Genomic DNA, 54,221 nt, shown 5'->3' with positions numbered 1-54,221 from the left:
GTGTCCGGCAGTCGGTGACCGACTGCCGGACACGGGCCTGAGGGCTGCGGGCGCGGGTCAGCCCATGCTCTTCGCGCCGTCCAGGGACTCGCGGATGATGTCGGCGTGGCCGGCGTGCTGAGCGGTCTCGGCGACCACGTGCAGCAGCACGCGACGGGCCGACCACGCCTCGTCGGCCTGGAACCAGGGGGCCTTCGGCAGCGGCTGGGCGGCGTCCAGGTCCGGGAGCGCGGCGACCAGCTCGTCGGTGCGCCGGGCGACCTCCTCGTAGTCGGCGAGCACGCCGGCGAGGGTGTCGCCGGGCAGCATCCGGAACTCGTCGGCGCGGCGGGCGAAGTCGGCCTCGGTCATCGCGGTGAAGTCGGGCATCGCCGACGGACCCTCCACGATGAAGGCCGCCCAGGTCCGCTCCACCGAGGCGACGTGCTTGACCAGGCCGCCCAGACACAGCTCACTGGCCGTGGTCCGCTGTCCGGCCTGCTCGTCGGTGAGGTCACGGGTGGTGAAGCGCAGGAAGTGCCGCTGCTTGGCCAGCGCCACCAGCAGGTCGGCACGCTCGCCGGTGGGGGCGGGCGCAGTGGTGGGCTCGTCGATCGTCCGGGTCTCGTTCAAGGTGTCCGCCTTAGGTAAGTACGTGCTCCGTCGGTCAGGAACTACGTTATGAGGCATTGAGGTCAGATCCCGACCTGAATTGCCGCGAGATCCGAAGACGCGTCGAATCTTCTCTCCGGGCTTCTGCTGTGCGGCGGTTGGCGTGCTTGCTGCCCCGTCCGCCGCCCGCATCCTCTGGCCGGGGGAGTGGCCGGGGCCGGGCGGTCAGCCGAGGCGGACCAGCAGGGCGTGCCGGTATCGGGCGGCCGTGCGGACGAACGCCGCCAACTCCACGTAGTGCCCGGCCACCACCTCCAACGCGTCCCCCCGCTCCCACGGACCGGCCGGGTACACGTGCGCCTGCGCCAGATCGTCGGTGGTGACACCTTCCGTCAGGACGTGGGGCGGGAGTTCGGCGAGGGAGTCGGCGGCGAGCCGGACGCGTTCCGGGACCAGCAACCGCGGCGGCGCGTAGCCGGGTGCGGCCGTGTCCGGCACCTCCGCCTCGCCGTGGAGCAGGTCCACCGGAAAGCCCCGACGGTCGAGCAGGAAGGCGAGTGCGTGCCAGGCCGTGCCGACCTCGTGGCACCGCCGGTCCGCCACGGACAGCTGCCGCTCCACCTCCGCCTCGGCGAGTTCCTCCGCCAACTCCCGTGCCCAGCCGGGCTGCCGTACCGCGCGGTCCGACTGGGCCGGTGTCAGGCGCGTGTACCGCCCGACGATGCTCATGACCGGATCGTAGCCGCGGCCCCGGTCCGCCCTGACCTGCCGGCCTGGCCCGGCCTGCGCCGGCCCGCCCCGTCCCGTCCGGGCCGGGAACAGGCCGGTGCAGGTCCGTCAGCCGAGTGCCGGCACGACCAGGGCGGTTGCGCGGGCGATCAAGGCTTCGTCGGCGGTGGCGTCCGCGCGGGTCGTGGTGGACAACACGGACAGGACCAGGGGCGTCCCGTCCGGCGTCCAGGCGATCCCGACGTCGTTGGTGGCTCCGTAGTCTCCGGTGCCGGTCTTGTCCGCGAGTGCCCAGCCCGAGGGGAGGCCGGCGCGCAGGCGGCCGGCGCCGGTGGTGTTGGCGAGCATCCACTCCGTCAGCCGGCGGCGGTCCCGCGGGGAGAGAGCGGTGCCGAGGAGGAGATCGGTGAGCGTCCGCGCGATGGCCGCCGGACTCGTGGTGTCGCTCACGCGCCCCGGCTCGGCGGAGTTCAGGGCGGGCTCCCAGCGGTCCAGGCGCGTCACCCGGTCGCCGAGGGACCTGCAGAACCGGGTGACCGCCGTGGGCCCGCCCAGCTCGCGGAGCAGGAGGTTGTCGGCGGCGTTGTCGCTGTAATCGAGCGCCGCGGCGCACAGCTCGGCCACCGTCATGCCGGAGGCCAGATGTTCGGGCGTGCCCGTGATCGGCGCGTACCCGGAGGCGGTGACGTCCTCGGCGGTGTAGTGGATGCGTCGGGCGAGGAACTCCCCGTCCCGGTCGCGGTCACGCAGCACCGCGGCCGCCGTCACGATCTTGTGCACGGAACAGATCGGGAACAACTCCTCCGCGCGGTACCGGACCTGCGCACCCGTGACCGTGTTCCGCGCGAACACACCCAACCGGGCGCCGTGCTCACGCTCGAGATCGGCGAGTGCCCGGGTAACCCCGCCCTCGCGCTGCGACACCCTGCCCTCCGCACGGGCCGTCCCGCCCATCGGCACCGCGAGGGCCAGGACCGCCCCCGCACCCGCACCCAGCACCGCTCGCCGACCCGTGTGCTTCCCACTCGTCGTCACAACCGTGTCCCTTCCGACTGAAGTCCGTCATTGACAGGGACACTCCTGATCCCCGTTCAGTTCGTCGTACCCGATCAGTTCCTTCCTCCGATCGCGGGCCGCCGCGCTCTGCTCGCCTCCGGCCGCAGGGGTGACCGGCCGGTGCACGGTCCGGTAGACGTACGGGACGGTGCTGCCGGGGAAGAGGGCGACGCCCTCCTCTTCGACGGGCTGCCCGCCGGCGATGGCCCGCAGCCGGGCGTCGGCGTCGTCCGGCAAGCGGGGTGCGGGCGGCCGCCGGTGCCGGCTCGCGGTGCTGCTCACGCGCCGACCAGGGTGCGCGGATCGAAGGCCCCGCCGTCGTAGCCGTACGTGGAGAAGCCGCGCCCGCCGGACAGGTGGTGGGTGAGGGCGGCGTGCGAGGTCGGGAACATCGGCAGCGGCAGCGCGTCGGCCGGAGACCAGACGACGGCGAGGTGCTTGTCCGGCTCGGCGTTCACCAGTTCGCCGCGCCAGGCCGTGGCGAGGAACACCGACAGCAGGAACGGGCCCTTGCCGTCCCAGCCGGCGCCGACCTGGACGCTGTGGACGAGGGCCAGGTCCTCGGGCTCGACGATCAGCCCGGTCTCCTCCCGCAGTTCGCGGGCGGCGGCCCCGTCCAGGAGTTCGCCGACCTCGACCTTGCCGCCGGGGATCGTCCATGCCGGTGCCGTGCTCCAGCTGTTCGCGGCGTAGTGGACGGTCACGACCAGGTTCCGGGCCCGGTCGTGGGCGATCACGGCCACCGCTTGGCGAAGGCTCTCCACGGTGCCACCTCCAGGGATGTTCGACGGACAGGGGACTTCGGACGGCAGGCCCGGAACGGCGCAGCTGATCCAGAACGGTGCGGGCGTAGCCCAGGATCTCCTCGTCGTGCTGGTGGTCGCGGGCCCAGCGCAAGGCGGCGGGGCAGTCGATCGCCGCCCGGACCCGGCACGCCGCCCACTCCTCGGGCGTCAGCCCGCGCCCGTAGCCGTCGAGGAACGCCGCGCGGAGATCGGGACGTCGCGGAGTCAGCTGGAACACGACCCGCATCAGGTCCCGGCGCACCGGTTCCTCGACCTGGCTGCGCTCGAAGTCGACGACACCGACGGTGAGGCGGCCGCCGTCCTCGCGGTGGACGAGCCGGTTCCGCGGGCCGAAGTCGCCGTGGCAGATGGCGGGGGAGGTGTGCGGGGGCTCGACAAGGGTGGCCTCGGCCAGGACCTCGATGTCCTCGGCGGGGAGCCCGGCCTCGCGGGCTCGGTCGAGCGCCCGTTCGCGCTCGCGGCCCCACGGCGGCCGCTCGCCGATCACGCCCCCGATGGCAGGGCGGGCGTGGATGCGTGCGGCGAGCAGGCCGGCCTGCCAGTACACCTCGCGCTCCTCGGCCGGGCCGAGCGCGGCCTTCACGGCCGGGGTGCCCGGAAGCGCCGTGGTGACGACGAGCCGCGAGCGGGTGTCCTCGCCCAGCAGGACCGGGGCCCGGCCCGGGCCGAGGGCCGGCACGAGGCCGCGGTGGGCAGCGGTCTCGCGCCGCTGCATGAGCTCGTTCTTGAGCTGCTTGGCGAACAGACGGCGACCGTCACCGGTACGGACCTCCCACACCGTCGGCAGATCCGCCCGGTCCCGCGAGTGCGTGCCCAGCACCACGTACGGGCCGGCCGTCTCGTGGAGCAGTCGGTCGGCCGCGTCGGGGAGCGCCGGCCGGCTCATGCCGCCCAACCGAGGGTGGAGAGCGGATTGCCGCGGGCGATCTCGGCGAGGGCGTGCGCGGTGTAGGGGACGGTGTCGGCCGGCAGCCGATCGAGCGGCCACCGGCGAAGTTCCGCACACTTGTGCGGCTCCGCGTTGCACACCCGGCCGTCGAAGCGCGCGGCGCTGAAGAACAGCTGGAGGCGGCTGCGCCCGTCGTCGGCGTCGAGGTGGTGCAGCGTGTGGACGAGGGCGAGGTCGGCCTCGGCGATGGTGATGCCGAGTTCTTCCTCGGCCTCGCGGGTCATGGAGCGGGTGACGGGTTCGCCCCGCTCCATGTGTCCGGCGGGAAGGTGCCAGAGGCCGTCGGCGTAGGAGGTGTTGCGGCGCCGGCCGAGCAACACCGTCCTTTCGTCGGTCAGGACGAGGTGGACGCCGAGGACCAACGTGGGCGGGCCCGTTCCGGACGGTCGGAGCGCGGGGCCGGTCGGGTCGGCCGGGACGTCGGTGCGGTGGAGGTGGGGCACAGGGTCCTCCGGACGGGTTGGTCGGCCGCTGCGGCGGTGAGCGGCGGGCGGGAGTGCGGGGTACGGCGGGATCTTGAGACCGGGCGCATCGGTCGGTACCCCGTAGTCGATCAACGGGCGGACTCCTCGCTCTCTCGTGCGGGTGCGGCGTGCAGGTCGGTCTCGCTCCTCGCCGTGGACCCTTCGGAGAGCGGCTCGGCGCGCGGGCGTGCAGGACGAGCGGCTCGGCGCGCTCCGAACCGCAAGTGGGTTGGCAGAAAGCGGAGTTCAGCGAACTGGTGCAGGCGGACGGCTCGATGATGGTGCTGTTCGAATGACCCGTTCAAGTGGATTACCTCCGGGCGAGCCCGGGTCGAACAGGCACTTTTCGAGCACCTCTCCGAGTCGGCCCGGGCGTCCTCCGGTCCGGCGTGCGCCGACCCGGGCGAGCGGCGGAACCCAGTACCCGGGCGGGCGAGCGGGCGTTCGAGTGCGGCCGACCGGCCGGCGGGGGAGTGGCCACGGAGCCCTTCGTGGGTGAGGTCGCCCTGTGGTGGGAGGTCGCCGCGAGTTTCACCCGTTCGGATGTGCGCACGGCTCCGGTCGACCCGTCCCGTGCCCTGCTCGGCGAGTTGCACCGGCTGTCCCGGCGTCGGCCGAACACGGCTCGCTCTCGTGCACTGCTCGGGCTCAAGGAGTCATGGGTTCCCGCTGCCTCGCGGATGCCGTCGCAGAGATGGACGTGGTGCGCGACCTTGACGGCATTGGTTCAGTCCAATAAGTTCACCGCGCAGAAACCAACACAGGCCAACACGCCTGTGGCGTTCATGTCTTGACGCTCGATCACCGCACTTCAGGAAGCAGCTGGGGGTTTCCCGCCGTTCCTTCCTGGCCGCGTTGGGCGCTGCCACCACAGCCGCACCCAGCCCGTCCTCGTCCCTTGCCCGCTCTGTGGCAGCGGGAGTCCTCCTCCCGGTGAAGCCGGCACCGACGGATGTGGCCGGGGCGACAGGGCGCAGGGCCGCGCACCACCTGCTGCGGCAGGTCGCCAGGGGGCTGCGGAGCGACCCAGCACCATCGAACCCGTCTTCGGAGGTCCGACACATGCAAGGCAAATGTGCACAGGCATCACGCCGCGCCTTGAAGAGAGCGCTCTCAATCCTTCCCGTCGTCGCGGTCACGGTGGCTGCGATCGTCGTCCCGACGGTGAACGTCGCGGCGGTGAAGGCCGAGGCGGCGGTGCCCCCCGCACCGTCGGGCTTCACGCTCACCTGGAGCGACGACTTCAACGGCGCGTCCGGGACAGGCATCGACCAGAGCCTGTGGAAGTACGACACCGGGCCGGGCAGCAACTTCGGCACCGGCGAGATCGAGACCATGACCAGCAGCACGTCGAACGTCTACTACGACGGCCAGGGCCATCTCGTGCTCCAGGCCCTGCACTCCGGGTCCGACCCGCGGAGCGGATGGACGTCCGGGCGCGTGGAGACCCAGTCGGCGTCCTTCGGCGCCCCGGCGGGCGGAGTCGTCCGGATCGAGTCCGTCCTCCAGCAGCCCAACGTCAACACCGCCAACGGCGCGGGCTACTGGCCGGCGTTCTGGATGCTCGGCGCGCCGCTGCGCTCCGGGGTGACGTGGCCGAAGTCCGGCGAGATCGACATCATGGAGGACATCAACGGCCGCGGTTCCGTCTTCAGCACCATCCACTGCGGGGTGAACCCGGGCGGCCCGTGCAACGAGTCGACCGGCATCGGCTCGGGCGAGCGCGCCTGTTCGGGCTGTCAGACCGGCTTCCACGACTACGCGGCGGAGATCGACCGTTCGGTGTCGCCGGAGCAGGTCCGGTTCTACCTCGACGGGAACAACTTCTTCACCGTCAACGCCAACCAGGTGGACCCGACGACCTGGGCCGACGCGATCGACCACCCGTTCTTCATCATCTACGACCTGGCGATCGGCGGCGGCTTCCCGGACGCCTTCGGCGGCGGCCCGAACGCGGCCACCGTCTCCGGCGGCAAGCTGGTCATCGACTCGGTCGCCGTCTACAACAAGGGCCCGGGCACCGGCGGCGGCGGTGGTTCGGTGACCGGCCGGACGATCACCGGTCCGGGCGGCAAGTGCGTGGACGTGGCGGGTGACGACACCGGCGGCGACGGCACCGCGGTCCAGCTGTGGGACTGTCAGTCGGGGGCCAAGGACCAGCACTGGACCTGGAACGGCCAGACCCTGCAGACCCTCGGCAAGTGCCTGGACATCGCCGGCGGCAACAGTGCCGCGGGCACGCAGCTGCAGCTCGCCACCTGCAACAGCGGCGGCTACCAGTCGTGGGTGCGGCAGACCGACGGTTCACTGCGGAACCCGACCAGCGGCCGGTGCATCGACTCGCCGTCGGGCGCCACCGCGAACGGCACCCGGCTGCAGATCTGGGACTGCAACGGTTCCGGCGCCCAGAAGTTCGCCATCGGCACCCCGATCTACGGTCCGGGCGGCAAGTGCGTGGACGTGGCGGGCGACGACACCGGCGGCGACGGCACCGCGGTCCAGCTCTGGGACTGCCAGCAGGCGACCTCGCTCGACCAGAAGTGGACCTGGAGCGGCCAGACCCTGCAGACCCTCGGCAAGTGCCTGGACATCGCCGGCGGTGTCAACACGGCCGGAACCAAGCTCCAGCTGGCCACCTGCAACGGCGGCGGCTACCAGAACTGGGTCCCCAACGCCGACGGCTCGATGTCCAACCCGACCACGGGCCGGTGCATCGACTCGCCGTCGGGCGCCACCGCGAACGGCACCCGGCTGCAGATCTGGGACTGCAACGGCTCCGGCGCCCAGAAGTTCTCCCTGGCCTGAGAACGGGCCGGACCTCGGCCGTGCACGGTGAGGGGCCCCACCACGGAGGGTGGGGCCCCTCACCTCGAGAAGCCGTCGCGCCGCCGAGCGGCAAGCAGGCGTGGCCCGTCGATCACGAGCTGCACGGCCTCGGCCGCTGTCAGGCTTCGATGCGCAGCCACGTGTCGCCGGTGCGAAGCCACAGAACACCGTCACGACCCTGACCGCAGCGCATGACCACCCGTCCGGGCACGCGAATCCTGCGTCGCTCGGTCACGCTCCACGTATCACCGTCCGACTCGGCTCGCACCACTTCGGTCGACCGCCGGTTGTGATCGCGCTTGGTCAGGACGGCTCGACGGCCGTGCACGGCGAACCCGTCCGGGGCGCGCATCGGGCTCGGCCACGTGGTCACCTCACCGGTCGACGGGGTGATCCGCGTCAAGAAGGTGTCTCCCCGCCGACTGCCGGAATACCAGACCAGCCAGACCCGGTCTCCTTCAGTGGCAGCGGTGCATCCCTCCAGGGGCGCGTCAGGAAGGCGACCTCCCGGGGCCCAGGTCGCCCGACCTCCGGTACTCCAGCCGGCAAGCCCGGCTGCGGACTCCGGATGCCCTCCGTAGATGCCTTCGTCTCCGTAGGCCGTCCAGATCGATCCCCCGCGATCGGTCACCAGCGCAGGGATGTCGTCGCCGATGCAGAAGGCGGCCTCTTGTTCACCGCTTTCCAGGGAGAACACCACGGCGTTCGGGCTCCATGCGCCCGACTCCTCCCTGCCCGCCCGACCCCTTGCGATGAGGAGCCGGGACTCCGGGAGAAGAGCGATGTGGCTCGGCCGGACCGGAATGTCCTTGATCGGTCGCCGTCGAAGCGACCCGTCAGCCCGGCGAATCACGAGCACCGCATCGAACGGGACCTGCGGGCCCCAGCCCGGCCAGCCCTTCACGTAGCGGCTTCGGCGAAGGAACTGCCGATGGACGAGCAGAACGGCCAGCTCCCCCGTCGGGCCGGCGGTCCACCACAGAGGGCGTCGTCCCGCCCAGCGTTCCGTCACGGACGGTTTCCAGACCCTCTGGAGGCCGACCGCCGACATCACATCCCCCCTGCTCTTCGGGCGCAGCGCCGGAACGTGAGCGCTGACGGGAGGAGTGTAGTGATGCCGGAGCCAGGACCTGCGCCGCGTCGTCCGGCCCGCCCCGGCGGGCTCACGGTCCTGACTTGGCACTGGGGCGTGTCGCGCCGGACGTCAGGCTCCCGGCGCGATCCCGTTGATCACACGGCCGAGGAGGCGATCGAAAACCGCCTGAGGGCCGCGGTCGCCACCCGAGGTGGCCAGGGCCCGGGCGAGACGGGGACGGTTGTGCCGGTGGCCACGGCGGAGCCGAGGTGTTCTCACGGAGCCCGCCCGGCCGCGTCCCCTGACGGGAATGCGAACGGGCGGGCGCCCTGGTCGGCGCCCGCCCGGTGGCGGGGCGGGGGCCGACGGACGGTCAGGCCGCGGCGGCTGCCTTGCGCTCGGCCGTGGTGCTGGCGAACGGGAAGGAGCGGGTACCGGTTTCGATGATGTGGGCCTCGAAGGTCGGCCGGTCGACGATCGCGGGCAGAGCCGCTTGTCGGTGAACGTCTGGTCCCACTCGGTGATGTCATTCGTCACGGGCCCACACGTTCACGGCATCGTCGTGCGGAGAGGTGGTGAACCAAGTGCCGTCGCCGACTGCGTGGGGAAGTCCGGTTACGGGGAAGGGATAGACGATCTGCCCGGTCGCCCGTGATGCGGCAAGGTCCACGAGCCGGTGCCGACCGTCTCCGGACGAGCAGGCGGCCGCCGGGTCGGGGTCAGGCGCCGAAGGCCGCCAGGATGCCGTCCCACAGGGCGACGCGGGCGGTGAGCGCCCGGCGCACCGTTGCGGCGCACTCGTCCCAGCGCTCCGCGTCGTCGCCGCACAGGTCGATCAGCATCTGCATCGCCATCGGCGTGTGCTGCTCGCCGTCCACCTCGATGTGGCGGGCCAGGTAGTCCTTGAAGACCGTCAACCGGCCGTCCGCGTCCTCGATCCGGATCACCTGCTCGAACATCTCCGGGATCAGGTCCTCGCGCCCGAAGGCGAAAGCGGCGGCCTGGCAGTGCACCGGTGCGTTCTCGATGATGTCCCAGGTCACCGCGACGAAGTCGGCCGCCGCGGTCGGCATCTCGGCCTCCTTGGCGGCCTCGGCCACGTCGACGCCGCGGCGGAGACGGCCGAGGAAGGCGTCCACGGCGGTGGTGTCGGCGCCGGCCCGGGCCATCCCGTCCACATAGAGCTCGAAGTGGCTGATGTAGCCCTCGCCCAGTTCGTCGCTCTCCTCGACCAGGACGATCTCGTTGATCAGTCTGCGGCTCGCGGTCGGGCCGGTCGGCACCCACGGCAGCTCCACACAGGTCAGTTGCCGCTGCAGGCACTTGAGGAGCGACATGAAGTCCCAGACCGCGAACACGTGGTGTTCCTGGAAGGACCGGACCCGCTCGACGGAGTCGATCTGCCGGTAGATCGGGTGGCCGACGACCTCCTGGCGCACCGGCTCGATGGCCTCGCGCAGGGCGGTGAGCCCGGGGTGCGAGCGGTCCCAGTGGTAACGGTCAGAACTCATGGGGTCTCCATGGCGTCGATTCGCGCAGATTGCGTGATGAAGGTGCGCTGACTGTGTGTTCGTCACCGCGCGCATCAGGCTACGCGTGCCGCGCCACGGATCCGATACCCCTGCCGCCACTTTTTTGTGCAACTCTGCTGTGACGTACCGTCACATCCTTTCTTCACTACGGGGTGTGAAGGTCGTCGGCGCACTCGTGCGACCGGTGGCCGGGGATTCGAATCGCCGCCGGGCGGGGGAGTCGGCCGGCGGGATGCGAGGGCGTGGCGGGCACGGCTGTTCGATCACCCGGGAGTCGCCCGCCCGGGTGGTGTTCCACTCCGGTGGTACGCCTCGTGGTGCTCCGCCTGGATCGTCCTCGGACGCCGAGCATGCCCGGACAGGGCCGCCGTGGTACCCGGCAGGCCCGACCTCCTCGAGCGGGGCCCGCCGGGTGTCATCCGGCCCCGGGCGTGCACGCTCGGTGTGCACGGCGCGGTCCGTGTCCTCTCCCGCCGTCGGCCCGGAGAGTGCTGTGCACCGTCGAGCCCGCGGTGGCGCCGCGTCAGCGTCGAACCGGTGCCGGGATCCGCTCGGCACCGTCCACCGCGACCTCGCTGCCATGCCCTGGCCTTCCGCCGCCCCCGCACCCGCCGCGCCGGATGAATACACGTCAAGTCCTTTTGTCTACAAAGGCATTGCCTCGACCGGGTGGCCGCAGAAATCTCACCGAAGTGCGTTTTCGAACGTCCGCGGAGAGGAACAAACCCCGGCACGGCGCAGGCAGGTACCGCACGCGCGAGGTGGGCGGACCCGGGGCGGCGTCGGATCGACCGAACGCGCATCCGCGAGGAGGCATCCATGGCCGAGCCCTGCACTCCTACGACTACTCCGCGTGTTCCCGTTGCCCGTGCTCCGCAGCGGCCGGTGGTTCCTCCGGCCCGGTTCGCCCGGGCGCAGACGCCGCCAGGACCGAACCCGTGCAGGCCGTCGGCGTCGGCAGGCACACGCCGGGACCACACGGTGAGCGTGATCCACGGCTGCCGTAACGGCGCTCGGACGGCACCGGCCCACCACCGGATGACCGGTGCCACCCGATGAACGGCACCGAAGCCGAGGCGTACCGGCTCTCGATCGTCGCATGCGCACGACTTTCGGACCGAGCTGCAGCGGCACCGTCCGGAACCTGCCGGGCTGCGGGGACACCACCCGTTCACCTGGGCGAACCTGTGCTCCGGCCGGGCCGGGCCGGGCCTCGGCGGCGTTCGCGCACGCCCCGACCGTGCTGCTCGAACGGATCCCGCCCGAGCGCGGCAAGGTGACCGGATGACCCGGGACGGCGGCGCCGGGGACGGCGCGCCGGATGCCCCTCGGTCCTGGGGCCCACCCGGCTGAGGCCCACCCTGCTCCGGCACTCGCCGTCACACCGGCAACAAGTCCACCACGCCGTCGCGGAACACCCATCGAATCGAATGTGCGCCGATCGAACGGAGCCCGGCAGATGAACCCTTCAAGACCCACGACCACGGGCAGTGGTCTCTCCGGAACCGTCTCCCCCCTGGCGGCCGCCTGGCTCGTCAGCGTCATGGGTGAGCACAGCTACGAGACGCTGCTGGAGTGGGAGTCGACGCCGCCGCACCGGGCGGTGCTGCCGTGCGGGCTCCGGTGGGACGTCGTGCGGATGCCCGAGAGCCTCGGCCTGGCCGTCCTCGCACGCCTCGGCGGGACGGACCCGGATCAGGTCGGCCCGGTCCTGCGGGATCTGCCCGGCCACCGGATGTACTGGTTCATCCCGCTCGGCCACACCGAGGCGTGGCGGCGACCGGGAACGGACGTCCACCTCCTGGGCAGGGGGTGCTTCCTCGTCGTGCCCCACCCGGACATCCAGGGCGACGGCTCGTCCGAGTGGGAGCACTGGCCCGCTCGCACCGGCACGCTGACCAACCCCGGCCGGCTGGCCGCCACGGTGGCTGAGGCGCTCACCATCGGTTCCACTGCTCACGCGCGGTCCGAGGAGGATCGGCCCGTCGGGACACAGCCGGACCGCAACATCGGGTGCACCGAAGACGCATCGACGGTCCGCCCGTACGTTCCGGGTCCCTCGGCGGAGCCCCGGCCCGCACCGATGCCCGGTCGGGACCTGTCCGACACAACGATCCTGCCCCCGGGCACCGCCACTCCGAGGCCTGCCCGGCCGACCCCGGCTCTGTCGACGCCTCTTCACACCCGGACGGCGGCGGCACATCCCGTGCCGCCGATGCCGACCGCGTCCGAGGCGCCCGTCGGGCTGTCCGAGGAGAAGCACCCGGAGGGTCGGCCCGACCTCGGCACCTCGAACTCCCTTGTGGAGCCGCAGCGCTCCCCGGACGGCTGCACCGGGCGACGCCACGAGCGGAAGGTGAGCCGCCAACGGAGCATCATCACCCGGGCCGGCCTGGGCATCGCGGCAGTCGGCGTGGGGATCGCCCTCCTGCCCGCCCCCTCGGGCGGGAGCGGGAAGGAGAGTGACCGGGCGCTGCCGATCCCCAGCGGCAGCCGCTGGGTCCAGCCCCGGACCGACCCCTCGCCCGGCGCCGTCCTCTCGGCCGGGACCGCCTCGGCTTCCGCAACCCCCACCGACACGGCCGCCGCGGCCCCCAGGAAGGCCTCGACCACCAGAATCCTCGCCCCTCAGGCAGTCTTCGCCACCACCGCCCGCACCGCTGCCCCTTCCACGCCGACACCGACGCCGACACCGACCCCGGCCGCTGCAGCCATGCCCCGAACGCTCCGGCCCGGTGACACGGGGACGGATGTGGTGGCGATGCAACAGCTGCTGGTCACCGTCTCCTGCGGGAAACTCGACACGTCCCTCGTCACCGGCACCTTCGACGACTCGACCGAGAACGCGGTCACCCAGTACCAGCGCCGACGCCACATCAAGGGCGAGAGCGGCGTGTACGGTCCGAAGACGAAGGCGGCCCTGCAGACCGAGGCACAGGATCAGGAGTGCTGAGGTCGCCGATCCCTCCGCTCACAGCCCGCGAGACGTGTGAACGCGCTTCGAGAAGTGGGGAGAGGCGGACCCGGGATCAGGGCGGCTGCGGCAGGGAGGAACCGACGCCGAAAGCCGCCCACGGCGCGGAGCAGGTCGGACGAGGACGGATCCCGCGCAGCGCACCGCCCAGCAGGGCATCCGGGCGTCCAAGTCCTCCGCCCTGCCGCCCGCGGATCCGATCACCGTCGAAACGCGGGTGGGTCACCCGATCGGACCGCCCGGCGAGCTCCGCCTGAGCACGTTCTCCCACACGCTGCTGCCGGTGCTCGCCGGCTTCCTCGGCGGCAACGCCATCGGCAACGGAGCCGACGTCGCGCTCGGCTGCACCGACAACGAACCGGGACCCTGACACACCCGGCGGCGTACCGTGCCGGTCACCCGGCGCCGGACCCGGGTGGTGAAGCCGGTGAGGACCACCGGGATCTCGCCGGTCACCTCGGCCGCCGTCATGCCGGGCGCCACCGTCCCCCTGCACGCCCTCCGGTCGCTCTACCGGTTCCGGCGCACTTCGAGCCGATGCGGCAGCTCAGCGACGGGTCAGGGCGATCCTGCCCTTCGACGCCCGGGCGGATGCCGGCCCGGCCCGCGCCCGGGTCATGACGGGGACCGGAACGGCCCTCGCCCTGGTCCCCGGCTGCGCCACGACCGGCCACTACGGCCGCAAGGGGCTGCGCCGGCCGGTGGTCGGGGCCTCGGCCCGAGGCCCTTCGGGCGGTACGGAGGGCTGCGCGCAGCGGAGGTGACGGCGCCGCACCCGCCACCTCGCGTGAGCCCCCCGCGCCGGTCGTCGGCCTGCAACCGGTCGGGTCCGTCCGGCGGGTCGGGTTGCGGCGACGCCGGCGCAGACCGCAGATTTGGGCAGGGGGCGAGTCACCGGAGGGAAGGACCCGTGAGTTCGCAGCCGCCGTCAGGACCGTCCGAGCCGTCCGGCCCGCCCACCGGGCCGCTGTCGGGTCCCGGGGAGGGCGGGCCGCCCCCGTCCGGGCCGGGGCCCAGGCCGCCGTCCGGACCGCGCTCGTACCCGCCCGGGCCGCCCGAGGAGCCGCCGACCATCGCGGGCGGCCCGCCTCCCGGGCCGCCCGCGGAGCCCCCGCGGACGGTGATCGGCGAATCCGGCGACGAGCCGGGGCCGCCCTGGTGGCGAAAACCCCGCTACGTCGCCCTCCTGGCCGGGCTCGTGGTGGCGGCCATCGCCGTCGGCGTCGCGGTCGCCACCCAGGGGTCGGACGGCAACGTGGAGGTGCCGCCGGCGGCCTCGTCCTCGCCGGCCACCCCCGCGGAGTCCCCCACCGAGTCCGAGACCCCGACGTCGACCCCGGCCCCGACCGCGACCTCGAGGCCCACCGGCCACACGACCCCGGCCCCCACGCCCACGCACCACACGACCCCCACGCCCACGCCCACGCCCACCCGCTCGTCCTCGCCGAGGACCTCTCCGCCGACCTCGACGACGTCCCGGGCGACCACCTCGAATCCCGGTGCCACGCCGAGTCAGTGAGAGTGCTGTCCTCGGGAGCCAGGACCACGAACGGCCTGGTGCGGGGCCGTCCGAGCGGTCGGGGAACACGCAGGCGGGCCACCACCGCGGCGAAGGCGGGCGCATCGGCGGCCCGGTCGACGGTGAGCACGAAGGCCGAGGGGCGGCAACGGCCGTCCGCGGCAAGGTGCAACCCGTCGGTGCCGCCGGGTGTGTCCGCGCCGGCCGAGCCGGCTCCGGGTCCTCCTGATCGTTCCGTACGGCGAGGAGAAGGGAGCGGCCGAATGGTGTGGTCCGGGGCTGCGCCCCATCGCTGTGGGTGGGAGCGTGCCGGTCGAACTCGGCCGGTGGCCGATGCCGCGCCGCTGCGCCCCGCCGACCGTGGTGTCCGGCACCGTCCTCCCAGACCTGCGGGTGGATGGCCGCGACCACCGCGGATGTCGAGGGGCCGCACGGCCCGGTCGAGCGGGTCCCGGTCCGCGAAGGCACGGGCCACCTCCCGGTGCGCCGGGTCGACCTCCCACCGGTTCACCCGGTGAGGACCAGCCCCGTCGCCGCCGGTCGCCCGGACGCGGCGGTCACCATCCGGACCGTGCCACCGCCTCGTCCTGTCCCTCGGGGTGCCGGCCGAGGAAGTCGACCAGGCTCTGCGGCGCGCGCTCGCCGAGGCAGAGGTCAAGAATCTCGTGGGCGTCCGCGTAGAAGGCATCGCTGCGCGCGAAGAGCTCCTTCTCGTAGGCGGCGAGCGCCGCTTCGACGTCGTCGGGGTACCGGGCGATGGCCTTGCCGAGTTCGGCACCGTCGAACATCGCCAGGTTGGCGCCGTCGCCGGACGGCGGCATCAGGTGCGCGGCGTCGCCGAGCAGCGTCACGCCGGGCACCCGGTCCCAGCGGTGTCCGTCCGGGAGGGTGTGGATCATGCGTGCCACCGGGGCGGTCGTGCCGTCGGTGATCAGCGCGGTGAGGTGCGGCGCCCATCCGTCGAACTCGGCCGCGACGCGGGCGCTCGCGGCCGCGGTGTCGGTGAAGTCGATGGCGGCGATCCACTCGGCCGGACGGTTCAGCTCGACGTAGGTGTGGACGATGCCTCCCGCCTCACGGTGGGCGACCCGAGTGGCGGCGCAGTTGCCCGAGCACGACGACCGGGAGCAGTTCCTGGCCGGCATCGACCTCATCCTGGGCGGCATCGAGGCCGCCCGCCCGGGTCCGTCCCGTCGGGCCTGACGCGAACCCGAGCCGGTCGGGGCCGGCCGAGAACCGAGTGCCGCGCGCCCGGCCGGTCGCGGTTCCGGACCGTCTGCACGGCGTGGTCGGCGGGCCGTGCTCGACCGGTGGAACACGGTGGATTCCCCGGGTCGGCCCTCAAACGCGCTGTCCGGGGGGCGGGGCCTTGCTGGCCTTCCGGCTGCTGCCGGGCGGCGGTCCGCCCACGAGCAGCTCGTACGACACCTTTGCAGGGACGACGGACCGAGCCCCGTCGACGAGGGCAGGGCCGGGTGCAGCCGGGGTGCTCGGTCGTGATGAACCCTTGGCTCTCGCCCCGACGTGGCCGATCCGCAGGGGCGGTCCGCACCCGGTCAGGTCCGCGGCCGAACGAACGGCCGGCAGCGCGCAGTTGCGTTCGCGATGACGAGACCCTGACCGCTGCCTTGCGGCCGACGTCCGAGCCGGACCTCCGGGGACGGGTACCAGCGGTACCGGTGTTCACACCCCGGCACTCCCGCGGCCGCGCTCGACCGGGATCCACAGCTGGGAGTCGGTTTCCGCGCCGATCTCCACCGGCCGCGTCCGCAGGAGCTCCGGACCGGTCCGGCTCGTGTACGGGTTCGAAGGGAACCACTGGGTGAAGACGTCTCGCCACAGCTCCTGGAGGGCGCTCGGATAGGGCCCGTGGTTGTCGAAGACGGCCCAGGTCCCGGCCGGCACGTCGAGGGAGTCGAGTTCCCCGGCGACCGCCTCGGGACCGGTCACCACGCCGATCCAGTAGTCCGCCTCGGCGCCCTCTTCGCGGCTGTCGGTCAGGTACACCGCCGCTGACAGGATCCCCTCCGGTTCCTGGCCGACCAGTTCCTTCATCCGTACGACCGCACGCTCGTCCAGGCCTTCCAGGTGCGCCGCGGCGGCCGCGTTGACCCCATCGTGGACGAGCGGGACCCGCGCCTTCCTGCCGACGACCCGAAACGACTCCTTCTCCACGATCCGGTACCGCATGCTCGCCCTGCCTTCGACGACGACCCGGAAGGACATGCGCGGCTGTGCCGTGAGCACTGCACCGGTACGCCGGGCCTCGCCCGGCCCGATGTCGTGCACCGATCGGAACGCCCGGGTGAAGGCCTCGCCCGAGCCGTACCCGTACCGCACCGCGATGTCGAGCAGTGTCAGCTCCCCGGCCAGCACCTCGGCCCCGGCGAGGGTCATCCGTCGGCGGCGCACGTAGACCGGGAGCGGCATCCCGGCGAGCGCGGAGAACAGCCGCCGGAAGTGGTACTCCGACACCGCGGCGATCCGGGCCACCTCGGCCATGTCGATCTCCCGGTCGAGACAGGCCTCCAAGTGGTCCAGCGCCTGATTCAGCCGCTCCAGCACGCCTGTCCGTCCATCCTTCTCGTACCTCCACCGCAGGAACGCCTCGCCCTGCCGCCCGGTCGCACGCAGCCGCAGCGCCCGGCATCCAAGCCCGAACCGGAGTCGGCCGTCGGCCGACCGCGAGGCGGGGACAGGAGCGGCTCCCCGGGCGCAGTCCGGTCGCCTTGCTTCAGTAAAGAAGATCCGGCCGCGCCCCGCCCGACAAAACCAGTGCGGGAATTGTCGGGCAGGCAGACCTGGCGTTGCCCGAGGCTTACGCCATGAGTGATGTCAAGGGATTCTGCGAGCCGCGGTTCGACGCAGTCCGGGCGGCCCTTGCCGCTTTGCTCGGCAAGGACGACGTCGGTGCATCGGCAGCCGTCTACCTCGACGGCGAGCAGGTGGTCGACATCTGGGGCGGGTACGCCGATGCGGACCGCTCCGTGAGGTGGGAGCGCGACACCCTCACCGGCGTGAACTCGACGACCAAGAACATGACTGCCCTGTGCGCGCTGATTCTGGCCGACCGGGGCGAGCTCGATCTCTCCGCGCCGGTCGCCGCCTACTGGCCCGAGTTCGCCGTGGCCGGTAAGGAGAACGTGCTGGTGCGGCATGTGCTGTCGCACACCGCGGGCCTGCCGGACCTGTCCGGGCTGACCGCGGTCGAGGAACTCTACGACCGGGAGCGCGTGACCGCAGGACTGGCCGCGCAGGCACCCGCATGGGAGCCGGGAACGGCCGCCGGCTATCACGCGCTCACCTTCGGCTTCCTCGTGGGCGAGGTCGTCCGACGCATCACCGGCTGCAGTCTTGGAGACTTCTTCGCCGAAGAGGTGGCCGGACCGCTCGGCGCGGATTTCCACATCGGACTCTCCGCCGACCACGACCACCGCATCGCAGCGCTCATCCCGCCGCCCTCACTGAGCGACGAGTACGCTGCCGGCGCACCGCCCGGACGGGATGGCACCCGCCAGGAGAACACCGGCGCCGTGATCCGGGTCAAGGACGTCAACTCCATCGCCTGGCGCCGTGCGCAGATCCCTGCAGTGAACGGCTTCGGCAATGCCCGCTCCGTCGCCCTCGTCCAGTCGGTACTGGCGAACCGGGGTTCCGTCGGCGGCGTGCGACTGCTGTCACCCCGGGGTTGCGAGCCCGCGTGGCAGGAAGTGTTCTGCGGTGACGATCGCGTGCTGGGGACGCCGATGTCCTGGACGGTGGGCTTCGGCAAGTTCGGCAACACCTTCGGCTGGGGCGGCTGGGGCGGCTCCCTGGTCGTGAGCGATCCCGGCTCACGCATGACGGTGGCCTACGTCATGAACCGGATGATCGACCGGGTCCGGCAGGAGGACAACCGCGGCATGGAAATCGTGATGGCCGCCTACAGCTGCCTGCACTGACAGCGCTACGAGGGCGTGGGCCGGGCCCACACACGGCCGGTCGCCGTGCACGTGGCGCTCGTCCCCGGCACCGCGCTCGAACGGGCGGGTTCCTACGCCCCGTTCGCGGCCCGGACGGTCGTCGCTGATGCCTCACGCGGCGCACCGCGGCCGGCGGGTCGTCCAGAACGGCAGCGGGCTACTGCCCTGCGAGCGCCCTCTCCGTCTGCGTGACGGCGAGTCGGACTTCGCCGAAGTAGGCCAGATCCCACGCCGCGACGCGGGCGGTGCCAGGCTGGTCGGGTCCTCCGGAGGAGATGCCGGGCCGATCCCACGGCCGGTCCAGGTACGGAGACCAGACGTGCGCACGAAGCCGGGGATCACCGATGGGGGAGAGGAGGCGGTCCCGCTCGGTCGCCGCCTCGGGCGACAGTTCCCGCTCGCCGTCGAACAGGGCCGATGCCAGCCCGAGGACCGCCTTTTCCTCGGGGGCGGGTCGCAGCCGATCGGGGCCCTGCTTCCCGCGGATCGCGGTCAGCAACGCGTCCCGGAGGGTGCCGTCGGTGACGACGCGGAAGGACACGCCGACGGTGAACGTGCCGTCCTCGACGCCGGACACGATGTCGGCCAACCCCAGGCCGTGCTCGGCAAGCGCGGTGGCCAACTCGCTGCCGGTGACCGTGCGGCATGCCTCGGCGACAAGGTTGGAATCGGGCCGAGCGCCGAACGCCCGCGAGAGAGCCGATTCCTCGGTGAAATCGAAGTCGAAGACGGACCGGGCGATGTCCAGGCTCCAGTCGAGGGCGAGACAGATCTGCAGCAGGGCCGGCCGGCCGCCGTCGTCGCCCGGCCTCCACGTCCGCCTCAGTGAATCGGGGTCATCGAGCGTTCCCCACAACCATTGATCGTCGACTGCACTGTTGATGTAGTACAGGGCGTACGTGGCTTCGGGGTCGAAGCTGTCCGCCGGCCTGCCGAGCAGCACGGAGAACGCCGCCGTCAGGTCCTGCTCCCAAAGATCGGTCATCTCGGGATCCTAGTCGAGCAGCGCTCAAGCCCGAACACCCCGCGGATCCCACGAATGGTCCTCTCCGGGAGCAGGATCGACAGGGATCGTCGAGGCCGGGCCGGGTCCGGAGCGGTTCCCGGAACCCGTCCCACACAAGTGGCGACGAAGCCCTGTCTGGTGGTCGAGCGACGCGCACTCTCCGAAGGTCGCCTTGCCGGGCGCTGCAGGATCACGATCTCGTGGCCCCGGCAACGTCCGGGCCCGTGCAGAACCCCCCAGCTCCCCGGGCAGCGCGGGGGAGCGGCCCCGCCTGCGTGCCCTCCCGGAAGCCGCGGGGTCCCGGCTGCACCGTGGTGTGCGCGGGTGCGAACCCGGCGCGTTCCGAGATGTCCGGCCACACCCCCGGCCGGGCGGGGCCGACTTCCACCTCCGAACCCCCGAACTGGGAGCCACACATGGACATCACCGCCGTCCGCGAGATCGGTCTCGCCGTCAACGCGGCCCACCGGTTCATCCACCTCGTTCCGGAATCCGCCCGGCAGGCCGCCGAGCTCGGCGTGACCGACCGCGCAGCGGCCTACTTCGCGTTCCGCTCGGCACCGATGGGCGCGGTCCCGTGGCAGGTCACGCTCGCGACCTTCTACAACGTCAGCCCCCGGACGGTGCGATCGACGACGGGCGTGTGGGGCGCCGCGCAGCCCGAGCTGTGGCAGGCCGCCCGCTACGCGGCCGCCGAGCACGCGCTGGGGCGCGTCGGGGTGGCCTGACGGGCGATCGGACAGCCGAGGCGCGATCGCTGATCGACCCCGTCGTCGCCGCGGCCGACCACGCAGGCAAACCGCTGGCCGCGGCCAACGCATCCGTCCCCTGCCGTCCGACCCGCTGACCGCACTGTGGCAGCAGGTCACCGTGCTGCGCCGATCGGTGCGACCGGTCCACGCCGGGCGATGCCGGTGGTCGCTGCTTCCGTTCGTTCGGTAGCACTCGGCGATGGGCCCCGGCGCCCGGGTGGACCTGCATCGGTGGTGAAACCCCGGGCGCAGGAACGGGTTCGGCCGCACCGCGCGAAGCGGACCGACCGTGGACCCGCGCTCAGCTGTCGGTGTGCCGGGGGAAGGGGGCGAGGTCGGGTTCGACCCAGCCGGTCCTGGCGGGGGTGCTCGCCAGTGTCGAGGGCCGGTAGAAGCGGGTCAGCAGCTTCTTGTCGAGCAGTGCGGGATGCTCGTCGGTGAAGGCGTCGAAGTCCGCGGTGTCCGACCGGTCGGCGTGGTGGCCCACCAGTTCGACCCAGGCCCGGCTGACGGTGGCGTTGTACTTCTGGGGGACCCCCGCGTAGCGGGCGGTGCGCCGGATCCCGTCGCCGACCAGGGCCACCGCTGCGGCGGTGCCACGCGCCGACGTCCGACTCGATCCGGGTGGGGCTGTTCCTCGTGAACGGCTGCCGGCGCAGGGGGGTCGCTGACATACTCGGCCCATGCCTGCCGAGGTGGAGCCCGAGCGGACATCGGAACAGCGGTCGGCGACCGGTGCCCGACGTCCGAGCCGCCGGCGCGAGCTGCGGTGCTGACGTTGCCCGCAGGTGCTGGCGGGCCCGGGCCCGCGGGCACCGGAATCGTCCGGAGGCATCGCCTCGCCGTCGTGCCCGCAGGTCGACCGGACGCGGTGGGCGTGTGATCGGCCGGCCGGCACCCGTGGTGCTGCCCCCGTCGTTGCGCGTGGGGCTCGGGCTGACGGCGGCCTTCGCCGCGTTGCTGGTCGCCGTGCTCGGGATCCGGTATGCCGACGAGGGCGGGCCCGGCACGGTGGACGCGCGGATCCGGGCGGTGGTGGACGGTGCGGGGCCGTCGTGGCGGTACGTCGCGTTGGCCGTGGACGCCTCGGGGGAGCCGGCGGGAGCCGCGACGCTGGTCGTGGCCGCGGTGACGGGCTGCCTGCTGCTTCGGCGTCCTCGCGCAGCGGTGTTCGTCGTTGCCGGCGTCGGCATCGCGGTGGGGACGACGACGCTGCTCAAGCACCTGGTGGGACGTACCATCCACGGCGGGCACCTGTCCTACCCGAGCGGGCACACCGCCTTCGCCACCGCGCTCGCCCTCGCGGTGGCGATGCTCGCGACCCGCCACCGAGGCCGGGACGGGCTCGGCTCCGGCACGACGGCCGGCACCTTGCTCGTGCTCGCCGCGGGGCTGGTCGCCGGTGCCGCCATGGGCTGGGCGCAGGTCGCCCTGGGCGCGCACTACCCGACCGACGTCCTCGGCGGCTGGTGCACCGCGCTGGCGGTGGTACCGGCGACCGCGTGGCTGGTCGACCGGATGGCCGACGTCGGCCGGCGGGAGCACCGCCGACGTCATGCCGGGTGATGCCACGTGATGCGACATCACCCGACATGACGTCACACCAAGCGGCGGAACACCTGCTTCACCGGCCGCCCGCCGAGCCAGGGGGTGGGATCAGCGGCGTCCAGCGCCTTCCGGTACACGGCACACGCCCGGGCCACCACGTCGACGGTGTGGTCGATGTCGGCGTCGCCGAGCGCGCTGCTCACCACAAACGACGGGGCCAGCACTCCGCCCGCGAGGAGCTGGCGCAGGAACAGGGTGCGGTACTGCTGCGACGGCCGCCCGTCCTCGTCGAGGGTGGCGAAGACCAGGTTGCTGTCCCGGCCCCGGAGGACGAGGTGGTCGCCGACGCCCGTGCAGGCGGCGGCCTCGCGGACACCGGCGGCCAGCCGTTTGCCGAGGGCGTGCAGCCGAGCGGTGATGCCCTCCTCGACGTAGGTGGTCTGCACGGCCATCGCGGCGGCCAGCGAGTGCGTTTCCGCACCGTGCGTGGTGGACAGCAGGAACACCCGGTCGCCGGAGTGGCGCAGCCCGCCGCGCTCCATCAGGTCCCGGCGCCCCGCCAGCGCGGAGACGGCGAACCCGTTGCCCAGCGCCTTGCCGAACGTCGAGAGGTCGGGGACGACGCCGTACAGGCTCTGGGCGCCCGCCTCGGACCAGCGGAAGCCGGTGATCATCTCGTCGAAGACCAGGACGCAGCCGTGCCGGTCGGCCAGCTCACGCAGGCCGGCGAGGTACCCGGGCGGCGGCTCGGTGTGGCCGGCGGGTTCGAGGACCAGGCAGGCGACCTCGTCCCGGTACCGGGTGAGCAGTTCCTCCGTGGCGGCCAGGTCCGCGTAGGGGAACGCCACGGTGAGCTCGGTGGTCGCGGCGGGGATTCCGGCGGACATCGGCGTGGTGCCGATGAACCAGTCGTCGACGGAGAAGAACGGGTGGTCGCCGCAGACGGCCACCCGCGTCCGCCCGGTGACGGCACGGGCCAGTCGTACCGCGGCCGTGGTGACGTCGGAGCCGTTCTTCGCGAACTTCACCATCTCGGCGGTCGGCACCGTGGCCAGGAAGCGTTCCGCGGCCTCGACCTCCACGACGGACGGCCGGACGAAGTTGCTGCCGCGGTCGAGTTCCCGCCGCACCGCCTCGACCACCCGGGGGTGGGCGTGGCCGAGGCTGACCGACCGCAGGCCGGAGCCGTACTCGACGTAGCGGTTGCCGTCGACGTCCCACACGTGGGCGCCGCGGCCGTGGCTGATGACCGGGGCCAGGTGCTCGGGGTACTGGTCGTCGCCCTTGGCGTAGGTGTGGGCGCCCCCGGGGACGAGCGCGTGCAGCCTCTCGTTCGCCCTCCGCGACCGGGGCAGGCTGAACTCGTCGGCGTCCTGCGGGACTCGGACGTCTCGGGCGTCCCGGGTGTCTCGGGTGTCCTGGGTGGTCACGCCGGCCGCCCCTCGTGCCGCAGGACCTCGGCCAGGCTCGGCGCCTTCCGGTCCCGCTCGGACACCGACACCGCCGGCAGCGGCCAGGGGATGGCGAGTTCCGGGTCGTCGAAGGCGATCGTCACGTCCTCGGCCGGATCGTGCGGGCGGTCGATCCGGTACGAGACGTCGGCGGTGTCGGTCAGCGCCTGGAACCCGTGGGCGCACCCCGCCGGGATGTACACGCTCACCTGCGTCTCGCCGCTCAGCTCGAAGAAGGCCCGGCCGAGGCGGGTCGGCGAGTTTGGCCGCAGGTCCACGACGACATCGAAGACCTTCCCGTACGAGCAGCGCACCAGCTTGGCCTCGCCGGCGCCGGAGCGCAGGTGCAGGCCGCGCAGCACACCGCGGACCGAGCGGGACACGCTGTGCTGGACGAAGGCGTTCGGGTCGAGGCCGACCGAGCGGACGACCTCGGCGTCGAACGTGCGGCAGAAGAAGCCGCGCTCGTCCGCGTACGGCGTCGGTTCGAACAGGTATGCGCCGGCGATCGCCGGGACTTCGGTCGCCTTCACGGAGCCTCCTGCGGGGCGTGGTCGTGGGTGCGGTCGTGTGCGCGGGCACGGTTGCGGTCATGGGCGTCGGAGCGGGCGGGGGTGTGGCCTGCCGTCGGGAAGAGGGCCGCCGTCAAGGCCCTGAACTGCCGGTCGAGCTCCCGGCGGGCGGCCAGGTTCCGCTCGGCGATGGTCCGCCGCAGCTCCGGCGACTGCTTCTCCAGCGCCCGGAACCGCTCGAGCAGGCGGTCGGCGTCGACCTCCCGGGCCGGGTGGCAGTACTCGCCCAGCCCCATCCGGGCCATCAGCGCCTCGCTCTTCGCCGCGTAGCTGAGGGCGAGCGTCGGCGTGCCGACCTTCAGCGCGCAGATCAGGTTGTGGTAGCGGGTCGCCACCACGGTGTCGGCGGCGGCCGTCTCCCTCATCAGGTCGGCCAGTGAGGCCGGCGAGGCGGCGGTGACCAGCGGCGAGTCCACCGCGCCGAGGATCGCGGCGACCACCGGCCGGTCGACGTCGTCGCCCATGAGCAGCCGGACCCGTCTGCCGTCCTCGACCAGTGCGCGGACGAAGCGGGTCGTCCCGTCGAGGTAGCGCCGGTGGATCTCCTCCGCCCGGGCGCGGTCGTCGTTCCCGCCGTGGAAGGCCATGACGCCGACGCAGACCGGGCCCGGTGGACCATCGGGCACGCCCGACGGCGGCGTCGGCAGGGAGAAGGCGAGGTCCGGGTAGACCTCGTCCCGCCCGGTGTCCACGCCCATCGCCCGCATCGCCTCGCGGGACGGCGCGTCCCGGTACGACCGGTAGGCGGCGAGCCGCGCCGACCAGCGCACCAGGGTCCGGGTGGGCCGGCTGCCGATCGCGTCGGCGCCGACGCAGACCAGCGCCACCCGGGTGCCGAACAGCCGGCCGGCCGCGCAGAGCAGGAACAGCGCGTACGGGAAGCCCCACGGCCGCAGTGGCAGCGTGGCCTCCAGGACGCCCATGCCCGGCACGACCACCACGTCGTGCCGGCGCACCCAGGCGGCGGTGCGGGCGGCGTCGACGAGCTTGCCCAGGCCCTTCGCCGCGATCGATCCCACCCGTGACGCGGTCCGGTACTCGCCCCGGTACCAGTGCAGCCGGGTGGCGGGGATCCCGTACCGGCCCGTGACGGCCTCGGGGCCGCCGCACATCGCGTCGACGACCGCCTCCGGGTGTGCGGCGCGCAGATAGCCGAGCAAGGCCTCCAAGGATCCGTCGTTGCCGAGGTTGCCGGAGCCGAGCAGGCCGAACACCCCGACCCGCACCGGCTTTCGGTCCGCCGACGTCACGGCTGCCTCCCCTCGCGGCCGGCCACCAGGGCGTCGACGGAGACGGTGAGCAGGGCCGGGTCGACCGGGGCGCGGTCCTCGACCCGCTCGCCGGCGCCCGGCCGGGTCCGGCTGCTCAGCCACGCGGCCAGGTGGCGGTAGCACGCCCGCCGGTCGGCCGAGGACAGCGGCGCCCGTCGGACGGCCGAGACGAAGCCCCAGACGTACTCGGCGAGCAGCCGGGGCGTCGGGTGCAGCGGGCCCGCCCGGCGCGGGTCCAGGTTGACGCACCGGGAGCGTTTGGAGGGGTTCGCCCGCTCGGCGCGGGTGGGGTGGTCGCGGCGGAAGTACAGCAGCTCCGGCACCTGGTGGAAGGGCCCGTGCAGGGCGATCTCGGCGACGAACGTGCGGTCGGCGTGGTGGTAGCTGTCCATCGGTCTCACCCGGCGCAGCACGTCGGCCCGCAGCACCCCGTAGAAGTCGTCGCCGCCGGGCTCGAACAGCATGCTGCGGAAGCGCTCCGGTGCGTGCGGCGAGGCGGTGGCGAGCCCGTACTCGTAGGGGACCGTCACCTGGCCGGCGCCGTCGATGACGGCCTGGTCGGTGTGCGCGAGGATCACCTCGGGCCGCTCGTCCAGCGCCTCCACGCAGCGCAGCAGCAGGTCCCGGCCGTACAGGTCGTCGTGCGAGGCCCACTTGAACAGCTCGCCGCGGGACCGGGCGAACACGAGGTTGTGGTTCGGTGTGGCGCCGATGTTCCGGTGCAGCCGCAGGTACCGGATGCGCGAGTCCCTCGCGGCGTACGTGCGGCAGATCTCCTCGGTCCCGTCGGTCGAGGCGTTGTCGGAGACGATCAGCTCGAAGTCCTCGTAGGTCTGGCCGAGCAGGGCGTCGAGCGATTCGGCCAGGTACTCCTCGCCGTTGTACACGGGCAGGCCGATGCTCAGCCTGGGTCGGGCGGTCATGAGGTCCTCACTTCGGGGATCGGGTTCCGGCCGTGCTCGCGGAGGGCGGACCGCAGCTGCAGCCACCACACGGCCGAGCTGCCGACGGTGGCGGCGGCGACGCCCCAGGCCGAGCCGGCCGCGCCGGCCACGGCCGCCCCGCCGAGCCCGCCGCCGACGTAGCAGGCGGAGGCGAACAGCTGGCAGCGCAGGCTGCGCCGGGCCGCGCCGAGCGCGCGCAGCCCGGCCGCCGCGCCGGTGCCGAGGCCGGCGCCCGCGACACCGAGGGTGAGCGGCACGATGAGCTGCGAGGCGGACTGCCAGACGTCACCGAGCACCAGCTCGCCGAGCCGGTCCGGCACCGGCAGCAGCGCCCCGCCCCAGAACAGCGCGGCGGCGGCCTGCCCGCCGCCCAGCAGGAGGCAGAACGCGCCCAGCCGCTGCGGGGCCTGCCGCAGCACCCGTGCCGCCTCCGGGACGGTGACCAGCGACAGCCCCATCAGGACGGCGAGGAACGGGCCGAGCAGCAGCTCGGCGCCCCGCACCGCACCGACCGCGCCGACCCCGGCGATCGCGCCGAGCCCGTACGCCCGCAGCTGGCTCGCGCCGCTGAGGCTGACGTTCTCCACCAGGTAGCGGTAGCCGAGATCGCGCTGCTCGCGGAGCCACCCGCGGGCCCCGGCCGTCCTCGGCCGGATGCCGGACTGGAGGCAGCCGTACGCGGCGGCCACCGCGCCGGACGCGCCCCACGCGAGCACGAACGCGGCCACGCTGCCCACGCGGGCCGCCACGACCATGGCCGGGACGAGCGCGACGCCCCAGACGAGGTCGTTGACGAACGCCTTCCGCCCGGCGCCGGCGGCGAAGAACGAGAACCGCCAGGCATCCTGCAGCAGCAGCCCGGGCAGCACGACGCCGAGGCAGGCGAACGCGGGCCCCACCCGGTCACCGAGACCGAGCCCGACCAGCAGGCACACCGCGCCGAGAACCGCGCCGACGCCGAGCGCGGTGCCCGTGGACCGGGCCACCGCCCCGCGCCAGGACGCCTCCGGCACACCGCTGAAGCGCACCACGAGCGGATCGGTGGCCAGCCCGCGGGAGACGTTGAGCACCACGCCGTACGTCACCCAGGCGAGGCCGAACACGCCGAACGCGGTCACCCCCAGGGAGCGGGCCACGTAGATGCCCACCACGAAGTTGGACATGCTGGAGGCCGCCTGGTCGGCCAGCCCCCAGGACAGCCGGCCGACGAGGGCCCGCTTGGCGGACCCGGCCGGTGCCGTCGCCTTCGCCGCCTCGGTGGCCATCGGCGTCATGCCTTGCTTCCTCGGTCGCCTCCGGGCGCTCCTGCCCCGGTGCCGACGCTCTCCCCCGGCCCGGCGGCCGGGAGGTGCCCCCACGCTCCCGCGCTCGCTGCGCTCGCTTCCTCGCTCGTCGCTCTCGGCACCGGCGCGCCCTTCGGCTCGCCGACCAGCCCGGCGCCGCACAGGGCGTCGGCCGCGGCGGCGACGGCGTCGAACGGCAGCCCGGACCGCTCGGCGACGTCCAGCAGACCGTGCTCGCCGTCGGAGAGGCTGAGCACCCAGAGCATGGCCAGCTGTGCCTGCTCGGCGTCGCTGCGGCCGCCGAGCGAGTCGTACAACCCGCGCCGGCCCAGCTGCGGTTCGCCGTACGGGCTGAGGTTGAGGTACCGCCGGTTGCGGTCGAGGACGGCGAACGCCTCGCGGCAGACCGCGAGGGTGTCCGCCATCGCCTCCGGCGAGACGAAGTCCGGGTTGTCCGCCGAGGTGTGGTACTCGGGGTACCCGGCGTACGGGGTCCGGCTGAGCGAGCCGACGCCGAGGTCGAACCCGGGCGAGCAGTACTGCCGCTCGTCGTAGCCGTACGGCGTGAACCCGGTGACGTGGTGAGGCCGTCCGGACGTGCGCAGGACGTGCCGCAGCACCCGGTCGATCTCCGCGTCGCCGCGCCTGCTCTGCTTGTACGTCAGCCGGCCCCGGTCGCCGGCGCAGGCCAGCACCAGCCCGTGCTTGACCCGTTCCACCCGCTCCGCGTTGCGGGCCAGCCAGGTGATCGCCCCGATGGTGCCGGGCGCGAAGACGAACCGGTAGGTGTAGTACGGCGTCCGCTCCGCCAGCTCCCGCGCCAGGAACGTCGCCACCGCGACGCCCGCCAGGTTGTCGTTGGCCAGCGACGGGTGGCAGACGTGGCAGGAGACGATCACCTCGTCGGTGACCTGCCCGGGGACGACGTGCTCGGCGTAGGTGAGGTGGCCGTCCGCGAGCGTGGAGTCGATGCGCACCTCGTACTCGCCGTCCGGCAGCGCGTCCAAGGTCTCCTGGGCCAGGCAGAAGCCCCATTGCGGCGTGTAGTAGCTGGTGCGGTACGGCACCCAGGACGGGTGGTCGGGCAGGGTGTGCAGGTGTCCGCGCAGCTCGGACAACGGCATGGTCGCCGCCACCGGGACGCTGTAGCCCAGCACGTGCAGGCTGGACGCGGCGAAGTCGACGACCCGGTGGCCGGCGGTGTCCGCGATGTACGCGTCCCGGATGTTCCACTCCTGCGGCACCGTCCAGTCGAGCACCCGCGTCCCGGTCGGCACCTCGTGCACCTGCAGCGGGACGTACTCGCCGACGACGTCCAGGGTGGCGCGCACGCCGTCGCCGGTGATGCTCCGGCAGATCGGGTACAGCCGCTCCACCAGCGCGTGCATCCGGTCGCCCACCGTGGTCATCGGCGCCACCGCAGGGTGTCGTCGACGGCGCCGGCGTCGGACGCCGCCCGCAGCACGGCCAGTCGGGTGAAGCGTCGTTCGAAGCCGTCCCGGGTCAGCCCGAACTGCCGGTAGGCGTCGGTGAGTTCGAGCGCGCCCCGCTTCACCGTCCACTCGCAGTCGAAGCCGGGCAGTGCGGCGCGGAACCGGGAGAAGTCCACCCGGTAGGACCGCGGGTCGGCGCCGTTCTCCCCGGTGATCACCACCTTCGCACCGGACACCGCCTCGGCGACCTGTCCGGCGATCTCGCCGACGGTGACGTTGTTGGTCTCGCTGCCGATGTTGAACGCCCTGTCGTGCACCGCCTCCCGCGGCGCGTCCAGCGCGGCCGCGAAGGCCCGCGCGATGTCGGCGGCGTGCACCAGCGGCCGCCAGGGGGTGCCGTCGGAGAGCACCAGCACCTCGCCGGACAGGAGCGCGTGGCCCACCAGGTTGTTCAGCACGATGTCGGCACGCAGCCGGGGCGAGTAGCCGAAGGCGGTGGCGTTGCGCAGGTACACCGGGCTGAAGTCGCCGTCGGCCAGCGCGTGCAGGTCGTCCTCCACCCGCACCTTGGACTCCGCGTACGGCGTCACCGGGCGCAGCGGGGCGTCCTCGGTCACCAGGCCGTCGCCGCCGGCGGCACCGTAGACCGAACAGGTCGACGCGTACAGGAAGCGCCGCACTCCGGCGTCGCGGGCCAGCCGGGCCAGCCGGACGGAGGCGTGGTGGTTGATGTCGTAGGTGAGGTCCGGCGCCAGCGAGCCCAGCGGGTCGTTGGACAGCGCGGCCAGGTGGATCACGGCGTCCACCCCGGCCACGTGGTCGGCCGTGACGTCGCGCAGGTCCACCCGGTGCCCCGGCGGGTCCGCGGGCGCCGGGCCGAGGACGCAGTCCGCGAACAGGCCGGCGTCCAGCCCCACGACCTCGTGTCCGGCAGCCGCGAGCACCGGGGCCATCACGGTGCCGAGGTAGCCCTGGTGACCGGTCAGCAGTACGCGCAAGGTTCATCCCTCCAGATCGAGAACGAGTTTGGTGACGGCGAACGCCTCGGCGTAGCGCGCGTGGCATTCGATGCCGCGGATCCGGGCCAGCCCGAGGAAGGCCTCCCGGTCGTACCAGGGCCGGTGCCGTTGCGAGGCGTACTGCTCCTGCAACAGCCGCACCTTCGCCTCGGCGATCGCCGGGGACAGCGGCTGGTACGCCGTCGGACGGCCGAGGTCGCCGTCCCACTTGACGATCTCGTAGCCGAGCACGAGGTGGTCGCGGAACGCGGTGGTCACCAGCTGTGCCAGTGTGCGGTGGTCCTGGTGCGCGTCCTCGGTGCGCGGCGCGAGGACCAGGTCCGGCTCGGTCCGCCTGCGCAGCTCCTCGACCGAGGCCTTGGCCTCGTCCCAGTGCGCGGGCAGCCGGCCGTCCGGCAGCTTGAGCACCGTCAGGCGCAGGTCGGCGTCCGGGCAGAAGGCGTCGAGCGCGTCCCGCTCCTCCAGCTCCCGCTCCCCGCCGCCGCCGGAGAGCACCAGCGCGTCGACCCTGAGGCCCGGGCGCGCGAGGCACATGGTCAGCAGCGTGCCGCCGGCGCCGATGGCGATGTCGTCGCAGTGCGCCCCCACCGCGACGATCCTCCTCGGGCGCCCGGCGCCGAGCCGGATCACCCGGTCCTCGCCACGAGGTCGTCGTCGCTGCCGGTCGCGCCCGCGCCGTCCCGTTCCCAGACGGCCCACGGGCGGTCGCCCCGGGCGTAGGCGTCGTCGAGCGCGGCCCGTTCCTTCACGGTGTCGGTCGGCTTCCAGAAGCCGCGGTGCCGGTGGGCCACCAGCCGGCCGTGCTTGGCCAGTCCGGCGCATCCGTCGGCGACCAGGTCGCCGTCCTCGGGGATGTGGTCGAAGACCTCCTGGCGGAGCACGAAGTAGCCGCCGTTCTCCCACAGCGGCATGTCGCTCACCGCGGTGATGCCCCCCACCAGGCCGTCCTCGCCCAGGTCCACGCAGTGGAACGAGGACTGCGGCGGCACCACCATCATCGACGCACCGGCGTCGCGCCGGGCGAACGCGTCGATCATCGCCGGCAGCGGGGCGTCGGTGAGCACGTCGGCGTAGTTGGCGAGGAACATCTCGTCGCCGTCCAGGTGGTGGCGCACCCGGCGCAGCCGCTCCCCGATCGGCGACTCGATGCCGGTCTGCGCGAACGTGATCGTCCAGGAGGCGATGTCGGTGGACAGCAACTCGGTCCGCCCGCCCCGCAGCACGAAGTCGTTGGAGGTCGTCTCCTCGTAGTTGAGGAAGAAGTCCTTGATGTGGTGGGCCCCGTAGCCGAGGCACAGGATGAACTCGGTGTGCCCGAAGTACGCGTAGTAGCGCATCACGTGCCAGATCAGCGGCCGCGGCCCGACCATCGCCATCGGCTTGGGCACGTCGTCGGAGGCTCCGCTGCGCATCCGCAGTCCGTAACCGCCGCAGAACAGGACGACCTTCACGGCTTGACCTCGACAATGCTGAGTTCCGGAACGGGGAAGACCAGCCGGCCGCCCCAGGCGTGCACGAAGGACAGCTGCTCGACCAGCTCGTCCCGCAGGTTCCACGGGAGGACGAGGACGTAGTCCGGCCGGTCGGTGGCGATCTGCTCGGGCGGCAGGATCGGGATGCGGGTGCCCGGGGTGAACCTGCCGTGCTTGTAGGGGTTGCGGTCGACCGTGTACGGGAGCAGGTCGGGCCGGATGCCGCAGTGGTTGAGCAGGGTGTTGCCCTTGCCCGGGGCGCCGTAGCCGACGACCGTCTCGCCGCGCTCGGCCGCCTCGACGAGGAAGCGCAGGAGGTCCCGGCGCACCTTCGCCACCCGGGCGGAGAACTCGGTGTACCCGGACAGCTCCCGCAGCCCGGCGGCCTTCTCCCGGTCCAGCACGTCGGCCACCCGCCGGGTCGGCTCGCCGGCCACCCCGGCCGGCCGGGCCCACAGCCGGACGGAGCCGCCGTGCGTGGGCAGCAGTTCGACGTCCACGAGCGCGAGTCCGCCGCTCTCCAGCGCCCGGGCCGCGGACGCGACCGTGTAGTACTGGAAGTGCTCGTGGTAGATCGTGTCGTACTGGTTCTCCTCGATCAGGGTCAGCAGGTGCTGCACCTCGACGGAGACCCAGCCGTCGTCGGAGACCAGGGCGCGCAGCCCCCGGGTGAATCCGACCACGTCGGGGATGTGCGCGTACACGTTGTTGGCGACGACCAGGTCCGCCGGGCCGTGCTCGGCGCGGACGGCCGCGCCGGTGGCCGGGTCCAGGAACTCCGTGAGCGTGGGAACGCCCGCTTCCCGCGCCGCGGCGCCGACGTTCACCGACGGTTCGATGCCGAGGCAGCGGATGCCGCGGTCCACCACGTGCCGGAGCAGGTACCCGTCGTTGCTCGCGACCTCGACCACGAAGGAGTCGGGGCCGAGGCCCAGCCGCGGGACGGCCCCGGCGACGAAGGTGCGCGCGTGCTCCACCCAAGAGGTCGAGTACGAGGAGAAGTACGCGTACTGGGTGAAGGTCTCCTCCGGTGTGATCAGCGGAGGGATTTGCGCGAGCCAGCAGTCGGTGCAGACCCGCAGGTGCAGCGGGTACGTCGGTTCCGGCCGGTCCAGTTCGTCCGCGGCGAGGAAGCTCTCGCACGGCGGGGTCGCCCCCAGGTCGACGACGCTCGCCAGCGCCGTCGAGCCGCAGAGTCGGCATCGTGTCATCTACTGCCCCCATTCCCGCCCGCGCGGGGTGCCCCGCCGCGAGCCAGCGTTTCCGTTCCCCACCGGCGGCGCGCCGTCCGCGCCGCCGGACCGCCCCGCGACGGCGGTGCGGTACTCCTCCACCAGGCGCTCCAGCCCGACGGCCGGACTGAAGGCCTGGTCGTAACGGTGCCGGGCCGTGCGGCCCATCTGCCGGTTGCCGGCCGGATCGGCCGTGATCCGGCGAAGGCAGGACGCGAGCGAGGCCGCGTCGCCCGGCCGGTGCAGCAGCCCGGTCACCCCGTCCTGCACGAGCTCGACGAAGGCGCCGTGACCGGCGGCGACGGCCGGGACCCCGGCCGCCATCGCCTCCACGACCACCAGGCCGAACGCCTCCAGCCACGTCGAGGGGGCCACCACGGCGACCGACCGGGCGACGGCCTGCCGGCACCGGTCCCGGTCGTACAGGCCGACGTACCGCACGTCGTCCCGGCCCGCCGCCCAGGCGGTCACCTCCCGCTCCAGCGGCCCCGCGCCGGCGACCACGAGCGGTACGCCCACCCCGCCGTCCGCGGCGATCCCGTCCCACGCGGCCATCAGCAGCCGCACGCCCTTGGCCTCCGCCAGTCGGCCGAGGTAGAGCAGGTGCTCGCCGTCGCCCCTTCGGCAGGAGCCCGGGTCGGGCACGAAGTTGTGCTTCACCGCCAGCCGTTCGGCCGGCAGGCCGGCCCGCGACAGGACGTCGCGCTGCGCCGCGGAGATGCAGAGGAACCGCTCCACGCCGGACCACCAGCGCCGCCGGTTGACCGCCAGGCTGACCGCGAGCGGCACCGTCGCCAGCCGGGAGTTCCGGTAGCAGCCGTGCCGGACGGCAGGCAGCGGCGTGGCCCCGACGCACTCGGTGCACGGCCGGCCGTCCCGCTGCAGCGTGCCCGGCGGGCAGATCTGGGTGTAGTTGTGCAGCGTGGCGACGGCGGGAACGCCGGTGTCGGCGCAGGCGGCCAGCACCGCGGGCGACAGGAGCGGGAAGACGTTGTGGACGTGCACCACGTCCGGCCGGTCGGCGCGGAGCCTGGCGGCGAGCTCCGCGCGGACCGCCGGGTTCCACGGCACCAGCAGCGGCACCGCCACCTTGCCCGGCAGGGACCGGGTGGCGATGTCGTCGCTGCGTCGTTCGAACACTTCGACCCGGTGGCCGGCCTCGCGCAGCAGCTCCACCTCCTGGTCGACGACCTTGTTCTCCCCGCTCGGCTGCGCCGAGGCGTAGCGGTTGTGCACCACGAGGACGTGCATGTCAGGTGAGCTCCGTTCGCTGGGCCGAGGGCGCGGTGCGCTGCCGGGGGACGGCAGGCGTCGAAAGGGCGGCGGGCACGGCCGGCGCCGCCAGCAGCGAGACGGCCACGGTCAGGTGCAGCAGGTAGGGCGAGGCGTCGCCCAGCCCGGCCTCGGTGTACGAGGCGATCGCGCAGTAGCTGATCAGGAAGATCGCGGCGGCCCGCTCCGGCGACGGCGGCCGCAGCAGCGCCGCGCCACCCAGCACGACGAAGACCGCCGCCACCACGGCGACCCCGGCCAGGCCCTGTTCGTTGTAGACGGCCAGCCAACTGTTGTCGATCGGCAGCCCGCCGAAGGACTTGTCGCCCAGCCCCATCCCGAACACCTGCTCCGTGGTCGTCCGGGGTGCCGCCAGCAGGGCGTCCCAGACCTTGGCCCGGCCGGTCAGGTTGGAGAAGTTCTCCTGGCTCTGGCCGCGCAGGAACCAGGCCTGGAGCAGCGAGCTCAGGCCCACCCCGACCACGGTGGCCAGCAGCACCGCCCAGCCGATGAACCGGCGGGCGGCGGCGCTGGTCATGACGAGCGAGCCGATCGCCAGCGCCAGGCCGATGATCAGGCCGAGGGTGGCCGTCCGGGTGTGGGTCAGCGCGAGCAGGACGAGCGAGGGCACGATGATCGTCGCCGCGCTCGCCCCGCTGGTCCGGCGGTCCAGCAGGAGCAGCACGGTGAGCCCGATGATCACCGCGGCGTACTGTCCGATCTGCGGCGGGGTGAGCGGCCACAGCGCGCCGACCAGCCGTCCGCCGTAGAGGTCGGGCATGGCCGCGCCCGGTGAGGCGACCAGTCCGGCGGCCACCGACAGGAGCACCGCGAAGTACATCCGGATGTGGAACCGGACGAACGTCGGGCTGCCGTCCCACCAGCGGCTGAGCAGCCACAGCGTGCTGACGAAGAGCGCCAGCCGGAAGCAGCGGAACAGCGCGCCGAACCCGGACTCCAGGTTCGCGCTGGAGATCACGCTCAGCACCAGCAGCAGGGTGAGCAGGAACAGGAAGGCGCCGGCCCGGATGCGCAACCGGAGGTTGAGGACGAGCGCCAGCGCGAACGCGGTGGCCAGCGCGCCCATGGTGGCCGTCTGGATGAGGGAGCGGGGGAGCGGGACGATGGTCCGCGCCCCGGCGGAGCCGAGCGTGTTGAGGATCAGCAGCCCCCAGATCAGCTCGACGGTCTTCGGCGGGCCGGCGGGGCGCGGTGCGGCGCCGGGCCGTGTGCCCACGCTGCCCGGTCCGTGCGGCGTCCCGTCGCGCGTACGGTCCCGTCCCATCTCAACCACCGGTCCGCGGCCGGAGGGTGCTGCCCGCGTCCTGCCGGTACGGCGCGCCCTGCCACTGCCCGAAGTCGAGCGTCCGGCTGGGGTCGTGGGCGACGAAGCTCCACGGTCCGACATAGGTGTTGTCGTGCCAGCGGTTCTGCTGCTTGCCGGTGATGGCCTCGGCCACCGGTTCGCCCTTGTACGGCGACCAGTCCGGGAAGGTGCCGTAGTTCGCCAGCACCGCCATCCGGCCGCACTTCGTCGTGCAGCCGACGACGGACGGGTTCAGCGTGAAGCGGTTGTCGTGGACGTCCACCCGCTGGGTCTTCCACCGGCAGTCGGCGTAGAGCGGTGCGCTGGCGATCGCCGGCTGGGAACAGCGGCCGGTGTCCTTCACCAGCAGCGTGCAGTCACCGGACGAGGTGTTGGCCGGGCTGTTGCAGAACCGGTCGGCGTTCTCCCACAGGGTGATCCCGGACCAGTTGTCCTCCAGCACGTTCCGGTCGATCTCGATCTTGTCGGTGCGGGCCGGGATCCGTGGTTCGCCGCCGGACTCGGACAGGTAGACGGTCGGATAGGGGAAGGTGTCACCGCGGTCGGCGGACCTGCGGCCCTCGACCCAGTTGTTGTGCCGGATCGTGTTGTTCCGGACGACCGCGTTGTAGCTGGCCTCGTACACCAGCGCGGCACCGTCGTTGGCCTCCAGCACGTTGTCCTCGATGCGGAAGTCGTTGTTGTTGGTGTCCGCCCACAAGCCGGCTCCGCGGTTGTCGTGCACCCAGTTGCCGCGGACGTCGGCGCCGTCGACGGCCCAGAACTTGATGCCTCCGGTGCAGCCGCAGCCCGGCTGCCGCCGCTCCCAGTCGTCGGTGTTGTTGCCCACGACCTCGTTGCCCTCGACCAGCAGGCCCTTGATGGAGCCGCCGCTCTTGTACGCGTTCATTCCGTACTGGCCGTTGTCGCGCAGGCAGTTGGCGCGGACCTGCTGGTGGGCACCGGCCATCAGCCCGGCGCCGGAGTTGTGCTGGATCGTCGCGTGCTCGATCACCCACCCGTCGGCCATGTCGTGGTTGACCACGCCCTCGTCGTGCGGGGCGACGAAACCCTGCACGGTCAGGTAGCGGACGGTCACGCCGGGCGCGGTGCCGCTGAACGCGTAGTTGTTGGTCCTCCGGCCGTCGAGCACCGCGCCCGGCGCGCCGAGATAGGTGTCCCCCTCCTTGGTCATGACCTGGGCGTAGCGGTCCGGTTCGAGCGTGTGCGTGCCCGGGAGCAGCCAGAACGTGGTGTGCGGGGGGTTGCTCCTGGTCTTCGCGGCCAGATCACCGACCACCGCCGGGTCGACCGTCACCGCGCCCGCCGGTGCGCTCGTCGGCCCGGCCGCGGGCTCGGTGCACACCCGGGCCACGGCCACGGCCGCGGGCCCGGACGGCGTGGCGGTCGCCTTCGCCGGGGCGTCCGGCGTGCTCGTGCAGCCGGTCGCCACCAGCAGGGCCAGCGTCAGCACCGGCGCCGCCGCCGACGACGCCCCCCGGCGCCACCTCGTGATCCCCACCCGCCCCCCTAGCCGCGGAACCCGAGCACGGTGGTGAACCCTCGCGTGCCGTCGGCGAAGCCGGAGCCGACCAGCGTGGTGGCGGGTTCCTTGCGGCCGAAGCCGGCGGAGTACCAGCCCAGCGGCGGGTCGGTCTCGCCGCGGTGAGCCGACCAGGACAGCTCCCCGGGCAGGTCGAGCACCGCGGAGCGGTCCTCGCCGTCCCGGGTCCAGGTCAGCACCGCCCGGTGCCCCGTCAGGTCCGCGGTGATCGCCGGGCCGAGGTGGAACACCAGGCGCACGGCCCGGCGCCCTCCGCGCACCTCGTCGACGATCCGCAGCTGCCGGGTCGCGGCGGTCAGCTCCACCCGGCGGCGGTGCACCACGGGCCGGTAGCCGTCGTGCTCGGCACTCCAGCGGGCCACGCCCCCGTCGGAGGTGTCCGCGACCAGGACGCGGCTGCGGGCGTGCCGGGTCCACAGGAACGGGCCGCCGGAGACGGACTGGTCACCGCCGTCCACCTGCAGGGTGTTGTGGCCCAGGGTCGACCGGAAGTACCGCCGCCACTCGGGCTGCCCGTGGTAGCAGAACGTCCCCGGGTCGGCGAGCACGTCGACCCCGTCCTGCCGGACCTCGACGGACAGCGCGTCCGCGTGGGCGTGTGCGGCGATGGACAGGAATCCGTGCGGACCACCGTCGCAGCGGCACCAGATCTCCCCGGGACCGCGCAGGACGGTCATGCCCGCGTCGGCGAAGTGGGCCGGCCGGTCGGCCGGGCGGGCCACGCTGCATTCGCCGGTGCCGGTGCCGGCGCCGGCGTTCCGCGCGTACGGCCGGACGAGCGCGGCCAGCAGCGTGCTGCGCACATCGGTGCCGGTCACCGCCGGCCACCAGGCGAGCCGGCCGAACACGGCGTCCCCGGTGGCCAGCAGCGAGCCCCAGCGGTCGGTGCCCGCGCCGTCCAGGACCAGACCGTGCCCGTCGTCCGCGTCGCCCTGGCGCGGGGGCCGCAACCGGTTGTCCACGACGGCCGCGAGCGCGTCGGTCATCCGCAGCAGGACGAGCCGGACGGACGCGGGGACCGGCACGGCCGCGGCGTCCGCCTCGGCCACCGCGGCCAGGCCGAGCTCCAGGACGAGCCCGTGGTACTCGGTGGCCAGCTCGCGGTTGAGGCCGGAGGGGAAGGTGTTGGCGCGCAGGTGCCGCTCCAGCGACCGCAGCGCGGCGGACCGCCAACGCGTCGAGGAGGGGAACCACCCGAACGCGCAGGCCGCGGCGAACTGCCCGGCGGTCTCGGCGACGACGTGGTTGTTCGCCGACGACCCCCGGCTGGGGAAGGCGGCCAACCAGCGCTGGTGGTGCCAGATCTGATGCAGTGCCACCGGATTGTCCTCGAACAGCCCGGCCGCGCCCGGCCAGCCGTCGAGCAGCCGGCGCACCCACACCCAGGACAGCAACCGGATGCCCAGCTCGATGCCGCTGATCCAGTGCACGCCGCGCAGCGGCGGGTTGGCCGCCCACCACGACCGCAGGTGATCGGCCACGCGTTCGGCGTACCGCTCGTTCCCCGTGACCGCGTAGGCGGCGGCGAGCACGGTCAGGTACTGGTGCCGGGACGGTTCCCAGATCTGCTTGATGTCCCCGACCGCGTCCTCGCTCCGGTACGGCACGTCGAAGGCGTAGCCGGACGGCGCCCGCCGCCCGGTCCTCGGGTCGCGCCACCAGTCGGGGGCGGCCATGTCGTCCCGGACCTCCCCGAAGTACTCCGCGTGCCCGTCCATCAACCGGTCCGCCTCGGCGACGAGGCGCTTCGCGGCGTCCGGCGGTACCGCGGCGAGGGCCCCGGCGGGCAGCACGGCGGTGAACCGGGCGCCCGTCACGGGCGGACAGTCCGGCGGTGCCGACCGCCACCGCCGCCTGCGCACCGCGTCGCCCACCCGGCCGCCGACCTCCTGCGGTCCCATCCGGGACAGCCGCCGCAGGTACCAGCCCGCGCCCATGGTCATCGCGGCCTCGCCAGGGTCACCGGAGCGCCGCCGACCAGGCCGGCCTGCACGGCGAGGGTGGCCGCCGTGGTGGCGACCAGCGACTCCAGCGGCACCGGCATCGGCCCGCCGGTCCGCACGGCCTTGACGAACGCGGCCAGCTCGGCGGCCTGGCCCTTGTCCCGGGCCTTCGGCAGCCGCGAGCTGACCCACCGCCTGCGGCCGGCCGTGCTCTCGAAATGCACCGAGGCGCGGACGAAGTCGTCGAGTTTCAGCACCTTGCCGTCCGCGACGAGGTCCAGCGTCTCCTTGGGGAAGCCGGACGCGCCGCAGGTCACGTAGCTGAGGGTGGCGGTGGAGCCGTCCGGGTAGCGCAGCACGACCTGGAGGTCCTCGTTGCCGGCCGGGGCGACCGCGTACACCGAGACCGGGTCCGCGTCCAGCAGCCAGCTCGCCGTGTCGACGAAGTGCCCGCCCTCGCCGACGAACCGCGAGCCCTCGGAGTCCTGCCGGAGGTACCAGCTGCCGTGCTGCAGCCGGCCCGCGTTGACCAGGTAGCGCAGGCTCGCCGGACCGGTCCGGGCGCCGAACCGGCTCCTGGCCTCGCGCAGCAGCGGTGCGAACCGGCGGTTGAAGCCCACCTGCAACCGGTCGTTGCCGGACTCCTCCACCGCCGCGAGCACGCCGGCCAGCTCGTCCTCGGTGAGGGCCAGCGGCTTCTCCACGAACACCGTCTTGCCGGCGAGCAGCGCCCTGCGGGTCAGTTCGGCGTGCGAGCTGTGCCGGGTGACCACGAACACCGCGTCGACGGAAGGGTCCCCGAGCACGGCGTCGAGATCGGTGGTCGCGTGGGCGAAGCCGAACTTCCGCTGCGCGTTGGCCGCGGACAGCGCCGTCGTGGTGACGACCGTGGACAGCACGACGCCGTCGCGCTGTTCCAGGTGCGGCAGCAGCATCGACGTCGCGTAGTTCCCCGCGCCGACGAACGCCAGCCGCACCGGCGTTCCGGAGGCCCGGACCGGGGCGGGTGCCGGGCCGCCGCGCCGCACCGCGGGCACCGCCACCGCCGGGGCCTGCGCCGTCCCGTCGCCCGGGGCGTCGGGGTAGCGGAACAGCACCGCCACGGCCTTCAACTCGCCGTCCTCCAGGCGCCGGTAGGTCTCGACGGCGTCGTCGAAGTCGGCGACGTGGGAGATCAGCGGTTCCACGTCGACGCGGCCGCGGGCCACGAGGTCGAGGAAGCACGCCAGGTTGCGGCGCTCCGTCCAGCGCACGTAGCCGATCGGGTAGTCCCGCCCCTCCAGCTCGTACTCCGGGTCGTAGCGCCCGGGGCCGTACGAACGGGAGAACCGGACGTCGAGCTCCTTCTCGTAGTACGCGTTCCACGGCAGGTCGAGGCGGCACTTGCCGATGTCGACGACCCGGCCCCGGTCCCGGCTCAACCGGGCGGCCAGCTCGACGGGCTGGTTGCTGCCGCCGCCGGCGGCCAGGTACACCTGGTCCACACCGTGACCGCCGGTGAGCTCGGCGACGGCGGCCTCCACGGCCGCGGACCCGGGATCGCCGGCGGCCGCGGCACCCAGGCGCTCGGCGAGCTCGCAGCGCACCGGGTCGGGGTCGGCCCCGACGACGCGGACCCCCGCGGCGGCGAGGAGTTGCACCACCAGCTGGCCGATCAGCCCGAGGCCGACGACCAGCGCCACCTCGCCGAGCTGCGGTTCGCCCTGCCGCACGCCCTGCAGGGCGATCGAGCCGACGGTGCCGAAGGCCGCGTGCCGCGGCGCCAGGCCGTCCGGAACCGGCGTGTAGAGGTTCCTCGGCACCCAGTTCAGCTCGGCGTGCAGCGCGTGCTCGTTGCCGGCACAGGCCACCAGGTCGCCGACCTTCACGTCGTCGATCCCGGCACCGACCTGTTCGACCACCCCGCACAGGGAGTAGCCCAGCGGCGTGTAGGAGTCCAGCTTGCCCATCACCTTGCGGTAGGTGGCGGGCAGCCCGTTGGTGGCCACGCTCTGCATGACCTTGGCCACCTGGTCCGGACGGGAACGGGCCTTGCCCAGCATCGACATGCCGGCCTCGGACACCTTCATGAGCTCGGTTCCGGTGGATATCAGCGAGAAGACGCTGCGCACCAGCACACCGCCGGGCTTGCACCCCGGCACCGGCACGTCGAGCACCGCCAGCTCGCCGCTCTTGTAGTTCTGCACGACCTGCTTCACCGGAAGTCCCCTCGTTTCTCTGCCGTCAAGTGAGCGCTACGCCGTCAACCGGGCGCCGTGGCCGGAGCCGGAGGTCGCGCCGCGGTACCAGTACTCCAGGGTCAGCACGTGCCACAGGTGCTTGGAGTAGTCCTGCCGCCCGGCGGCGTCCTCGGCGACCATGCGCGCGAGCGCGTCGCGGCGCAGGAGCCCGGAGCCGACGAGCACGCCGTCGTTCACCACCTCGCGCACCAGCGGCGCCAGGTCCCGGCTCATCCACGCCCGCAGGGGGGCGCTGAACAGGCCCTTGGGCCGGTACACGATCTCCCGGGGCAGGACCGAGGCGGCCGCCTCCTTGAGGACGGCCTTCCCCTGCCGTCCGACGATCTTGCGGTCGCCCGGCACGGCGAACGCCGCCCTGACGACCTCGACGTCCACGTACGGCACCCGCACCTCGGTGGACGCGGCCATGCTGGAGCGGTCCGTGTACGCGAGGTTCAGGCCCGGCAGGAACATCCGGGCGTCACCCAGGCACATCCGGTTGACGAAGTCGTCGAGCTCGTTGTCCTGGTAGGTGTCCGCGTGCTCGGTCAGCACGTCCTCGACGGTCCCGGCCAGGTCCGGGTCGACCAGGGCGAGCAGTTCGTCCCGGTCGTACATGGTGTAGCTGCGCCGGAACGCGGTCTCCTCCGGCAGCTCGGCGAAGGAGAGGAACCTCTTCGCGAACCGCACCGACCGGAACCCCCGGTGCGCCGTGGCGACCGGCAGCCGGTCCACGACCGCGGACAGGCCGCGCCGCAGGGGCCGCGGGACGCGCTGGTAGCGCAGCGCGAGCCGGTTGGCGAGGTGCTTGCGGTAGCCGGCGAACAGTTCGTCGGCGCCCATCCCCGAGAGCATCACCTTGACCCCGGCCTCCCGGGCGGCCGAGCAGATCAGGAAGGTGTTGATCGCGGCGGGGTCGCCGATCGGCTCGTCCAGGTGGTACGTCATCCGCGGCAGCAGGTCGAGCACGTCCGGAGCGATCTCGATCTCGTGCAGGTCGACGCCGAACCGCTCGGCCACCTGCCGGGCGTAGCGGAGGTCGTCCGGCATCGCCTCGAACCTGGCGTCCTCGGCGCGGAACCCGATCGTGTAGGCGGAGATCCCGGGCCGCTCGCGGGCCGCGAGCGCGGTCAGGTAGCTGGAGTCCAGGCCGCCGGAGAGGAAGGTCGCCACGGGCACGTCCGAGAGCAGGTGACGCCTCGTCGACTCCTCGACGATCGCGGCGAGGTCCGGCAGCTCGCCGCCGAGAGCCCGCTCCCGGCCCTCGGCCGCGACGTCCCGCAGGTGCCAGAACCGGCCGCGGTCCACCCGGCCGTCGGGCCTGCACCGGAGCCAGCTCCCCGGCGGCAGCTTCTCCGCCCCGCGGAACGCGCACCGTGAGTCCGGCACCCAGTAGTACAGCAGTGAGGCCACCAGCGCCGCGGGGTCCACCTCCAGCGACCCGCCGGTGACGGCGGCCAGTGCCTTGAGCTCGGAGGCGAACACCAGGCCCTGGCCGCGCCGGACCAGGAACAGCGGCTTGATCCCGAGCTGGTCGCGGGCGAGCACCAGCTCGCCGGTCCGCTCGTCGAAGACCCCGAACGCGAACATGCCGCGCAGCCGGGGCAGGCAGTCTGTGCCCCAGCGCCGCCAGGCCTCCAGCAGCACCTCGGTGTCGGACGTGCCGCGGAAGCGCACCCCGGTGGCCGCCAGTTCGGCACGCAGCTCGGGCGCGTTGTACAGCTCGCCGTTGTAGGTCAGGACGAGGCCGTCCGAGGCCATCGGCTGGGCGCCCGTCCCGGACAGGTCGACGATGGCCAGTCGCCGGTGCCCCAGGTGCACTTCGCCGTCACCGACGGGGTGGCCGTACCCACCCGCCCCGTCGGGACCGCGGTGCGCGAGGGCCTCGGTGAGCAGGTCGGTCACGACCTTCCCGTCCGGCCATCGGTACGTACCCGCGATGCCACACATGTCCTACCGCACCTCCTGGTCGCTGTCCGGGACCCTTGCGGTCCGCATCGTCGTCGGTCCCGTCCGCCGCCGGCCCGTGCCGGTGTGCCGGGTCGGCCCCTCGTACCGGCCGCGCGTCGCGGTGAACGGCCCGTCCCACAGCGTGCCGTCGGTCCGGTCGCGCGGATCCGGGTCGATCAGCACCACACCGATCACCGGGATGTCCTGGTCCGCGAGCCGCCGCGCCACGGTGTGCAGCCACGCGGTGCTGCCGTGCCCGGCACGCACCACGAGCACCGTCCGGGTGCCGAGGTACCGGAGGTCGGTCCACGTCGTGCCGGGCGACACCGAGCCGACGCCGAGCCGGCGCTCCCGGCCCGCCCCGGCCGTCGCACCCCCGCCGCCGACCGTGGTCGGCTCTCCCGGCCGCGGTCCGCGCCGGGCGAACCGCGGGCCGGGCAGCTCGTCGACGAGGGCCACCGGCCCCTCTTCCCCCAGCGCCCCGGCGAGATCCCGGGCGATCGCGCCGGTGCTGCGCGCGCAGCCCAGTTCCAGCAGCGACACCGCCTCGGCGGAACCGCGCACGGTGCGGGCCAGGGTCGTGGTGAGCCTCGCCCGTGCCGCCCGGGCCCGTCGGCCCTGCCACCGTCCGTCCGGCCGGCGGGGCACCCGGCGCAGCTCCGCGATGACCGAGGCGCCGAGGTTCGCCGCGATGTCCCGGCGCAGCACGGGGCGGTCCGCCACCACCGTGCCGACCGCGGCCACCGCGAGCCCGAGGACGAGCCCGAGGACGAGCCCGATCGCGGCGTCGGTGGCGGCGGTCTTGGCCAGGGACTGCCGCACCGGGCGCGGGGCGTCCACGATCTGCGTGCCGGCGACGAGCCCGGGCGTGCCGACCCGCGCCTCCGCCGCGCGCTGGCCGAAGTCGGTGATCCGCGCGGTGAGTTCGGCCCGGCTGGCGAAGAGCGACTCCAGGCCTGCCGACGCCTTCGGCCCGCTCTGCTGCGAACCGTCGCCGATCGTCCGGTTGACCCGGGCGAGTTCCTCCTGCAGGCGGTCACGCTGGTCGAGCAGGGCCTTGGCCTGGGCGTCCGAGGCTTCCCGGATCCGTCGCACGTGGTCCGCGACGAACGCGTCGGCGAGCGCCTTGGCCCGGGCCACCGCCTCCCCCTCACCGCGACCCGTCACGGTGATCTGCAGCACGTTGTTGGTCAGGCCGATGCCCCCGTAGTCCTTCATGAAGTCCTCCGGCCTCTCCGAGGACCCGAGGGACTGCAGGGCCCTGCCCGCGATCCCCGTGGTCTGCAGCAGGGCGACGTCGGTGCGGATCAGCGTTCCGGGATCGTTCGGCTGGTCCGCCTGGTGCGTGACCAGCACCTTGACCAGCGCGGTCGGCGGAGGTGGCCGCAGGACGGCCAGCGCAGCGCCGGCCAGCAGCCCGAGCAGCGCCAGCGCGCACCAGAAGCGGCGCCGCCTGCGCACTGCGACCACCAGTGCCTGCAGGTCCACCAGCGGCGCGGCGGCCGACCACTCCGATGTCGTACTCGTCGTCACCCCGCTGCTCTCCTCGTGTCGCCGGTTGCTGCGAGCACCGGCGTCGCGCCGTCCGGATCACGGCCGGTGGACCGTTCCGGACGGGCCCGGACCACGCTGGCGACGACGGTGCCGACGATCTCGTGCCCGGCTTCCGCACACGCCTCCGCGATGCCCGCGAGCTCCGCCGCCGTCCAGCTGCCCGCGCTGAGCACGACCAGCGCGCCGGACTCGTCGTCGCGGTCCGGCACCAGCGGTCGGGACACCGAGACCGCCACCACCCGCAGCTCGGGGCATCCCCTGCTCGAAGAGCTCGGGGAAGGACCGCCCTCAGCCTCGGCGGCGAGCCGCCCGGCAGCCCGGCCGGCCGTCCCGTCCCCGTCCGGGACGATGACCAACAGCGGCCGGGGCGCCGGCAGTCGGTCCCGGAGGCGGTCGCAGACCCGCCGGAAGCGGAGCTGCCGACCGGCCTCGTCGCCGGGAGCGTGCCGGGTCGGCAGGTCCCACCGGACGTCGGTGCCCAGCAGCCGGCGGACCAGGGCCCGCGGGCCACGGCCTTCCGGCCGGTGCGCGGACCGTTCACCGGGTACGTCGACGGTGCCGAGGAGCACCGAGCCCAGCGCGGCGGCGATCTCCGGTCCGGTGCGCAGCCGGCGGCTCATCCGTGCGGTGGCGAGATGGCCGACGACCCCGAGCGCGAGGAACAGCGCCGCCCCGCCGGCGACGAGCTGCGTCCTCGTCGGCGGTGCCTCCCCCGTCGGTCGGGCCGCCGGCCCCAGGACGACCAGATTGACCGTCCTGGTGGCCGCCGGGTCGACCTGGTCCAGCTTCTTGACGGCGTCCTGCAGCGCGGTGCGCAGCTTCACGAGCTCCGTGCGGGTCTGCACGCTCTCCACGCTCTGCCCCGAACCGGCCGCGTCGGCCAGGTCGGTGATGCGGCGGCCGGCCTGCTCCACCAACTGCCGCAGCGCCTCGGGCTGCGCCGCTTCGGCGTCGCTGCCGTCGCCCGAGTAGCGCGCGGCGAACGTGACGAACTCCTGGGCCGCCTGGTCGGAGAGCTGTTGTGCGCGCGCCGGGGTGTCGGCCGTACCCGAGATCTTGATGATGTTCCCGTCCGCGGCCGTGGCGCTCACCCGGTCCCGAAGCCCGTTGCCGCCGGCCCCGGACCAGGGGAGCGCGGCGGCCACGCGGTCGAGCACCACCGAACTGGTCGCGATCTGCGTCTGGGTCGTCAACTCGCGCTCCTGCCACGCCCCCGGCAGCAGGACCGAGGCCGACGTCGTGTAGCGCGGCGGAAACAGCAGGGAACCGCCGTAGCCGACGAGCCCACCCGCCACGGCGAGGACGGCGAGCAGCCGCCAGCGCCGACGGAAGATCCGACCGATCACGGCCAGGCGTATCGCTTCGTCGCTCAACGGCGCGGCCTCTTCCCGGCCGGGCCCGGGCCGCCCGCCGACACCGGCGGGAGGTCACCGCAGGCAGCGGCGTAAGCGGCGAGCAGCGAACGCTGGGAGTTCCGCCAGGCGAGCGGCCCGTTGATCCGCTCCTGGCCGACCTTGCCCATCAAGGCCCGCTTCTCCGGATCGTCCAGCAGCAGCGCGACGAGTTCGGCGAACCGGGCCTCGTCGTTGGCGGGCGCGTACACGGCGGCGTCACCGGCGGAGACCCGCGCCTCGCGGAGGTCGAAGGAGACGATCGGCCGGCCCATCACCATGTACTCCAGGACCTTGTTCATGGTCGACACGTCATTGAGCGGATTGCGCGGGTCGGGGGAGAGGCACACGTCCGCCGTGGACAGGTACCGCACCAGGTCGGCGTCCGGAACGCGCCCGGTGAACTCCACCTGCTCCGAGAGCCCGAGCCGCCGGGACAGCTCCACCATCGCGTCGAAGGTGTCCCCACCGCCGACGAACACCGCGTGCCAATCGGTCCGGCCGAACCCGTCGCGGAGCTTCGCGAGGGCCCGCAGGGCGTAGTCGACGCCGTCCTGCGGCCCCATCACGCCGAGGTAGCACAGCAGATGGGGCTTGCCGCGCTTCAACCCGGGCTCGGGCGGTACCGGCCGGAACCGCCCGGTGTCGGGCGCGCTGCGCACCACGAAGACGTCGTCCGGGAGCCGGCCGCCACGGCGCAGGGCGACGTCCCGGTAGCTCTCGTTCGTGGCGAGCACGACGTCCGCGGCCCGGTAGGTCAGCCGTTCCAGCGCGCACACGCCGCGGTAGAGCAGATCCTCACCGCGGTCGAACCGGGAGAGGTACAGCTCTGGCACCAGGTCGTGCTGGTCGAACACGAACCGGGCGCCGCGCCGCTTCAACCACAGGGCCGGCAGGAACAGCAGGTCGGGCGGGTTGCAGGCGTGGACCACGTCGACCGGGCCGACCCTGCGGGCCAGCCGGGCCGTGTGCCACAACGCCGATCCGTACTCCCGCAGGTAGCCGGCCGGCCCCCCGGTGGCCGCGCGCAACGGGTACCGGTGGATCCGCACCCCGTCGATCACCGCCTCCGGTTCCGTGTCCCGCTTGCTGCCCCGCGGGCAGATGACGTCCACCGTCCAGCCCGCGTCCCGGAGCGTCGTGCACTCCTGCCACACCCGCCGGTCGAACGGCACCGACAGGTTCTCCACGAGGATCAGCGTGCGACGGCCCCGCCCGTCGCCGCCCGTCGCGTCACCAGGCAAGGCCCGCGTACCCCGGCTCGGTCCGGCGCGCCTCGGCGTCGGGAAGGCGGACGAGGTCGACGATCATCGGGCTGCCGCCGTGGGGCAACGCCGACAGCACGGCCGGGTCGCTGGTCCCGACCACGCACACCTCGGCATGGTCGAGCACCTCGTCGACGGACTCCGCGAGCAGCTGCGCGAGGTGCGGCAGCCGGGTCTCGATGTACTCGCGGTTCGCGCCGAGCAGCCGGGAGACGCTCACGTTGGGGTCGTGGATCCGCAGGTCGTAGCCCCTGCCGAAGAGCCTCTCCGCCAGCTCGACGAGCGGGCTCTCGCGGAGGTCGTCGGTGCCGGGCTTGAAGGACAGGCCGAACAGGCCCACCCGACGCCTGCCGGTGCGCTCGACCAACTCCACCGCGCGCTGCAGGTGTTCGGAGTTGGAGGGCAGCACATGGGAGAGGATGGGCACCGAGACGTTGGCCCGCCGCGCCGCGTGGACCAGGCCGCGCAGGTCCTTGGGCAGGCAGGAGCCGCCGAAGGCGAAGCCGGGCCGCAGGTAGGCGGGGCTGATGTTCAGCTTGCGGTCGGCCAGGAACACGTCGATCACCTGGTGCGAGTCCACCCCGAGCGCCCGGCACACCGCGCCCAGCTCGTTGGCGAAGCCGATCTTGAGCCCGTGGAAGGCGTTGTCCGCGTACTTGATCGCCTCGGCCGTCGGGACCGGCACCCGGAACACCTCGCCGGGCAGTCCGTCGTACAGCGCAGCGACGACGTCGCCGCTCGCCGGGTCGAGCTCGCCGATGACGGTCTTGGGCGGGTCGAAGAAGTCCCGCACGCTCGTGCCCTCGCGCAGGAACTCCGGGTTGACCGCGACCCCGAAGTCCACCCCGGCGGTGCCGCCGACGTACTTCTCCAGGATCGGCACCAGCAGGTTCAGGCAGGTGCCGGGGAGCATGGTGCTGCGGAACACGACGGTCTGCCGCCCGCCCCGCTCGGCCACCGCGGCACCGATCTGCTCGGTGACCCGCTCCAGGTAGGTGGTGCACAGGCTGCCGTCGGGCTCCGACGGCGTGCCGACGCAGACCAGCGACACCTCACTGCCCATGATCGCCTCGCGGACGTCGCCGGTGGCGCGCAGCGCTCCGGCCCGCACGACCTCGGCGATCAGCTCACCGATCCGCTCCTCGACCACCGGGGCCCTGCCCTCGTTGACCAGGTCGACCTTCACCTGGTTCACGTCCACCCCGATGACCTCGTGACCCATCCTGGCCAGGCACGCGGCCGACACGCAGCCCACGTAGCCGAGCCCCAGGACGCTGACCCTCATGACCCGTTCCTCCCCTCGGGCAGGCCTTTCGGGCCGGCCGGCCGCGCGTCGATCGAACGACGCCCCCCACGCATCAGTAGGCCCCCTGCCCCTGAAGCACCGCACGCAGCGTCTTCCACAAGATCACCGTGTCCAGGGCGAGCGACCAGTCCTCCACGTACCGCAGGTCCAGCCGGACGGCCTCCTCCCACGGCAGGTCGCTGCGTCCGCTGATCTGCCACAGGCCCGTGAGCCCGGGCTTGACGAGCAGTCGCCGCCGGATGTCCGGGCCGTACGCGGCGGACTCCTCCGGCAGCGGAGGCCGCGGACCGACGAGCGACATCGAGCCGGTGAGCACGTTGAGGAGCTGCGGGAGCTCGTCGATCGAGTACCGGCGAAGCACTCCTCCCACCCGGGTCACCCGTGGATCCCGGCGGAGCTTGAACAGCAGGCCGGCGCCCTCGTTGCGGTCGGCCAGCTCGGCACGTGCCCTGTCGGCCCCGGCGACCATGGTGCGGAACTTGACCAGGGTGAACAGGCGGCCGTCCTTGCCGACCCTGTGCTGCCGGTAGAAGGCCCCGCCCCGACTGTCCATCAGCACGAGCAGCCCGACGACCACCATCAGCGGCGCGAACAGGACCAGCAGGACCGCGGCACCCAGTCGGTCGACGACCTCCTTGACCGCCCGGCGGCCCCCGGTGAAGGTCGGCATGCTGACGCGCAGCATCGGGATCCCGAGCACCGCGTCGACGTGCAGCCGCGGGCCGGCCACCTCCATGAGCACGGGGGCCACGACCATCTCGGCATCGCCGCCTTCGAGGTTCCAGGCCAGGCGCTGCAGCCGGTCCGGTGTCCAGTACGGGTCCGGTGTGACCGCGACGACACGGTAGCCGTCGCGGCGGACGTGGTTGGCGACGTCCGTCAGACGGCCGACGACCGGCACCCCGTCCAGCCGGTCACCGTCGTACCCGAGACCGTGCGGCGTGCACACCGCCTCGACCCGCCAGCCGATGTGCGGGAACCTGCGGGTCCGGGCGATCAGGTCGCGCACGGTGGCCGGGCTCCCGGCGGCGAGCACCGGGCGCAGGCACCGGCCCTCGTTCCGCTGTTTGTGCAGCCACAGGCGCAGCAGATACCGCTCGGTCATGGTGACGAGCGTGATCGCCGGGATCGCGACGAAGATCCAGAGCTTGATGTTGTGCGAGGTGAGGGCGATCCCGCCGAGCGCCAGTACGACGGCCGCCGTGAACAGCGAGCGTCCGAGCCGACGGAATTCCTCGGCGCCCTGACCGAGCACGGCCGCAGCCCACGACCGGGTCGTGGCAAGCGCTCCCAGCACCAACAGCTCGGTGCCGAAGGCGAGAATTCCCCATTTCTCGTGCCAGTTGGCCGCGTCCCGAATCCCGAAGAAGCGGCCTATCGCCGCCACCACGAAGGCGGTGGCCACGATATCGCTGATGACGACAGCGCGGCGGTACCGCTGCTCCCAGTCACTTTCGGGCCGGCTGATCCTCCCGTTCGTCCGACGTCCCCGCGCCGGTGGAAACGGACTGACCAATTCTCCTTCCCCCTGCTTTACGGCCCCTTCCAGGTCGGCAGTGGGTTCGACGTGTTCGCTCCACACGGTTCCTCCCCCCGGGAGGCTCGCGCCTCCCGCACTGTTCCTCCCCTCGGGAGGCCCCCGCCTCCCGTGCCGTGCTGCTCTTACCTCTCGACAGGCCCCACCCCCCTCGCGCATGGCAAACCGGCGACCGCAGTACTACGTGAACATCCCACCCGGACGCCGGCAGGACCGTATGTCCCGCCGGAGTCCCGAGGTGCACGGGAAACCGCCGACGCCGGACCCATGGATCATTAGTGCGCATCGCGTCCAACTGTGCGAAGCGACAATCAATCTAGAGCATCGAGGACGTCCGGCGGGGGCGATGTGTGAAACGCGTGCTCGATATTTGAACTTGATCTACGGAACAGTTACTGCGTGCGTTTCCTGGGAAATAGGACGTGCATTGTGACGTGTGATGCGAGAGTCGATTCCACGCGGGCCGTCCCGTCCACAGCACCCGACAAGATCAAGGAGCAACCACCCCATGCCGAACGACACCACCCGTCCGGCCGCCCCGACGCCGGAGGAGGCCTACGCGGACGCCCCCGAGCCACATGTGGAGACGGCGGCGATGCTGAACCTCGCCCGCGCCGACCACGGCACCCCGCAGATGCACGACCGGGAGTGGGTGCTGCGCCACGCCGCACTGCTCGACCGCACGATGCTGCCCGCCGCGACCCCGCCGGTCGGCACCGGCACGGCCGGCGGGTCGGGCGGCCTGCCGAACCCGGCTGCTCTCGGCGCAGCCCTGCAACTGCGGCAGCTCGACCGGCACGGCAGCACCGGCCGCGGCCCGCTCGGCCCGGACGCGCCCGAGTGGAACGGCGAAGACGGCGCGATCGGATACCTGCGCCAGGAGTACCTGGCGTGGCGTGGAGGACAGTTGTCGGACCTGACCGAGGTGCGTGCGGCGATGCACGCCGTGTCCGAGGCCGCGGACGACGACGTGCGCCCCGGGCAGACCGCCGGCAGCGGCGAGCCCGGGCCGCACGAGCTGCTCCTCGCCCTTGCCCGGCGCCGGGTCGCCGCTTACGCGAAGGCGGTGGACCACGGGATCGACGCGGTCGCCGACCAGCAGCGTGCCGAGCAGGAACTGCGGGAGCTGGAGGCCGCCGGCGTCCAGGGATGACCGTGCCCGCCACGTCGCGCCCTCCGCCGTCAGGACCGTGGGGGGTGGTGGATGTCGGTGAACGTCACGGTCCGACCCCGGGAAGCTCACCCGTGGTCGCAGGCATCGGCCGGGAGACCGAGCGTGATGCGGCGGCGCGGGCGGTCCACGGCGAGCACCGTGACGCGGACCGGGTCGCCGACCACCGGTGCCGGGCCGTCGGACCAGGGGCCGTGGACCAACCCCTCGACGCCCGGTGCCACCCGGACGAAGGTGCCGAACGGGACCGGCCTGACGACCGTTCCGGGGAGCTCGGCGCCGGGGCGGAGGCGGTCGGCGAACAGGCGCCACGGGTCGGGCTGCAGGGCCTTGACGGACAGTCCGACGCGCTCCCACGCCCAGTCGATGTCGAGGACCTGCGCCCTGATGCGGCGGCCGGGCGGGGCCACCTCGTCCAGGGAGTCGAAGTACGTCCAGGACATCTCCGGGACCCGCAGGAAGCCGACGCTCCGCCCCGACGGGTGGTCGAGGTCCACGTGCACGCCGACGTCGTCCAGGTCGCTCGCCACGGTGCCGGTCACCACGTCGCCGGGCCGCAGGCCGGCGAGCAGGGCGCGCCGTCCGGCGGCCGGGGTGGGGTTGGTCCGCCACCGGGCCCGGACGATCCCGTCGGCATCGGGCAGCACCGCCGCGAGCAGCGGCCGCCGACGGGCCGGCTGGAGCGGGACGAGGCCCGCCCGCCGTCCCGGACCGGTGGGGACGGCAGGGTGCGGGCCGTCGGCCCGGCCCATCCAGGGTTCGGCGACGCGCTCCGCAGGGAAGGTCCCGTCGGCCTCCTGACGGACGAGCAGGTGGGGGTGGCTGCCGGCGCGGATCCCGGCGCGGACGGCCTCGATGTCTTCGGTCAGGTCCGGCCACACGGCCAGCCGTGCCCGCGGCACGAGGCGTCGGCGGACGGCGGTCACCGCGGCCTCGGTGGTCAGCCGGTGCCAGCGGCGGCCGTGGGCCGCGTACTCCTCCTCCAGCAGGACGGCCCCGCGGTCGGCGACCAGGCAGTGCACAGCGGTCCAGAACACCCCGTCGGCGGGCGGCCGCACGTCCGTCTCGTCGAGGGCGGGGTCGTAGGGGGAACGCCCGGCCTTCTCCGCGAACAACCCCAGGCTCCGAGCCCCGGTCAGCGCCGCCCGGAGTGGGCCCGCGCCGCCGTCGAAGCCGACGAACAGGTCGTCGCGGTGACCGGGGTGGAGGAAGAACCGGCGGCCGGCCCGCAGCCTGCACCAGGCGCCCTCCCGCCGGAGAACCGCCCGCAGGAGTGTCAGAGCAGCAGCCGCCGGCAGGGTGGCGCCGTCGTGGAAACCGGTGGGGTCGCCGGGGAAGACCCCGGCCGGGCCGTCCGGCCCGCCGGAGCCCCAGGTGGAGAAGGAGAAGAAGCCCTTCACCATCGGACTGCCGATCACCCACCGCTCCGCAGCGGCTTCCCGGACGAACCCGGCGGCGGCATCGGAGAGGGCCGCGGCGGTCCGCGCGCGGGTGCGGTACGCATCGGGGGAGCAGTCGTCGTACTCCGCCTCGGTCACGGGCTCGTACGGGGTGAGGCGGTACACCTGGAGCGCCATGTCAGCGCCCCGTTCGGTCCGCCGTCGCTGCAGGGGCACAGTGCCCGCGGACGGAAGAAATGATCATCAGGCCACCCTAGGGAGGTGGCATCGTGTCGGGCAAGACCCGCCGCGATTCCGGCGCACCGACGGGCCGGCGGCCGCACGCCGGGGGCGCGCCCACCACGCCGTGTTCAGAGGCGGACGACGACGAGGGCGGTGTCGTCGGTGACGCCGTCGGCGGGCAGCAGGTCGGCGAGGACGGCGTCGGCGAGGGCGTCGGGGTCGAGTGCGTCGGGTGCGGTGGCGGCGTGGTGACATGCGAGGGAGTCGGTGAGGGCGGCCAGGCCGGTGTCGATGTCCTGGCCGCGGCGTTCGATGAGGCCGTCGGTGTAGAGGGCGAGGACGTCGCCCGGGCCGAAGTCCACGGTGGCCTGGGGGCGGGGGGTGGGTTCGGGATGGGCGTCCAGCGGCGGGTCGGTGGCATCGCCGAGGAGCACCGCGGTGCCGTTCGCGCGCAGCAGCACCGGGGGTGGATGCCCGGCACTGGAGTAGGTGATCGTGCGCTCGTCCCAGTCGAGGAAGCAGGTCACGGCGGTGGTGGATTCGGCGCCGTCGAGGAAGTGGGCGTAGCGGCCGAGGGCGTCCAGGGCCCGGGCGGGGCCGTCGGCCACGAGCGAGGCGGCCGAGAGGGCGCTGCGGAGCTGGCCCATGACGACGGCGGCGGCCAGGCCGTGGCCGACGACGTCGCCGACGGTGACGGCGATCCTGTCGCCGCCGAGGAGGGGGATCAGGTCGTACCAGTCGCCGCACACGTTCAACGCGGCGGTCGCGGGCCGGTAGCGGACGGCGATGCGGTGGGCGCGGATCGGCCGGGCCGGCGGGAGCATGGCGCTCTGCAGGGCGAGGGCGACCTCCCGCTCGCGTGCGTTCGCCTGGCGCAGCCGCTGGTTGACCTCTTCGAGTTCACGCAGCCGGCTGTACAGCTCCGCCTCGACGCGCAGCTCCGCCCCCGGCCCGCCGGCGGCACGGATCAGCTCCGTGACCTCCTCCACCCGGTGGATCACCAGCACCACCCGCCCGTCCGGCGCGAACACCGGCGCATTGACCGGACTCCAGTACCGCTCCTCCCACCGGCCGGGCGCGACCTCGACGTCGTAGCGCTGCACCGCCATCACGTCACCGCCCCCGCCGGCCAGCACCCGCCGCAGCGACGCCTCCAGACTCAGCATCCGGGAAGCGTCGACGTCGTGCGGCTGACGCGGGAAAGCGTCGAACAGGTACCGGCCCACCACCTGCTCCCGGCTGCGCCCGGACTGGCGCAGGAACGCCGCGTTGGCGGCCGCGAACACCAGGTGCGGGGTGAGCAGCGCGACCGCGCCGGGCAGCGCCTCGAACACCGCCGCGAAATCGACGTCCGCCTCCGCCATGTTCTCCTGCCTCGCCGTGGATCGGTGTGGTCCGGGTCCGGTACAGCCGCACGGGAGCGGCCCGTCGCCGACGTGTGAGGGCTTCCCGAGGCCATCGGGCCCGACACCCGTCCGGGGCGGCGCCTTCCCGCCGTCCCCGCGGGGCTCGGCCCGCCGGCCGGCCCGAGTTCAGGGTAGGCGCAGGGTCTGTCCGGTCAGGATGAGGTCGGGGTCGTCGCCGATGGTGTCGTGGTTGGCCTGGTAGAGGGCGGGCCAGCCGCCGTCCACCTGCTGTGCCTGGGCGATGGCGTC

General features: G+C 73.2%; 42 protein-coding genes and 5 pseudogenes. 8 read left to right on the top strand and 39 right to left on the bottom strand.

All coding sequences use genetic code 11. The annotated features are described in order from the left end of the window. Nucleotides 1-57: 57 nt before the first annotated feature. From AB0O09_RS32155 to AB0O09_RS32125, 7 genes and pseudogenes are all read right to left on the bottom strand, one after another. The gene (locus tag AB0O09_RS32155) at nt 58-612 is read right to left on the bottom strand and encodes a DinB family protein (RefSeq protein ID WP_363547912.1); all 555 of its coding nucleotides are present in this window, start codon (nt 610-612) and stop codon (nt 58-60) included. Between the two features lie 204 nt (nt 613-816). After that, on the bottom strand, nt 817-1,320 hold the full coding sequence (locus AB0O09_RS32150) for a DUF1877 family protein (protein ID WP_363547909.1): 504 nt from the start codon (nt 1,318-1,320) through the stop codon (nt 817-819). 108 nt (nt 1,321-1,428) lie between these two features. After that, a complete protein-coding gene (gene bla / locus AB0O09_RS32145; protein WP_363547924.1) occupies nt 1,429-2,274 on the bottom strand; it encodes a class A beta-lactamase in 846 nt (281 codons plus the stop codon). Between the two features lie 108 nt (nt 2,275-2,382). Continuing rightward, nucleotides 2,383-2,658 (bottom strand): hypothetical protein, encoded by a 276-nt coding sequence (locus AB0O09_RS32140; RefSeq protein ID WP_363547927.1) that lies wholly within the window; start codon nt 2,656-2,658, stop codon nt 2,383-2,385. Further along, entirely contained in the window at nt 2,655-3,140 is a 486-nt protein-coding gene (locus AB0O09_RS32135) for an NUDIX domain-containing protein (protein ID WP_363547907.1), read from the bottom strand. Before AB0O09_RS32135 ends, AB0O09_RS32140 begins: the two co-directional genes overlap by 4 nt. Before the next feature lie 232 nt (nt 3,141-3,372). After that, nucleotides 3,373-3,897, bottom strand: a pseudogene (locus AB0O09_RS32130) (aminoglycoside phosphotransferase family protein); the annotation flags it as partial. Nucleotides 3,898-4,064: 167 nt separating this feature from the next. Next, on the bottom strand, nt 4,065-4,574 hold the full coding sequence (locus AB0O09_RS32125) for an NUDIX domain-containing protein (protein WP_363547904.1): 510 nt from the start codon (nt 4,572-4,574) through the stop codon (nt 4,065-4,067). Nucleotides 4,575-5,735: 1,161 nt separating this feature from the next. Here AB0O09_RS32125 and AB0O09_RS32120 point away from each other — a divergent pair. Continuing rightward, nucleotides 5,736-7,400 carry a ricin-type beta-trefoil lectin domain protein gene (locus AB0O09_RS32120; RefSeq protein ID WP_363547901.1) on the top strand — a complete coding sequence of 555 codons (1,665 nt, stop codon included), beginning with the start codon at nt 5,736-5,738 and terminating at the stop codon, nt 7,398-7,400. A gap of 139 nt (nt 7,401-7,539) precedes the next feature. On the opposite strand, the gene AB0O09_RS32115 is transcribed toward AB0O09_RS32120, so the two are convergent. From AB0O09_RS32115 to AB0O09_RS32105, 3 genes are all read right to left on the bottom strand, one after another. Further along, nucleotides 7,540-8,433: a hypothetical protein gene (locus AB0O09_RS32115; protein ID WP_363547898.1), complete on the bottom strand. Its 894-nt coding sequence runs from the start codon at nt 8,431-8,433 to the stop codon at nt 7,540-7,542. A 436-nt stretch (nt 8,434-8,869) separates the two neighbouring features. Beyond that, a complete protein-coding gene (locus tag AB0O09_RS32110; RefSeq protein ID WP_363547897.1) occupies nt 8,870-9,013 on the bottom strand; it encodes a hypothetical protein in 144 nt (47 codons plus the stop codon). A gap of 202 nt (nt 9,014-9,215) precedes the next feature. Next, complete coding sequence (locus tag AB0O09_RS32105) at nt 9,216-10,007, bottom strand: DUF3050 domain-containing protein (RefSeq protein WP_363547894.1); 792 nt, start codon at nt 10,005-10,007, stop codon at nt 9,216-9,218. Between the two features lie 1,453 nt (nt 10,008-11,460). Between AB0O09_RS32105 and AB0O09_RS32100 the strand changes: the two genes are divergently transcribed. Further along, nucleotides 11,461-12,981, top strand: a complete 1,521-nt coding sequence (locus AB0O09_RS32100) for a peptidoglycan-binding protein (protein ID WP_363547892.1) — start codon at nt 11,461-11,463, stop codon at nt 12,979-12,981. Nucleotides 12,982-13,219: 238 nt separating this feature from the next. Next, on the top strand, nt 13,220-13,372 hold the full coding sequence (locus AB0O09_RS32095) for a hypothetical protein (protein WP_363547890.1): 153 nt from the start codon (nt 13,220-13,222) through the stop codon (nt 13,370-13,372). Between the two features lie 803 nt (nt 13,373-14,175). Here the strand turns inward: AB0O09_RS32095 and AB0O09_RS32090 are convergent. From AB0O09_RS32090 to AB0O09_RS32080, 3 genes and pseudogenes are all read right to left on the bottom strand, one after another. After that, the gene (locus AB0O09_RS32090; protein ID WP_363547887.1) at nt 14,176-14,508 is read right to left on the bottom strand and encodes a hypothetical protein; all 333 of its coding nucleotides are present in this window, start codon (nt 14,506-14,508) and stop codon (nt 14,176-14,178) included. 29 nt (nt 14,509-14,537) lie between these two features. Further along, nucleotides 14,538-14,693: pseudogene (locus AB0O09_RS32085) on the bottom strand (IS5/IS1182 family transposase); the annotation flags it as partial. Between the two features lie 385 nt (nt 14,694-15,078). Beyond that, nucleotides 15,079-15,609, bottom strand: a pseudogene (locus AB0O09_RS32080) (FAD-dependent monooxygenase); the annotation flags it as partial. Nucleotide 15,610: 1 nt separating this feature from the next. Here AB0O09_RS32080 and AB0O09_RS32075 point away from each other — a divergent pair. Continuing rightward, nucleotides 15,611-15,724, top strand: a pseudogene (locus AB0O09_RS32075) (TetR/AcrR family transcriptional regulator); the annotation flags it as partial. Between the two features lie 480 nt (nt 15,725-16,204). Here the strand turns inward: AB0O09_RS32075 and AB0O09_RS32070 are convergent. After that, nucleotides 16,205-17,086, bottom strand: coding sequence for an AraC family transcriptional regulator (locus tag AB0O09_RS32070; RefSeq protein WP_363547884.1), 882 nt, complete (start codon nt 17,084-17,086; stop codon nt 16,205-16,207). A 260-nt stretch (nt 17,087-17,346) separates the two neighbouring features. Between AB0O09_RS32070 and AB0O09_RS32065 the strand changes: the two genes are divergently transcribed. Then, nucleotides 17,347-18,462 carry a serine hydrolase domain-containing protein gene (locus AB0O09_RS32065; RefSeq protein ID WP_363547882.1) on the top strand — a complete coding sequence of 372 codons (1,116 nt, stop codon included), beginning with the start codon at nt 17,347-17,349 and terminating at the stop codon, nt 18,460-18,462. A gap of 178 nt (nt 18,463-18,640) precedes the next feature. Here AB0O09_RS32065 and AB0O09_RS32060 read toward each other — a convergent pair whose 3' ends face one another. Beyond that, nucleotides 18,641-19,468, bottom strand: a complete 828-nt coding sequence (locus tag AB0O09_RS32060) for a hypothetical protein (RefSeq protein ID WP_363547880.1) — start codon at nt 19,466-19,468, stop codon at nt 18,641-18,643. 437 nt (nt 19,469-19,905) lie between these two features. Here AB0O09_RS32060 and AB0O09_RS32055 point away from each other — a divergent pair, with 437 nt between their 5' ends. Beyond that, complete coding sequence (locus AB0O09_RS32055; protein ID WP_363547878.1) at nt 19,906-20,217, top strand: hypothetical protein; 312 nt, start codon at nt 19,906-19,908, stop codon at nt 20,215-20,217. Between the two features lie 325 nt (nt 20,218-20,542). Here the strand turns inward: AB0O09_RS32055 and AB0O09_RS32050 are convergent, their stop codons facing one another. Beyond that, on the bottom strand, nt 20,543-20,824 hold the full coding sequence (locus AB0O09_RS32050) for a hypothetical protein (protein WP_363547875.1): 282 nt from the start codon (nt 20,822-20,824) through the stop codon (nt 20,543-20,545). 296 nt (nt 20,825-21,120) lie between these two features. On the opposite strand from AB0O09_RS32050, the gene AB0O09_RS32045 reads away from it, so the two are divergent. Further along, nucleotides 21,121-21,807 carry a phosphatase PAP2 family protein gene (locus AB0O09_RS32045; RefSeq protein WP_363547873.1) on the top strand — a complete coding sequence of 229 codons (687 nt, stop codon included), beginning with the start codon at nt 21,121-21,123 and terminating at the stop codon, nt 21,805-21,807. Nucleotides 21,808-21,839: 32 nt separating this feature from the next. Here AB0O09_RS32045 and AB0O09_RS32040 read toward each other — a convergent pair whose 3' ends face one another. The 21 genes and pseudogenes from AB0O09_RS32040 to AB0O09_RS31940 form a co-directional block, all read right to left on the bottom strand. After that, complete coding sequence (locus AB0O09_RS32040; protein ID WP_363547921.1) at nt 21,840-23,144, bottom strand: glutamate-1-semialdehyde 2,1-aminomutase; 1,305 nt, start codon at nt 23,142-23,144, stop codon at nt 21,840-21,842. A gap of 71 nt (nt 23,145-23,215) precedes the next feature. Continuing rightward, the gene (locus AB0O09_RS32035) at nt 23,216-23,773 is read right to left on the bottom strand and encodes a dTDP-4-dehydrorhamnose 3,5-epimerase family protein (RefSeq protein WP_363547871.1); all 558 of its coding nucleotides are present in this window, start codon (nt 23,771-23,773) and stop codon (nt 23,216-23,218) included. After that, nucleotides 23,770-25,062 (bottom strand): polysaccharide pyruvyl transferase family protein, encoded by a 1,293-nt coding sequence (locus tag AB0O09_RS32030; protein ID WP_363547869.1) that lies wholly within the window; start codon nt 25,060-25,062, stop codon nt 23,770-23,772. Before AB0O09_RS32030 ends, AB0O09_RS32035 begins: the two co-directional genes overlap by 4 nt. Further along, entirely contained in the window at nt 25,059-26,006 is a 948-nt protein-coding gene (locus tag AB0O09_RS32025) for a glycosyltransferase family 2 protein (RefSeq protein ID WP_363547866.1), read from the bottom strand. The genes AB0O09_RS32030 and AB0O09_RS32025 overlap by 4 nt, the downstream gene beginning before the upstream one ends. Then, nucleotides 26,003-27,301, bottom strand: a complete 1,299-nt coding sequence (locus AB0O09_RS32020) for a hypothetical protein (RefSeq protein WP_363547863.1) — start codon at nt 27,299-27,301, stop codon at nt 26,003-26,005. The genes AB0O09_RS32025 and AB0O09_RS32020 overlap by 4 nt, the downstream gene beginning before the upstream one ends. Before the next feature lie 152 nt (nt 27,302-27,453). Further along, nucleotides 27,454-28,728, bottom strand: a pseudogene (locus AB0O09_RS32015) (DUF4910 domain-containing protein); the annotation flags it as partial. Beyond that, a complete protein-coding gene (locus tag AB0O09_RS32010) occupies nt 28,716-29,741 on the bottom strand; it encodes an SDR family oxidoreductase (protein ID WP_363547860.1) in 1,026 nt (341 codons plus the stop codon). The gene AB0O09_RS32010 and the pseudogene AB0O09_RS32015, both read right to left, overlap by 13 nt. Nucleotides 29,742-29,744: 3 nt before the next feature. Next, on the bottom strand, nt 29,745-30,392 hold the full coding sequence (locus AB0O09_RS32005) for a PIG-L deacetylase family protein (RefSeq protein ID WP_363547858.1): 648 nt from the start codon (nt 30,390-30,392) through the stop codon (nt 29,745-29,747). Further along, complete coding sequence (locus AB0O09_RS32000) at nt 30,389-31,213, bottom strand: glucose-1-phosphate cytidylyltransferase (RefSeq protein WP_363547855.1); 825 nt, start codon at nt 31,211-31,213, stop codon at nt 30,389-30,391. The genes AB0O09_RS32005 and AB0O09_RS32000 overlap by 4 nt, the downstream gene beginning before the upstream one ends. Beyond that, nucleotides 31,210-32,445: a class I SAM-dependent methyltransferase gene (locus tag AB0O09_RS31995; RefSeq protein ID WP_363547853.1), complete on the bottom strand. Its 1,236-nt coding sequence runs from the start codon at nt 32,443-32,445 to the stop codon at nt 31,210-31,212. The genes AB0O09_RS32000 and AB0O09_RS31995 overlap by 4 nt, the downstream gene beginning before the upstream one ends. Continuing rightward, entirely contained in the window at nt 32,446-33,717 is a 1,272-nt protein-coding gene (locus AB0O09_RS31990; protein ID WP_363547851.1) for a glycosyltransferase, read from the bottom strand. Nucleotide 33,718: 1 nt separating this feature from the next. After that, nucleotides 33,719-35,023 (bottom strand): O-antigen ligase domain-containing protein, encoded by a 1,305-nt coding sequence (locus AB0O09_RS31985; protein ID WP_363547849.1) that lies wholly within the window; start codon nt 35,021-35,023, stop codon nt 33,719-33,721. 1 nt (nt 35,024) lies between these two features. Continuing rightward, complete coding sequence (locus AB0O09_RS31980) at nt 35,025-36,560, bottom strand: right-handed parallel beta-helix repeat-containing protein (RefSeq protein ID WP_363547918.1); 1,536 nt, start codon at nt 36,558-36,560, stop codon at nt 35,025-35,027. Nucleotides 36,561-36,574: 14 nt separating this feature from the next. Continuing rightward, complete coding sequence (locus AB0O09_RS31975) at nt 36,575-38,551, bottom strand: alginate lyase family protein (RefSeq protein ID WP_363547846.1); 1,977 nt, start codon at nt 38,549-38,551, stop codon at nt 36,575-36,577. Next, the gene (locus AB0O09_RS31970; RefSeq protein WP_363547843.1) at nt 38,548-40,749 is read right to left on the bottom strand and encodes a bi-domain-containing oxidoreductase; all 2,202 of its coding nucleotides are present in this window, start codon (nt 40,747-40,749) and stop codon (nt 38,548-38,550) included. The genes AB0O09_RS31975 and AB0O09_RS31970 overlap by 4 nt, the downstream gene beginning before the upstream one ends. A gap of 36 nt (nt 40,750-40,785) precedes the next feature. Next, a complete protein-coding gene (gene asnB / locus AB0O09_RS31965) occupies nt 40,786-42,720 on the bottom strand; it encodes an asparagine synthase (glutamine-hydrolyzing) (RefSeq protein ID WP_363547841.1) in 1,935 nt (644 codons plus the stop codon). Between the two features lie 3 nt (nt 42,721-42,723). Then, nucleotides 42,724-44,253 carry a Wzz/FepE/Etk N-terminal domain-containing protein gene (locus AB0O09_RS31960; protein WP_363547838.1) on the bottom strand — a complete coding sequence of 510 codons (1,530 nt, stop codon included), beginning with the start codon at nt 44,251-44,253 and terminating at the stop codon, nt 42,724-42,726. After that, entirely contained in the window at nt 44,250-45,647 is a 1,398-nt protein-coding gene (locus tag AB0O09_RS31955) for a polysaccharide biosynthesis protein (RefSeq protein WP_363547835.1), read from the bottom strand. Before AB0O09_RS31955 ends, AB0O09_RS31960 begins: the two co-directional genes overlap by 4 nt. After that, nucleotides 45,644-46,909: a glycosyltransferase family 4 protein gene (locus AB0O09_RS31950; protein ID WP_363547832.1), complete on the bottom strand. Its 1,266-nt coding sequence runs from the start codon at nt 46,907-46,909 to the stop codon at nt 45,644-45,646. The genes AB0O09_RS31955 and AB0O09_RS31950 overlap by 4 nt, the downstream gene beginning before the upstream one ends. Continuing rightward, nucleotides 46,899-48,215, bottom strand: a complete 1,317-nt coding sequence (locus AB0O09_RS31945) for a nucleotide sugar dehydrogenase (RefSeq protein WP_363547829.1) — start codon at nt 48,213-48,215, stop codon at nt 46,899-46,901. The genes AB0O09_RS31950 and AB0O09_RS31945 overlap by 11 nt, the downstream gene beginning before the upstream one ends. 73 nt (nt 48,216-48,288) lie before the next feature. Then, complete coding sequence (locus AB0O09_RS31940; RefSeq protein ID WP_363547915.1) at nt 48,289-49,704, bottom strand: sugar transferase; 1,416 nt, start codon at nt 49,702-49,704, stop codon at nt 48,289-48,291. A 577-nt stretch (nt 49,705-50,281) separates the two neighbouring features. Here AB0O09_RS31940 and AB0O09_RS31935 point away from each other — a divergent pair. Beyond that, nucleotides 50,282-50,926, top strand: coding sequence for a hypothetical protein (locus tag AB0O09_RS31935; protein ID WP_363547826.1), 645 nt, complete (start codon nt 50,282-50,284; stop codon nt 50,924-50,926). 86 nt (nt 50,927-51,012) lie between these two features. Here the strand turns inward: AB0O09_RS31935 and AB0O09_RS31930 are convergent, their stop codons facing one another. Together AB0O09_RS31930 and AB0O09_RS31925 are read right to left on the bottom strand one after the other, a co-directional pair. Continuing rightward, a complete protein-coding gene (locus AB0O09_RS31930) occupies nt 51,013-52,521 on the bottom strand; it encodes a S1 RNA-binding domain-containing protein (RefSeq protein WP_363547823.1) in 1,509 nt (502 codons plus the stop codon). A gap of 173 nt (nt 52,522-52,694) precedes the next feature. Beyond that, nucleotides 52,695-53,930, bottom strand: a complete 1,236-nt coding sequence (locus AB0O09_RS31925) for a SpoIIE family protein phosphatase (protein WP_363547820.1) — start codon at nt 53,928-53,930, stop codon at nt 52,695-52,697. Nucleotides 53,931-54,221: the final 291 nt, after the last annotated feature.

This window comes from Kitasatospora sp. NPDC093679, assembly GCF_040683455.1.
GTDB lineage: Bacteria > Actinomycetota > Actinomycetes > Streptomycetales > Streptomycetaceae > Kitasatospora > Kitasatospora arboriphila.
This window is presented reverse-complemented; position numbering and strand designations above follow the sequence as displayed.

Coding starts and splice junctions, on each gene's coding strand:
- AB0O09_RS32055 (WP_363547878.1), top strand. CDS start 19,906: ATGGACATCACCGCCGTCCGCGAGATCGGTCTCGCCGTCAACGCGGCC.
- AB0O09_RS32060 (WP_363547880.1), bottom strand. CDS start 19,468: ATGACCGATCTTTGGGAGCAGGACCTGACGGCGGCGTTCTCCGTGCTG.
- AB0O09_RS32150 (WP_363547909.1), bottom strand. CDS start 1,320: ATGAGCATCGTCGGGCGGTACACGCGCCTGACACCGGCCCAGTCGGAC.
- AB0O09_RS31995 (WP_363547853.1), bottom strand. CDS start 32,445: ATGACACGATGCCGACTCTGCGGCTCGACGGCGCTGGCGAGCGTCGTC.
- AB0O09_RS31935 (WP_363547826.1), top strand. CDS start 50,282: ATGCCGAACGACACCACCCGTCCGGCCGCCCCGACGCCGGAGGAGGCC.
- AB0O09_RS31945 (WP_363547829.1), bottom strand. CDS start 48,215: ATGAGGGTCAGCGTCCTGGGGCTCGGCTACGTGGGCTGCGTGTCGGCC.
- AB0O09_RS31930 (WP_363547823.1), bottom strand. CDS start 52,521: ATGGCGCTCCAGGTGTACCGCCTCACCCCGTACGAGCCCGTGACCGAG.
- asnB (WP_363547841.1), bottom strand. CDS start 42,720: ATGTGTGGCATCGCGGGTACGTACCGATGGCCGGACGGGAAGGTCGTG.
- bla (WP_363547924.1), bottom strand. CDS start 2,274: ATGGGCGGGACGGCCCGTGCGGAGGGCAGGGTGTCGCAGCGCGAGGGC.
- AB0O09_RS31975 (WP_363547846.1), bottom strand. CDS start 38,551: ATGACCATGGGCGCGGGCTGGTACCTGCGGCGGCTGTCCCGGATGGGA.
- AB0O09_RS32105 (WP_363547894.1), bottom strand. CDS start 10,007: ATGAGTTCTGACCGTTACCACTGGGACCGCTCGCACCCCGGGCTCACC.
- AB0O09_RS31925 (WP_363547820.1), bottom strand. CDS start 53,930: ATGGCGGAGGCGGACGTCGATTTCGCGGCGGTGTTCGAGGCGCTGCCC.
- AB0O09_RS31990 (WP_363547851.1), bottom strand. CDS start 33,717: ATGCACGTCCTCGTGGTGCACAACCGCTACGCCTCGGCGCAGCCGAGC.
- AB0O09_RS31985 (WP_363547849.1), bottom strand. CDS start 35,023: ATGGGACGGGACCGTACGCGCGACGGGACGCCGCACGGACCGGGCAGC.
- AB0O09_RS32020 (WP_363547863.1), bottom strand. CDS start 27,301: ATGACGCCGATGGCCACCGAGGCGGCGAAGGCGACGGCACCGGCCGGG.
- AB0O09_RS32025 (WP_363547866.1), bottom strand. CDS start 26,006: ATGACCGCCCGACCCAGGCTGAGCATCGGCCTGCCCGTGTACAACGGC.
- AB0O09_RS32065 (WP_363547882.1), top strand. CDS start 17,347: ATGAGTGATGTCAAGGGATTCTGCGAGCCGCGGTTCGACGCAGTCCGG.